General features: G+C 43.6%; 56 protein-coding genes and 1 rRNA gene (1 of these 57 running past the window's edge). 26 read left to right on the forward strand and 31 right to left on the reverse strand.

Going from position 1 to position 57671, the window contains the following annotated elements; all coding sequences use genetic code 11:
* The 6 genes from rrf to ACE01T_RS03950 all read left to right on the forward strand — a co-directional run.
* Positions 1-97 (forward strand): 5S ribosomal RNA (gene rrf / locus ACE01T_RS03925); the annotation flags it as partial.
* A gap of 328 nt (positions 98-425) precedes the next feature.
* A complete protein-coding gene (locus tag ACE01T_RS03930) occupies positions 426-1787 on the forward strand; it encodes an MFS transporter (RefSeq protein ID WP_180174282.1) in 1362 nt (453 codons plus the stop codon).
* Positions 1788-2129: 342 nt separating this feature from the next.
* Positions 2130-3479 (forward strand): aromatic acid/H+ symport family MFS transporter, encoded by a 1350-nt coding sequence (locus ACE01T_RS03935; protein ID WP_166170489.1) that lies wholly within the window; start codon positions 2130-2132, stop codon positions 3477-3479.
* An 87-nt stretch (positions 3480-3566) separates the two neighbouring features.
* The gene (locus ACE01T_RS03940) at positions 3567-4046 is read left to right on the forward strand and encodes a DUF8453 domain-containing protein (RefSeq protein ID WP_349928166.1); all 480 of its coding nucleotides are present in this window, start codon (positions 3567-3569) and stop codon (positions 4044-4046) included.
* Between the two features lie 33 nt (positions 4047-4079).
* Positions 4080-4403, forward strand: coding sequence for an ankyrin repeat domain-containing protein (locus ACE01T_RS03945; protein ID WP_395518787.1), 324 nt, complete (start codon positions 4080-4082; stop codon positions 4401-4403).
* 318 nt (positions 4404-4721) lie between these two features.
* A complete protein-coding gene (locus ACE01T_RS03950) occupies positions 4722-5906 on the forward strand; it encodes a PQQ-dependent sugar dehydrogenase (RefSeq protein WP_395518788.1) in 1185 nt (394 codons plus the stop codon).
* Positions 5907-6616: 710 nt separating this feature from the next.
* Here ACE01T_RS03950 and ACE01T_RS03955 read toward each other — a convergent pair.
* From ACE01T_RS03955 to ribF, 5 genes are all read right to left on the reverse strand, one after another.
* On the reverse strand, positions 6617-7159 hold the full coding sequence (locus ACE01T_RS03955) for an NADPH-dependent FMN reductase (RefSeq protein ID WP_166170499.1): 543 nt from the start codon (positions 7157-7159) through the stop codon (positions 6617-6619).
* A gap of 153 nt (positions 7160-7312) precedes the next feature.
* Complete coding sequence (locus tag ACE01T_RS03960; protein WP_395518789.1) at positions 7313-7795, reverse strand: FKBP-type peptidyl-prolyl cis-trans isomerase; 483 nt, start codon at positions 7793-7795, stop codon at positions 7313-7315.
* Positions 7788-8330, reverse strand: a complete 543-nt coding sequence (gene lspA / locus ACE01T_RS03965; protein WP_086196606.1) for a signal peptidase II — start codon at positions 8328-8330, stop codon at positions 7788-7790. The genes ACE01T_RS03960 and lspA overlap by 8 nt, the downstream gene beginning before the upstream one ends.
* Positions 8323-11169, reverse strand: coding sequence for an isoleucine--tRNA ligase (gene ileS / locus ACE01T_RS03970; RefSeq protein WP_395518790.1), 2847 nt, complete (start codon positions 11167-11169; stop codon positions 8323-8325). The genes lspA and ileS overlap by 8 nt, the downstream gene beginning before the upstream one ends.
* Before the next feature lie 63 nt (positions 11170-11232).
* Positions 11233-12234 carry a riboflavin biosynthesis protein RibF gene (ribF, locus tag ACE01T_RS03975; protein ID WP_395518791.1) on the reverse strand — a complete coding sequence of 334 codons (1002 nt, stop codon included), beginning with the start codon at positions 12232-12234 and terminating at the stop codon, positions 11233-11235.
* 319 nt (positions 12235-12553) lie between these two features.
* Here ribF and ACE01T_RS03980 point away from each other — a divergent pair, with 319 nt between their 5' ends.
* Positions 12554-13117, forward strand: coding sequence for a 5'-methylthioadenosine/S-adenosylhomocysteine nucleosidase family protein (locus ACE01T_RS03980; RefSeq protein WP_166170507.1), 564 nt, complete (start codon positions 12554-12556; stop codon positions 13115-13117).
* A gap of 79 nt (positions 13118-13196) precedes the next feature.
* On the opposite strand, the gene ACE01T_RS03985 is transcribed toward ACE01T_RS03980, so the two are convergent.
* From ACE01T_RS03985 to ubiG, 13 genes are all read right to left on the reverse strand, one after another.
* On the reverse strand, positions 13197-13811 hold the full coding sequence (locus ACE01T_RS03985; protein ID WP_086196602.1) for a TetR/AcrR family transcriptional regulator: 615 nt from the start codon (positions 13809-13811) through the stop codon (positions 13197-13199).
* A 346-nt stretch (positions 13812-14157) separates the two neighbouring features.
* A complete protein-coding gene (locus tag ACE01T_RS03990) occupies positions 14158-14967 on the reverse strand; it encodes an ABC transporter ATP-binding protein (RefSeq protein ID WP_180043995.1) in 810 nt (269 codons plus the stop codon).
* Between the two features lie 10 nt (positions 14968-14977).
* On the reverse strand, positions 14978-15793 hold the full coding sequence (ssuC, locus tag ACE01T_RS03995) for an aliphatic sulfonate ABC transporter permease SsuC (RefSeq protein WP_395518792.1): 816 nt from the start codon (positions 15791-15793) through the stop codon (positions 14978-14980).
* On the reverse strand, positions 15793-16968 hold the full coding sequence (gene ssuD / locus ACE01T_RS04000; protein WP_180043999.1) for an FMNH2-dependent alkanesulfonate monooxygenase: 1176 nt from the start codon (positions 16966-16968) through the stop codon (positions 15793-15795). The genes ssuC and ssuD overlap by 1 nt, the downstream gene beginning before the upstream one ends.
* 16 nt (positions 16969-16984) lie before the next feature.
* On the reverse strand, positions 16985-17977 hold the full coding sequence (locus ACE01T_RS04005) for a sulfonate ABC transporter substrate-binding protein (protein ID WP_180044001.1): 993 nt from the start codon (positions 17975-17977) through the stop codon (positions 16985-16987).
* A 28-nt stretch (positions 17978-18005) separates the two neighbouring features.
* Positions 18006-18968, reverse strand: a complete 963-nt coding sequence (locus ACE01T_RS04010; protein ID WP_180044003.1) for a sulfonate ABC transporter substrate-binding protein — start codon at positions 18966-18968, stop codon at positions 18006-18008.
* A gap of 611 nt (positions 18969-19579) precedes the next feature.
* Complete coding sequence (gene argA / locus ACE01T_RS04015) at positions 19580-20932, reverse strand: amino-acid N-acetyltransferase (RefSeq protein WP_395518793.1); 1353 nt, start codon at positions 20930-20932, stop codon at positions 19580-19582.
* A gap of 129 nt (positions 20933-21061) precedes the next feature.
* Positions 21062-21451: an RcnB family protein gene (locus ACE01T_RS04020; protein ID WP_180044007.1), complete on the reverse strand. Its 390-nt coding sequence runs from the start codon at positions 21449-21451 to the stop codon at positions 21062-21064.
* A gap of 228 nt (positions 21452-21679) precedes the next feature.
* Complete coding sequence (locus ACE01T_RS04025) at positions 21680-22078, reverse strand: RcnB family protein (protein ID WP_086196594.1); 399 nt, start codon at positions 22076-22078, stop codon at positions 21680-21682.
* A gap of 301 nt (positions 22079-22379) precedes the next feature.
* On the reverse strand, positions 22380-22535 hold the full coding sequence (locus ACE01T_RS04030; protein ID WP_180044009.1) for a hypothetical protein: 156 nt from the start codon (positions 22533-22535) through the stop codon (positions 22380-22382).
* 204 nt (positions 22536-22739) lie between these two features.
* Positions 22740-23486 (reverse strand): YciK family oxidoreductase, encoded by a 747-nt coding sequence (locus ACE01T_RS04035; RefSeq protein WP_086196593.1) that lies wholly within the window; start codon positions 23484-23486, stop codon positions 22740-22742.
* Between the two features lie 31 nt (positions 23487-23517).
* Positions 23518-24216 carry an HAD family hydrolase gene (locus ACE01T_RS04040; protein WP_180043141.1) on the reverse strand — a complete coding sequence of 233 codons (699 nt, stop codon included), beginning with the start codon at positions 24214-24216 and terminating at the stop codon, positions 23518-23520.
* Positions 24216-24929: a bifunctional 2-polyprenyl-6-hydroxyphenol methylase/3-demethylubiquinol 3-O-methyltransferase UbiG gene (gene ubiG, locus ACE01T_RS04045; protein WP_166170527.1), complete on the reverse strand. Its 714-nt coding sequence runs from the start codon at positions 24927-24929 to the stop codon at positions 24216-24218. Before ubiG ends, ACE01T_RS04040 begins: the two co-directional genes overlap by 1 nt.
* Before the next feature lie 180 nt (positions 24930-25109).
* On the opposite strand from ubiG, the gene ACE01T_RS04050 reads away from it, so the two are divergent.
* Positions 25110-25727 carry a thiol:disulfide interchange protein DsbA/DsbL gene (locus tag ACE01T_RS04050; protein WP_180043142.1) on the forward strand — a complete coding sequence of 206 codons (618 nt, stop codon included), beginning with the start codon at positions 25110-25112 and terminating at the stop codon, positions 25725-25727.
* 60 nt (positions 25728-25787) lie between these two features.
* Here the strand turns inward: ACE01T_RS04050 and ACE01T_RS04055 are convergent, their stop codons facing one another.
* The gene (locus ACE01T_RS04055; protein WP_180043143.1) at positions 25788-26447 is read right to left on the reverse strand and encodes a TetR family transcriptional regulator; all 660 of its coding nucleotides are present in this window, start codon (positions 26445-26447) and stop codon (positions 25788-25790) included.
* A 172-nt stretch (positions 26448-26619) separates the two neighbouring features.
* Between ACE01T_RS04055 and ACE01T_RS04060 the strand changes: the two genes are divergently transcribed.
* The 3 genes from ACE01T_RS04060 to rph all read left to right on the forward strand — a co-directional run bounded on the left by ACE01T_RS04060 (position 26620) and on the right by rph (position 29760).
* The gene (locus ACE01T_RS04060; protein ID WP_180043144.1) at positions 26620-27642 is read left to right on the forward strand and encodes a ferredoxin reductase; all 1023 of its coding nucleotides are present in this window, start codon (positions 26620-26622) and stop codon (positions 27640-27642) included.
* A gap of 81 nt (positions 27643-27723) precedes the next feature.
* On the forward strand, positions 27724-28869 hold the full coding sequence (locus ACE01T_RS04065; protein WP_395518794.1) for a fatty acid desaturase family protein: 1146 nt from the start codon (positions 27724-27726) through the stop codon (positions 28867-28869).
* 174 nt (positions 28870-29043) lie between these two features.
* On the forward strand, positions 29044-29760 hold the full coding sequence (rph, locus tag ACE01T_RS04070) for a ribonuclease PH (protein WP_166170535.1): 717 nt from the start codon (positions 29044-29046) through the stop codon (positions 29758-29760).
* Between the two features lie 89 nt (positions 29761-29849).
* Here rph and nadC read toward each other — a convergent pair whose 3' ends face one another.
* Entirely contained in the window at positions 29850-30695 is an 846-nt protein-coding gene (nadC, locus tag ACE01T_RS04075; RefSeq protein ID WP_180043145.1) for a carboxylating nicotinate-nucleotide diphosphorylase, read from the reverse strand.
* A gap of 175 nt (positions 30696-30870) precedes the next feature.
* Between nadC and ampD the strand changes: the two genes are divergently transcribed.
* Both ampD and murJ read left to right on the forward strand, forming a co-directional pair.
* A complete protein-coding gene (gene ampD / locus ACE01T_RS04080) occupies positions 30871-31446 on the forward strand; it encodes a 1,6-anhydro-N-acetylmuramyl-L-alanine amidase AmpD (RefSeq protein WP_180174294.1) in 576 nt (191 codons plus the stop codon).
* Between the two features lie 75 nt (positions 31447-31521).
* Positions 31522-33072 (forward strand): murein biosynthesis integral membrane protein MurJ, encoded by a 1551-nt coding sequence (gene murJ, locus ACE01T_RS04085; RefSeq protein ID WP_180174295.1) that lies wholly within the window; start codon positions 31522-31524, stop codon positions 33070-33072.
* Positions 33073-33253: 181 nt separating this feature from the next.
* Here murJ and ACE01T_RS04090 read toward each other — a convergent pair whose 3' ends face one another.
* Entirely contained in the window at positions 33254-33412 is a 159-nt protein-coding gene (locus ACE01T_RS04090) for a DUF1328 domain-containing protein (protein WP_086176419.1), read from the reverse strand.
* 192 nt (positions 33413-33604) lie between these two features.
* On the opposite strand from ACE01T_RS04090, the gene ACE01T_RS04095 reads away from it, so the two are divergent.
* Positions 33605-34057: a YcgN family cysteine cluster protein gene (locus tag ACE01T_RS04095; protein ID WP_395518795.1), complete on the forward strand. Its 453-nt coding sequence runs from the start codon at positions 33605-33607 to the stop codon at positions 34055-34057.
* A gap of 158 nt (positions 34058-34215) precedes the next feature.
* Positions 34216-35490, forward strand: a complete 1275-nt coding sequence (locus tag ACE01T_RS04100; RefSeq protein ID WP_395518796.1) for a replication-associated recombination protein A — start codon at positions 34216-34218, stop codon at positions 35488-35490.
* A 340-nt stretch (positions 35491-35830) separates the two neighbouring features.
* Here the strand turns inward: ACE01T_RS04100 and purC are convergent, their stop codons facing one another.
* The 3 genes from purC to dapA are packed head-to-tail and all read right to left on the reverse strand — an operon-like array spanning position 35831 to position 38105.
* On the reverse strand, positions 35831-36550 hold the full coding sequence (purC, locus tag ACE01T_RS04105) for a phosphoribosylaminoimidazolesuccinocarboxamide synthase (protein ID WP_086196580.1): 720 nt from the start codon (positions 36548-36550) through the stop codon (positions 35831-35833).
* Between the two features lie 36 nt (positions 36551-36586).
* Positions 36587-37192 carry a lipoprotein-34 precursor (NlpB) gene (locus tag ACE01T_RS04110; protein WP_180043150.1) on the reverse strand — a complete coding sequence of 202 codons (606 nt, stop codon included), beginning with the start codon at positions 37190-37192 and terminating at the stop codon, positions 36587-36589.
* Positions 37193-37205: 13 nt separating this feature from the next.
* Positions 37206-38105, reverse strand: a complete 900-nt coding sequence (dapA, locus tag ACE01T_RS04115) for a 4-hydroxy-tetrahydrodipicolinate synthase (protein ID WP_395518797.1) — start codon at positions 38103-38105, stop codon at positions 37206-37208.
* Between the two features lie 722 nt (positions 38106-38827).
* On the opposite strand from dapA, the gene mhpT reads away from it, so the two are divergent.
* The 3 genes from mhpT to ACE01T_RS04130 all read left to right on the forward strand — a co-directional run bounded on the left by mhpT (position 38828) and on the right by ACE01T_RS04130 (position 41994).
* On the forward strand, positions 38828-40033 hold the full coding sequence (gene mhpT / locus ACE01T_RS04120) for a 3-(3-hydroxy-phenyl)propionate transporter MhpT (protein ID WP_180043151.1): 1206 nt from the start codon (positions 38828-38830) through the stop codon (positions 40031-40033).
* Positions 40034-40317: 284 nt separating this feature from the next.
* A complete protein-coding gene (gene pncA / locus ACE01T_RS04125) occupies positions 40318-40953 on the forward strand; it encodes a bifunctional nicotinamidase/pyrazinamidase (protein WP_180043173.1) in 636 nt (211 codons plus the stop codon).
* A 96-nt stretch (positions 40954-41049) separates the two neighbouring features.
* The gene (locus ACE01T_RS04130) at positions 41050-41994 is read left to right on the forward strand and encodes a bile acid:sodium symporter family protein (RefSeq protein ID WP_180043152.1); all 945 of its coding nucleotides are present in this window, start codon (positions 41050-41052) and stop codon (positions 41992-41994) included.
* A 95-nt stretch (positions 41995-42089) separates the two neighbouring features.
* On the opposite strand, the gene ACE01T_RS04135 is transcribed toward ACE01T_RS04130, so the two are convergent.
* Complete coding sequence (locus ACE01T_RS04135) at positions 42090-43343, reverse strand: hypothetical protein (RefSeq protein ID WP_086196576.1); 1254 nt, start codon at positions 43341-43343, stop codon at positions 42090-42092.
* Between the two features lie 77 nt (positions 43344-43420).
* Here ACE01T_RS04135 and serB point away from each other — a divergent pair, with 77 nt between their 5' ends.
* From serB to ACE01T_RS04155, 4 genes are all read left to right on the forward strand, one after another.
* On the forward strand, positions 43421-44641 hold the full coding sequence (gene serB / locus ACE01T_RS04140; RefSeq protein ID WP_180043153.1) for a phosphoserine phosphatase SerB: 1221 nt from the start codon (positions 43421-43423) through the stop codon (positions 44639-44641).
* Between the two features lie 425 nt (positions 44642-45066).
* A complete protein-coding gene (gene aciT / locus ACE01T_RS04145; protein ID WP_395518798.1) occupies positions 45067-45402 on the forward strand; it encodes an AciT family ciprofloxacin tolerance protein in 336 nt (111 codons plus the stop codon).
* 148 nt (positions 45403-45550) lie between these two features.
* Positions 45551-46030, forward strand: coding sequence for an SCP2 sterol-binding domain-containing protein (locus ACE01T_RS04150; RefSeq protein WP_180043154.1), 480 nt, complete (start codon positions 45551-45553; stop codon positions 46028-46030).
* 67 nt (positions 46031-46097) lie between these two features.
* Positions 46098-46604 carry a hypothetical protein gene (locus ACE01T_RS04155; RefSeq protein ID WP_180081286.1) on the forward strand — a complete coding sequence of 169 codons (507 nt, stop codon included), beginning with the start codon at positions 46098-46100 and terminating at the stop codon, positions 46602-46604.
* A gap of 55 nt (positions 46605-46659) precedes the next feature.
* Here the strand turns inward: ACE01T_RS04155 and dtd are convergent, their stop codons facing one another.
* Positions 46660-47100, reverse strand: coding sequence for a D-aminoacyl-tRNA deacylase (gene dtd / locus ACE01T_RS04160; protein WP_180043156.1), 441 nt, complete (start codon positions 47098-47100; stop codon positions 46660-46662).
* Between the two features lie 358 nt (positions 47101-47458).
* Here dtd and pncB point away from each other — a divergent pair, with 358 nt between their 5' ends.
* From pncB to asd, 3 genes are all read left to right on the forward strand, one after another.
* Positions 47459-48664 carry a nicotinate phosphoribosyltransferase gene (gene pncB, locus ACE01T_RS04165; RefSeq protein ID WP_180043157.1) on the forward strand — a complete coding sequence of 402 codons (1206 nt, stop codon included), beginning with the start codon at positions 47459-47461 and terminating at the stop codon, positions 48662-48664.
* 114 nt (positions 48665-48778) lie between these two features.
* Positions 48779-49627, forward strand: coding sequence for a sulfurtransferase (locus ACE01T_RS04170; RefSeq protein WP_180043158.1), 849 nt, complete (start codon positions 48779-48781; stop codon positions 49625-49627).
* Positions 49624-50475, forward strand: coding sequence for an archaetidylserine decarboxylase (gene asd, locus ACE01T_RS04175; RefSeq protein WP_395518799.1), 852 nt, complete (start codon positions 49624-49626; stop codon positions 50473-50475). The genes ACE01T_RS04170 and asd overlap by 4 nt, the downstream gene beginning before the upstream one ends.
* 141 nt (positions 50476-50616) lie before the next feature.
* Here asd and ACE01T_RS04180 read toward each other — a convergent pair whose 3' ends face one another.
* The 5 genes from ACE01T_RS04180 to ACE01T_RS04200 all read right to left on the reverse strand — a co-directional run bounded on the left by ACE01T_RS04180 (position 50617) and on the right by ACE01T_RS04200 (position 56048).
* Positions 50617-51228: an SPOR domain-containing protein gene (locus ACE01T_RS04180; RefSeq protein WP_180043160.1), complete on the reverse strand. Its 612-nt coding sequence runs from the start codon at positions 51226-51228 to the stop codon at positions 50617-50619.
* A 228-nt stretch (positions 51229-51456) separates the two neighbouring features.
* A complete protein-coding gene (gene argS / locus ACE01T_RS04185) occupies positions 51457-53247 on the reverse strand; it encodes an arginine--tRNA ligase (protein WP_395518800.1) in 1791 nt (596 codons plus the stop codon).
* Positions 53248-53564: 317 nt separating this feature from the next.
* Complete coding sequence (locus ACE01T_RS04190; RefSeq protein ID WP_180043162.1) at positions 53565-54872, reverse strand: DUF445 domain-containing protein; 1308 nt, start codon at positions 54870-54872, stop codon at positions 53565-53567.
* 30 nt (positions 54873-54902) lie between these two features.
* The gene (locus tag ACE01T_RS04195) at positions 54903-55457 is read right to left on the reverse strand and encodes a CC0125/CC1285 family lipoprotein (protein WP_180043163.1); all 555 of its coding nucleotides are present in this window, start codon (positions 55455-55457) and stop codon (positions 54903-54905) included.
* A 51-nt stretch (positions 55458-55508) separates the two neighbouring features.
* The gene (locus tag ACE01T_RS04200; protein WP_180043164.1) at positions 55509-56048 is read right to left on the reverse strand and encodes a DUF924 family protein; all 540 of its coding nucleotides are present in this window, start codon (positions 56046-56048) and stop codon (positions 55509-55511) included.
* A 226-nt stretch (positions 56049-56274) separates the two neighbouring features.
* On the opposite strand from ACE01T_RS04200, the gene gshA reads away from it, so the two are divergent.
* On the forward strand, positions 56275-57671 hold the 5' portion of the coding sequence (gene gshA, locus ACE01T_RS04205) for a glutamate--cysteine ligase (protein ID WP_180082297.1). Its footprint extends 181 nt past the window's final position; the window shows 1397 of its 1578 coding nt (coding positions 1-1397); the start codon lies at positions 56275-56277; the stop codon falls past the right edge of the window.

A 57671-nucleotide genomic window follows, 5' to 3' on the forward strand; every position in this document is an offset into this window, starting at 1 on the left:
AGTGAACCACCTGATCCCTTCCCGAACTCAGAAGTGAAACCTCTTAGCGCTGATGGTAGTGTGGGATTACCCATGTGAGAGTAAGTCATCGCCAGCTCATTATTCCTTAAAAAGCCCCCTCTAATGAGGGGGCTTTTTTTATCGGTAAAGAAAAAGATGTAATTCAAAAAGAATAATTCAATTTTGCTTTTATTGATTCAAATTCAAAATTGTCAATTTAAGAATGGTTAAAAACTAAACCCAAGGGTCTAGGATTTTGGTCATTTTTAATACTTTAGTAGAGTGTTTACTCAAAAATGGCTGTGTTCAACTGAGTCAGTTACGAAAGCATGCTGCTATAAATCATTAAAAATAATAAAAAGATTACAGGTCATGTGCTGTGTCGTAGTAATCACAATGAATTAAAACTCACAGGAGGTGGGGATATGGCAATGAATACAGTCAATGTAAATGATGTTATTGATAAAGCTGAATTTAAGACCTTTCATTTTAAGGTCGTGTTTTTGTGTTTGGTAATTATTCTGTTTGATGGTTATGATTTGGCAATTAATGGAGTAACTTTACCACTATTAATGAAGGACTGGGGCCTCAGTGCTGTTCAAGCGGGAATGCTGGCCAGTACAGCTCTTGCAGGCATGATGTTTGGCGCGATGCTATTCGGTACTTTGGCGGATAAAATTGGCCGTAAAAAAGTGATCCTGACCTGCGTGGTGTTATTTAGTGGATTTACCTTTGCGGGTGGATTTGCTTCAAATCCAACAGAGTTTGGTGCTTTACGTTTCCTTGCAGGGTTGGGCATTGGCGGGGTATTACCCAACCTTGTTGCTTTAACTTCAGAATATGCTCCGCAGCGTTTAAGAGCAACACTGGTCACCACGATGTTTAGTGGCTATGCGGTAGGCGGTGTAATGGCAGCGCTATTTGGTGCCTGGTTTACTCCGAATTTTGGCTGGCAAATTATGTTCTTTATTGCAGGCGTACCATTATTGCTGTTACCGCTGATCTGGAAATTTCTGCCTGAATCGTTAACCTTTTTAGTCAAGGCTCAAAAGGATGAACATGCACGAAATATCTTGCAGCGTCTTAGCGCAAATTTAGTCTTGAATGCACAAACTAAATTTGAACTGAGTGAAGTTAAAATTTCTGAACCTGCTTTTGTCAGCAGCTTGTTTAAGCAGGGGCGTGCAGGCAGTACGCTGTTGTTCTGGCTTGCATTCTTTATGTGTCTGTTAACGCTATACGCGTTGGGCAGCTGGTTGCCAAAGCTGATGATGGCAGCAGGTTACTCAATGAATAACAGCTTGATGTTCCTACTTGCGATGAATATTGGTGCGGTAATCGGTACAGTTGGTGGCGGTATTCTTGCAGATAAATTCCATTTAAAACCAGTCATTATTACTTTATGTTTATCAGGTGCTGTGGCTTTATCTTTACTTGGCTTTAAATCTCCACAACCTGTGATTTATTTACTGGTTGCAGTTGCTGGTGCATCCGCGATTGGTTCACAAATTTTGCTTTATAGTTATGTCGCACAGTATTATCCGCTAACCGTACGTTCAACGGGTATTGGCTGGGCTTCTGCAGTTGGACGTACTGGTGCGATTATCGGACCAATCCTGATTGGAATGTTGCTGGGTATGGAATTGCCACATCAATTTAACTTTATGGCAGTCGGTTTACCGGTAATTGTTGTGGCACTTGCGGTAGCATTGATTGTTCGTCAAGACAAAGTGGTAAAAGCTGATCCATTAGCGGTGAAAAAACTGAACACTCTAAAAGCCCAATGATCGTATTGTGATCAGAATCTTTAAGCGTTAAATATTTCAAAAATATCTAAACCTCTTCAAATGAAGAGGTTTTTTTATGCTATTTCATAAAAGATTAAACCAATCAAAAAAATAATCGAGCTAGAAGGCCTGAATAGCCCAATTTAATTATAAAAATGATCATAAATTAATCTAATAATAATGTGATATATCAATCAAATAAATGTTATTTCAGTGATCATAGAAGAATATCAATTAGTCTTATTGTGCGTTAAATCCGGCTTGCGTATATTGCGTCGAATTAAATATTCAGCCGAATATTTAAAGGATGTTACGGACAAGTACTCATGGGAGATGAGAACGATGACAATGGAAACTGTAGATATAAATTCTGTAGTCGACAATGCGAAATTTACGCCTTTTCACTTCAATGTAGTTGCTTGGTGTTTACTGGTAATTTTATTTGATGGTTATGATTTGGCAATTAATGGTGTAACTTTACCACTATTAATGAAGGACTGGGGCCTCAGTGCCGTTCAAGCGGGAATGCTTGCCAGTACAGCTCTTGCAGGCATGATGTTTGGTGCGATGATCTTTGGTTCCCTGGCGGACAAGATTGGTCGTAAGAAAGTCATCATGATCTGTATTGTTTTATTCAGTGGTTTGACCTTTGCTGGTGGTTTTGCCTCGAATCCAACTGAATTTGGTATGTTACGCTTCCTTGCCGGTCTGGGTATTGGTGGTGTGATGCCGAACCTGGTGGCACTGACTTCTGAATATGCTCCACAAAAAATGCGCAGCACACTTGTGACCACCATGTTTAGCGGTTATGCGGTTGGTGGTGTGATGGCGGCATTATTAGGTTCATGGTTTACGCCTGATTTTGGTTGGCAAATCATGTTCTTTATTGCAGGTATTCCTTTATTTTTACTGCCTTTAATCTGGAAATTCTTGCCTGAATCTTTAGCGTTTATGGTAAAGCAAAACAAGCAGGCTGAAGCACGTCGTATTGTGCGTCGCTTGTCGCCAAATACCAAGGTTACGGATCAAACCACATTTACTTTGCCACAGGAAAGTGTACCTGAAGCGGCAAACGTAGTGAGCCTGTTCCGTCGTGGCCGTGCAACCAATACCTTATTGTTCTGGGTTGCGTTCTTCACCTGCTTACTGACCATGTATGCCTTGAGCAGCTGGTTACCAAAGCTGATGATGGCGGCAGGTTACTCAATGGATAACAGCCTGATGTTCATGATGGTGATGAATGTCGGTGCAGTTGTCGGTATTGTGGGTGGCGGTATTCTTGCAGACCGTTTCCACTTGAAACCTGTATTGATGGTCCTCGGTATGATGGGTGCGGTTGTGATGAGCTCAATGGGCTTTGCGTCTAACCAATTCCTGCTTTACATCTTGGTGTTCCTGGCGGGTGCAGCATCGATTGGTTCGCAAATGTTGCTGTATAGCTATGTTGCGCAGTTCTACCCACTTGCGGTACGTTCTACCGGTATTGGCTGGTCGTCTGCGATTGGTCGTATGGGTGCGATTGTAGGACCGATCCTGATTGGTGGCTTACTCGGTATGAACTTACCGGCACATTTCAACTTTATTGCAGTCGGTTTACCGGTGCTAATTACTGCGATTGCAGTGGCATTGATTATGCATGACGATGAGTCTGAAAAGATTGGTTCAGCTGAACCGGCAGTGTCTAAAGCTTAAAAGTTAAGTTTAAAAAGAAGCCTCCGAAAGGAGGCTTTTCTTTTGAGTGTTTACAGTTTAATTTTATAAAAAAGACAATGTATTTTTATGACAACATCCATTTTAATTAGTATTTTCTCAGTCATCATTTCCTTACTATCTTTATCATTTGCTGTCTATGCATGGAGAAATGCCAATAGACCTTTGCTTACAGCAAGGGTGACAACACATGATGGGGACAATAATGGAATCGCGTTAAATTTGTTAGTCGAAAATACTGGGAATCGACCTGCAAAAGATATTTCTTTTATTGTAAAAAAAGAAGATGTAATAAATGCTTCTTTGAGTCGAGATATACCTCCTGATGCATTAAGATGTTTTTTTAATGATATTTCAGTACCTGTCTTAGCCAATAACAGAGTCATTACGAATGCCTTTTGGCATTTGGGGCATAATAATTCATGGATACCTAATGCTAGATTTCCTATTCTAATTATTTATCAAGATTTAGATGGACGGAAATATAAGGCAAAAATGGATTTATATTTGGCTGATGATGCAGGTTTTGCACAAACTTATTGGAACTAGTAGTTACTTCTGAACATAAAAAGGCGTATCAAAATGCAATTTAATTCTATCTCTCCAATCCCTGAAGATGATGACGAACTGCATCTTCCTGAACTGGTGTATTGGGCATCTCTTGGTGATATTGATCAGATTGAGCAGGCTTTGCAAGAAGGCCTGGACGTCAACTCTGCGGATGAAGAAGGCTATAGCGCCTTACAGGCAGCAGCTGAAAATGATCATTTAGAAGTCGTTAAACTATTGATCAGTAAAGGTGCAGATATTGATCATCGCAGTACCTATACGGCTTTAGAGCTTGCTGAAATGGCAGGCAATAAAGAAGTCGTAGCTTACCTTAAAAGCTTAAAAGGATTATCTTGATAAAAAAGAAGCCCCATCATCCTGATAGGGCTTCTTTATATGGGTTGCCTAGGTATAACTGCTGTCGTACCTCACATCCTGATGCTCAAACTTTATTATTGTTGTTTTCTGTTTGGGAAACGTCCTGTTTCCTTATGAATTTAGAATAAGACATTTATCTTGAGGCAGATAGAGGCCAATAGAACCATTTTGTGTACGCTATGTCTTACATAACCCACCAGACCAAATGAAAGTTTGTTACCAATAAAAAATAGTGATTTTCAATATTGTACTTAGAATAAAACGGGTGAGCTCTTTGAATGGCAGAGGATAATCAGAATGAAAATATTCCGACAGCATATGCTGAGCACCATCATATTGATCAGTACATCAGGTTTAACCGCATGCAATGCACAAACTGACGCTGTAAGTCCGGCATCCAAGTCAGCCGCAGAAACTGCAACTTCCAAACCTTCTTCAGGTTCAGTCAATCAAAGGTATAAACTGACGCGCATCGCAGAATTTAATGAACCCTGGGCCATGACAGGGCTGAAGGATGGCCGTTTACTGGTCACTGAAAGAAAGGGAAAGTTACAGCTATTTGACCCCAAAACCAGACAAAAAGTTGAAGTCAAAGGCCTACCTAAAGTGGCCTATGGCGGGCAAGGCGGCTTGGGCGATATCGCCTTGCATCCACAATTTGAACAGAACCATATCATTTACTTCAGTTATGCCGAAGCAGGACAGGGGGGCTACGGGGCTGTGGTGGCACGTGGTGAATTAGATTTATCTAATAGTCAGCAACCGCAAGTTAAAAATTTAAAAACCATATGGAAACAGGTACCTAAAGTACCAGGACAGGGACATTATGCCCATCGGCTCCTGTTTGGTCAGGATGGAAAGTTATGGATTAGCTCGGGTGAACGCCAGAAGTTTGATCCTGCGCAAAATATGCAATCCAATTTAGGCAAAATATTGCGTTTAAATGAGGATGGCACACCTGCCTCAGGTAATCCGTTTAGCGATCAGGGCGAGATTGCAAAACAAGTCTGGTCGTTGGGGCATCGTAATCCATTAGGCATTGCATTTGATGTGCAAGGAAAACTTTGGGTGGCGGAAATGGGACCGAAAGGCGGGGATGAACTGAATCTGATTGTAAAAGGTGAAAATTACGGCTATCCGCTGGTTTCAAATGGCGATCATTATGATGGCAGAGATATTCCTGACCATCATACCCGTCCTGAATTTAAAGCACCTGAAATCAGCTGGACACCTGTCATTTCCCCATCCAGCCTGATTTTTTATAACGGTTCCCAATTTCCAGCATGGAAAAATAAGGCCCTGATTGGTGGCTTGTCTTCCAAAGCGATTGTGGTAGTAGATACGGCGATGAAACCTGTGACTGAAGTACAGCGCGTGGATATGAAGCAACGTATCCGTGATTTGCTGGAAGCCCCGGATGGTTCAATTTGGGTGCTGGAAGATGGTAACAATGCCAGACTGCTGAAAATGACTGCGAAATAAGGTGATTAATAGATATCTTTCATAAATCAAAAATATGTTCAATCTTAATTTTTTTAATTCAGCACAGCCTCATTTGATGGATTTCATTTTGATGCCTTTGCGTAGGCAATATTGAATCAGGCTGCGTAATGTTCATCCGTATTAAACGGATTGGCCTGAATCTGGATTAGTTTACGGTTGCCTTGTTTGCCATTCATGCCCCAATCGGCAATCCTGATATTAACCACAAGGGTGACATCACCTTTCTGTCATTGTAGTCACAGGACATCACGTTAGGTACATGGCATCAAAAAAGGTCTGCTTGTCTTGAGCGTTCCATTTTATTATTTTGTTGAGGATGGCTGGAATAATTCTGAGGGTTATTCTAATGATTCCTCATTTTTCTATGCTTGTGATTATAGAGTTTGAAGTTTCAATAGCATGTAAACTTTAATCGTCTAAGTTGAAGGTTTCGCTAAATACTCAGCCCGATCAGCATCATGCATAAAGAAAAAACCCCGACATCCTGTCGAGGTTTTTTATATTCTTTCTAAGGTATAACTCCTGTCGTACCTTGCAGCATCCTGCTGTTATATCACTTATCTTTCTAGTTGTAAGTTTAGAGACTTCCTGTCTCGGTATGAGTTAAATATATCGTGAAAGATAATGTGTGAAAAGTAGATATATTCTTCAACTCTTGTAAGCTTAAACGTACAACGATTTTCTAGGTATCAAGTGCTTACGTATTGAATCAGTTTATCCAGTACACTTTTTAAAGCTTTTTCATCAAACTCATTCGGTTCAAATTCTTCGGTTTTATTACGTGAAAAAATATCGCGAATTTCAATCACTGCATTACTGTCCACTAAGCCAAGTTGCGTTCCGACCTGGCGAATCTGGTCGATGGAACGGGAGCCATTGGTTGCACCATAGCCAATATAGGCAGCCGGTTTACCTTGCCATTCCTTACCGACGTAATCGAGGGCATTTTTAAGCGCCGGGCTATAACCATGATTATATTCAGGACTGATAAAAATAAAGGCATCGCCCGAAGCAACCTTGTCTGCCCAGTCCTGCTGTTTGGGTTGATCATAAATGCCGGTCAAGGGAGGATGGCTGCCGGCAAAAATTGGCAGATTCCATTCTTTTAAATCAACCAGTTCTGCCTGAACCGTACTCAAATTGGCCTGATCAATACTGCGCTTGACCCAACGTGCCACTTTAATGGCAGTCCGACCTTCACGCACGCTACCCACGACAATATATATTTTCATGTATAGATCCTAGATTTTTTGAATTGTCATCTTTAACTTATTATGAATATTATTTATTGAATATTAAGGATTTGTATCTTTAACTATCGCTGTAAGCAGAAAATAAAAAAGCTCCCGAAGGAGCTTTTAAAAAATCATGCGTTAGATGATCTTTTACATCAGTTTAATAGCTTGCTGACCAGCAGGGGTCACTTTAAAGATTTCCACTTCAAAGGTAATGTCCTTGCCTGCAAGCGGGTGATTAAAATCAATTTCAGTAATATCTTCACCGACTGATTTCACCACACCAAATAGACTTTGCTTGGCTTTATCTTCAAATTCAATCATATGACCCACAACAGGAGGCTGTTCGAATTTAACGGTGTCAAACTTTTGTACGTTTTCAGCATTCCATGGACCAAAAGCTTCTTCTGGTGGAAGACTCACGGTACGACGGTCCCCGGCACGTAGACCAAACAGGGCTTTTTCGAAACCCGGCAATAAACTGCCATCACCCATTACCAGGCTGACAGGCGTTTCACGACTACGGGTGTTGTCAATTTCCACACCATTTTCAATGGCGACCGAAAAATGCAGCTCGACTTTAGAGCCTTCTGCAATTCGGGTTTCTTCATTTGGATTAATAAAATCAGTCATTTTGTTGCGCTTCCGCACGTTGAATACGGTGTTTTTCCAGGAAAAACGTATCGATCAGGAGCAAGATAGTCCCCACGGTAATGGCACTATCGGCAATATTAAAAGCAGGAAAGTGGCTGTTATTGTAGTAAACGTGAATAAAATCGACCACATAACCCAAGGTTACCCGGTCAATCAGGTTACCGATGGCGCCACCCAGAATCAGGGCAATCGCCATAGGTAAAATCACAATTTTTTTTGGCATACGCATCAGCCAAAATACAAAAATTACAGACACTAATGCTGCCAGTGAAGTAAAGAAATAGCGTTGCCATCCACCGGCATCGGACAGGAAACTAAAGGCTGCGCCATAGTTATGTAGCAATGTCCAGTTTAAAAAGGGCAGTACAGGGACCGGATCTGCATAATTCAGATGCGTCGTTGCAAACCATTTGGTCCATTGATCCAGAATAATTGCCACAATGGATAATCCGACCCACACCAGATTGTGCGGGTAGAACTGGAATAAGCCCTTTTTATTTTGCGGATTAGGCATACTTTCTCTCTTCGCCTTGACCTGTAGGAAGGTTAATAATACAGCGAGAACAAAGGCCTGGATGTTCATGATGTGTATTCACATCAGGCAGTACATGCCAGCAGCGTGCACATTTCTCACCATCGGCTGCAGAGACTTTGACGCGTAAACCTTCCAGATCAGTGGCTTCACCTTGCGCTGCATCAAAGGCATTTACAGTAACTTGAGAGGTGATCAGGACAAAACGTAATTCGTCACCTAACTGATCCAGTACCGTTTTCAATTCAGCATTCGCCCAAAGTTCAACTTTGGCAGACAGGTTAGAACCAATCAGTTTGGCATTACGTGCTGCTTCAATTTGCTTGTTGACTGCAGATTTAACGCTAATTAAAGTCTGCCAGTCAGCTTCTGAAACCAGGTTGGCTGTTGAAGCGACTGGAATGTCATACCACTCGGCAGTGAACACGTATTTCTCGCTTTGACCTGGAATTAAAGGCCAAGCTTCTTGAGCAGTAAAGCTCAAGATCGGTGCCATCCAGCGAACAAAGGCTTGTACCAGGTGATACAAGGCAGTTTGTGCAGAATGACGGGCTTGTGAATCCGCTTTGGTGGTGTACTGACGGTCTTTGATGATGTCGAGATAGAAACCACCCAAGTCATTGATACAGAAGTTAGTCAAGGCATTTGTGACGATATGGAAGTTCATATCTTCATACGCTTGCTGAATGGTTTTTTGTACGTCCGCAGCACGTTGCAGGATGTATTGATCCAGCGCGATCAATTGATCGACTGGCAAAGCATCCGTTGCAGGCTGGAAGCCATTCAGGTTGGCCAGCAAGAAACGTAGCGTGTTACGGATACGGCGGTAACCATCCGATGCACGGCTAAAGATTTCTTTACCGGCAGTCATTTCATAACGGTAGTCGGCAGATGCAATCCAGAAACGTAGACCATCGGCACCCATGTCTTTAATGATGTCTTGCGGGGTAATGATGTTACCCAGTGATTTAGACATCTTGCGGCCTTTTTCATCGACTACGAAGCCATGAGTCAACAATCCTTTATACGGTGCGCGCTCGTTAATCGCAATTGAAGTCAACAATGAAGACTGGAACCAGCCACGGTGCTGGTCTGAACCTTCAAGGTACAAATCAGCAGGGTCTTGCAGTTCTTCACGTTCACGTAATACCGCGTAGTGCGTTGTACCTGAGTCGAACCACACGTCTAGCGTATCGCGTACCGCATTGTAGTGTTCAGCATCATCACCGATGAAGTCTTTCGCTTCACGGTTGTACCAGCCATCAATGCCTTCCTGTTCGATCAGCTTCGCAACTTCTTCGATCAGTTCAGGGGTACGCGGATGCAATTCGTTGGTGTCTTTATGCACGAAGAACGGAATTGGCACGCCCCAGGTACGTTGACGCGAGATACACCAGTCCGGACGGCCTTCAATCATCGCCTGGATACGGTTTTTACCCCAATCCGGTACGAAGCTGATGTCATTTTCAATGGCATTCAAAGCACCTTGGCGTAAGCCTTTGGCATCCATGCTGATGAACCATTGTGGGGTAGCACGGAAGATAATCGGGGTTTTATGACGCCAACAGTGTGGGTAGCTATGCTTGATTGGGTGATGCGCCCAAAGTTTGCCCGCTTCACTTAATGCTTCAATGATTTTTGGATTGGCTTTATAAATGTGTTCACCGGCAAAAATAGGTGAAGTTGGCAGGTAAACACCATTACCACCGACCGGATTATCGACTTTTAGGTTGTATAATAGGCCGACTTTATAGTCGTCCACACCGTGGCCTGGCGCGGTATGTACTGCCCCTGTACCACTGGTTGCAATGACGTGTTCACCCAGGATGACCGGTACTTGACGATCAGCGATTAACGGATGTTGCAGTTGCAGGTTTTCAAGTTTTGCGCCGGTAAAATCGGCAATCACTTCAACAGTGCTAAAGCCATAACGTTCAGTCGCAGATTCAACCAGATCTTTGGCCAAGATAAAGTTTTGCGGTTGTTTATCTTCACCACGTGCTTTGACCAATTGATATTCAATTTCAGCATGCAGGGCAACGGCCTGGTTGGCAGGTAATGTCCAAGGTGTTGTGGTCCAGATCACGATGTCAGTGCAGTCAGTTACTTGAACGCCTAAACGTGCAGATAGGTCTGCTAAATCAACCACGCTGAAACCGACGTCAATCGCGTCTGATTTTTTGTCTTCATATTCAACTTCAGCTTCAGCCAATGCCGAACCACAGTCCAGACACCAGTTCACCGGTTTTAAACCCGGTTCGATATGGCCTGCTTTGGCAATTGCACCTAATGAACGCACGATGTCGGCTTCTTGTTTGAAGTTCATGGTGAGGTAGGGGTTATCCCAGTCACCGAACACGCCCATACGCACGAAGTCTTTTTTCTGTAATTCAACCTGGGTGTAGGCATACTCACGGCAGTGCTTGCGGAAAGTGGCGGCATCGACTTTCACGCCGACTTTGCCGACTTTTTCTTCAACTTTCAGTTCAATAGGCAGACCGTGACAGTCCCAACCCGGAACATAAGGGGCATCATAACCATCCATCACGCGGCTTTTGATGATGATGTCTTTAAGGACTTTGTTGACGGCATGGCCTAAATGGATTTGACCGTTTGCGTACGGAGGGCCATCATGAAGCACATATTTTTTCTTGCCAATACGCGATGCACGAATCTGCTGATAAATGTTGTCGGCATACCACTCTTCTAACCATTTTGCTTCACGTACTGCCAGATTTGCTTTCATTGCAAATTCAGTACCTGGGAGGTTTAGCGTGGCTTTATAATCCACTGCATTTTCAGGAGTTTGCTTATCGCTCATGCAAGTTGTCTTCCAATTTAATCAGTCTGAGGCTGACGCGTTTTACAATAAAAAATCTGGGATTTAAAAGGGAAAATGCGGCGTGTTTTGTCGAAACTCAAGCAGTTTCTCAACATCGTCATCAATTCCGGCTTTTAATGCTTCAAGCGAAGGGTAGTCCTTTTCGCCATGTAAATAGTTCAAGAATGTCACCCGCATTAACAGGCCATACAGATTAGCAGAAACATCAGGAAAATGTACTTCTAATCGCCATTCCGGATGGACTTGTTTGATGGCCGGTCGGGTACCGACATGTCCGGCACCGAACAGGGCGGTAGGTTCATAGCCTGCAATGCCTGATTTTTCAGGATTGTCGGCTTTCACTTTATCTTTTAACGATAGGGTTTCACACATCACCTCTACGCCGTAAATGCCTTTCAAGCACGGTTTATGACGGTTTAGCGCGACATTAATGGTTGGAAAATCAAGGGTTCGTCCAATCTGGTCACCGTATTGTACCCGACCGGTGATGCTATAGGGACGGCCAAGTAATTTGGCAGCAAGGGCTAAATCGCCTGCTTGCAAGGTCTGGCGAATACGGGTCGAACTGACGCGTTCACCATCCAGTGCAACCGTAGTTAAGTTGGTGACCTGAAAACCATAGGCTGTTAAAAATTCACTATTGCCCTGACGGTTTTTGCCAAAGTGGAAGTCATCGCCCAGAACCAGATGTTCTGCATTAAGTTTTACTTTTAACAGTTCAGCAAAGCTTTCAGCATTTAGACTGCGGAAATGGTTATCAAATTTTGCAACGGCAATGTAGTCCACGCCCAGTTTAGTCAGATATTCCACTTTTTCACGCAGTGAGGTAATACGTGGAGGAGCATCATAACCCTTAAAAAACTCCAGAGGTTGCGGCTCAAAAATCATCACCAGCGTTTTTAAATTTTCTGCGGCTGCCAGCTGTTTTAACTGGCTAATCATTGCCTGATGGCCCAAATGTACACCGTCAAAATTACCAATGGTTACGGCCGTTTTTGGCAATTGAAAATTGGGCGCTAAAGCATTCAGGCGGAGCAGCTTCATGGGCGAATCAATAAGTGAAAAGTTATCAGGGCTATATATTGCCATAATCTTACGCGTTCGTCTTGTTGTTGTGTTTTCATACAAAAAAATATTAAATTTCTTGCAAAAATAGTATTTGAAAAAATCTGCATCCAGAAGATTCATTGCATGGAATGGCTTCGAAATCGGTGATGACAAGAAAAATAAATTTAAATATTCAAGTGAATCGGGGGATCAAATTTTTGTACGGGAACGTGCTTATGATTTTAAATTTGCACTTAATTGGTAATTCTTTTCTAATGTGCACAATTTTAAATTTGCGCATCGATAAGGTTTTGCTATGTCTGATCTGGCTTTAATTATGGCTTTGCCCAGTGAATCTAAAGGTCTGTTTGAACAGGCAGGTATCGAAGTCCATTACAGCGGTATAGGCAAAGTCAATGCGGCATTTAAAGCCTTCGAGGTGATTCACAAGACTGGTTGCAAGACCCTGCTCAATTTGGGTACCGCCGGAAGTTCGCATTTTAATGCGCATGAACTGGTAGAAGTCAGCACCTTTGTGCAACGGGACATGGATGTATCCCCGCTTGGTTTTGCAGTCGGGGTTACGCCTATGGATGAGGATCATCCGGCAGAAATTCATTTGCAGTCCTATTTTCAGCATTTGCCTCAGGGTATCTGCGGAACAGGGGACAGCTTTGAAACAGGCTTACCCAAAGTACCATGCCATCTGGTCGATATGGAAGGCTATGCCATGGCCAAAGTCTGTAAAAAACTGGGGGTAAGATTCGTTTCTGTAAAATATATTACCGATGGGGCCAATGAAACTGCGCATCTGGATTGGGAAGAAAATTTATTGTTGGGTGCGAAAAAACTGTCAGAATTATATCAAACGATAAAATAAGATGGGTAACAGTAGTAATTTGGCGACCATAGAAGGCTATGGTCGTATGCCAAAATTATCCTTGAGGATAATTTAACAGTTATGAACGAGGAATGACGCCATATAACATCATATGTACAGTATGTTGAATACAACGTTGTTGCATACTGCGGTTGCGTAAGGTTTTACCCGTGACCATTTCCATTTGCGTGGCAAAATCTGCATAGTTTTGCGTCAATGCCCAAATATTCAAAATCAGCAGTTCAGGATCAATTTCTTTGGCAATTTTCCCCTGTTCCTGCCATACGCTAATCACTTTAGCCTTGCGCTTAAACAGTTTCTTTAAAGGACCTTTTAGAATTGGCAAAATATGGGGTGCACCTTGGATCACTTCCAGCGCAAACAGGCGGGATGCTTTCGGTTGAGTACGTGACACTTCAATTTTTTGCAATAAATAATTGGTAATCGCTTCTTCAGGTTCCAACTCTGATTCCAGCATTTGCAGTGGCGCAAGCCATTTCTGTAGAACGGTGGTGAGCACTTCTACATATAAAGCTTCTTTATTTTCATAATAATAGAAAATATTCGATTTATGCATTTCAGCAATCTGAGCAATCTCGTCTAAGCTTGCCCCATTAAAACCGTAAAGGGAAAATACATCGAGTGCAGCATTTAGCAATTGATGTCTTTTTTGTGTACTCTTTTTTTGTTCCATTGGCAAATTTAAAAAAATTAAAGGGGAAAGGCAAATTGTACGGCAAATCGACAGATTTGTGCATTACTAAAAATTGCATTTTTATCATAATTGATAGTTTATTCTGTAGGTTAGCTATTTAATGAGTTAAAAATCCTATAGAACCTACCGATAGGCAATGATTGCATTTCTTATATAAATGATTAAATGGGATTGATTTTTTTGGTAAATGATACGACTGGTTTTTTGTGTTTAGATTTGGTGCAGTTTTAAAAAAACTAAAGAGTATGTTTAAGCTGGACTAAAAGATGCATAAACCGAGGAAGGATAACGGATCGTTTAGATTCGTTATCGCCGTGTTGCATGCTCAGGTTGCCAATACAGCCTTTAATACTTGCTGTTCCAGCTCGGTAAATGAGTAATCTTTTTTACGTGGTCGAGGCAAATCCACTTTAAACTGCTGGGCAATGTGCCCCTTATCTAACAGGATAATCCGGTCGGCCAGTTGTACGGCTTCACTGACATCATGAGTGACTAAAATGGCGGTAAAGCCCTGTTCAGTCCAGAGTTTTTCAATCAGGTTCTGCATGTCCAAACGGGTGAGTGCATCCAGCGCACCTAAAGGCTCATCAAGCAGCAAAATGCGAGGTTTATGCGATAAGGCTCGGGCCAGTGCAGTACGCTGACGCTGACCGCCTGAAAGTTGTGATGGCCAGAGTCCGGCCTTTTCTTTCAAGCCGACTTTTTCCAGTAGTGCAGAAGCGTTGGCTTGCTGTTCTTTGGCTAAACCCAATTGTACATTTTGCTCAATGCTACGCCACGGCAACAGTCGTGGGTCCTGGAACATGACCCGAATGTCATCGCTGGTGATGCCTTCGCGAATATGACGTGCTGATTTAAACTTGATTTCGCCATAGCTCGGTTGTTCCAGATCGGCAATCAGACGCAGCAGGGTACTTTTACCGCAGCCACTGCGTCCGACAATGGCCAGGAATTCACCCGGTTGAATGTGCAGGTCCAGATCTTCCAGAACTTTCACTTCGCCATAGAATTTGTGCAGCTGTTCGATCAGAATTTCTGCACCCACCACAGCGTTAGGATTGATATCTGTAGGGTCAGGTTGTTGCGATATTGAGCGTTCTTCAGATACATGACGCCCGATGCTTAAATCAGTCATGTCTTATTCCTTATTTTTGATAGCCAGCGTGCCAACGCAGCAGGTATTTTTCTAAAACGACGGCCAATACATCCGCCAGTTTGCCCAGCAGGGCATACAGTAAAATCCCTACCAAGACCACGTCAGTTTGTAAAAACTCACGCGCATTCATGGTCATATAACCAATACCGGATTGTGCGGAAATGGTTTCGGCCACAATCAGCAGTACCCAGACCAGACCCAGTGCAAAGCGTAAACCGACCAGAATCGAAGGCATCGCACCCGGTAAAATAATTTCTTTGTATAACTGCCAGCGCGTTAAGCCGTAACTTTTACCCATTTCGATCAGCTGCGGATCGACTGAACGAATGCCGTGATAGGTATTGATATAGAGTGGGAAAAATACCCCTACAGCCACAAGAAACAGCTTGGCAGATTCATCAATCCCGAACCATAAAATCACCAAAGGGATTAAGGCTAAAGCCGGAATATTACGGATCATCTGTAACGTGGTATCCAGCAGAGTCGATGCCGTCTTCGAAGAGCCATTGAGCAGGCCGAGTAATAAACCCAAACCACCACCGACCAATAAACCGAGCAGGGCACGTCCGGCACTCACCTTTACGTGTTGCCAAAGTTCACCACTGATCAGCAGCTGCCAGAATGCAGCTACGACCGCCGTCGGTGCAGGTAGAATACGGCTTTCCAATAGCCCGGTACTGGAGGCAATTTGCCAGATGACAATCAGTGCAATCGGGAACAACCAGGGCAGCAAACGCTGCCCAAATTGTGTTCCACGTGAAACCTTGGGTTTCTCCAAGGCTCCCGCAGAAATGCTTTTGCTCATTAAGCCGGCTCCTGATGTTTCACTTCCTTCTTGGCCTCATCAGCAACATAGTTATTTGCTACGATTTCACCAAAAGGACCGGTCAAGTTCGGTTGAGCCAGTTTCTTGCGGGTTTCTAAAGGCAACAGCGGGAACACCAGTTCGGCAAAACGAATAGACTCTTCCAGATGCGGGTAGCCTGAGAAAATAAAAGTATCAATACCCAAGTCCGCATATTCCTGAATGCGTGCAGCAACCGTTTCAGGGTCACCCACCAATGCTGTACCTGCACCGCCACGAACCAGGCCTACACCTGCCCAAAGGTTTGGAGATACTTCAAGTTTAGTACGGTCACCGTTGTGCAGTTCAGCCATACGGCGTTGGCCGACTGAATCCATCTGCTTGAATTTTTGTTGTGCAGCAGCAATGGTTGCATCATCCACATACTGAATCAGCTCTTCAGCAGCAGCCCATGCCTGTTCATTGGTTTCACGCACAATCACGTGTAAACGGATACCGTAACTTAAACTACGGCCTTTGGCGGCAGCTTTGGCTCTGACATTTTCAATTTTTTCTTTTACTGCTGCCGGTGGTTCGCCCCAAGTCAGGTAAGTATCGACCTGGTCGGTGGCCAATTCCACGGCTGCATCGGAAGAACCGCCAAACCAAAGTGGCGGGTAAGGTTGTTGTATTGGCGGATAAAGCAGTTTTGCGTCATCGACACTTAAGTGTTCACCGTGGAAAGTGAAACTTTCACCAGTATGTGAATGTTTTAAAATTTCACGCCAGATGGTGGTGTATTCAGCCGCCGTTTTATAGCGCGTCGCGTGATCTTCATACACGCCGTCACCTTTAAGCTCTTGCTCATCACCACCGGTGACCAGGTTCAGCCGAACGCGACCGCCAGACAAACGGTCAAAAGTTGCTGCCATACGTGCAGCCAGTGCCGGTGTGGTAACGCCTGGACGTAATGCCACCAGGAATTTCAAATTTTTAGTGGCATCAATCAGGCTGGCAGCGGTAATCCATGGATCTTCACATGAACGGCCGGTTGGAATGAGTACGCCTTCATAACCCAGGTTATCTACCGCGACGGCAATCTGTTTCATATAAGCATGATCGACCTGACGGGCGCCTTTGCTTGTGCCTAAATAACGACTGTCACCATGCGTAGGAATAAACCAGAAAATTTTCATTGCATTGATCCTTAGATTATTTGCCTGCCCAAACGGCTTGCTGAATATTGATAGATTTCGGAATGATCTTGAGTTCGCTAAAACGGTTGGCGAGCTCTTGCTGATCAGCAATCACTTTTTTGCTGAGCAGAGCAGCACCAGACGGGTTAGGACGACGCTGGATAAAAGTCTGGCTGACAATCGGTTTCAGACCGGTGCTTTGAGCAAACAGGCTTGCAGTCGCAGCCTTGTTGCTTTGTACCCATTTATCGGCAACATTAAGCTGCTTGATAATGCCTTTAAGTGCCTGAGGATGATTCTTAACCAAATCATTTGAAGCCAGATAGAAGGTGTAATTTGGACTTAAGCCTTTCCCTGTGGTCAGTACCTTGGCCTTATCTTCCAGTTGTGCCGCAGCATAGTACGGGTCCCAAATGGCCCAGGCATCAATCGCACCTTTCTGGAAAGCCGCACGGGCATCAGCCGGACTGAGCCAGATCGGTTGAACATCTGTCCATTGCAAACCGGCCTTACGTACTGCCTGCACCAATAGATAATGTGAGCTTGAACCGCGGTGAACCCCAATACGTTTGCCCTTCAACTGGCGGAGCTGGGTAATTTTGGAGTTGCTTGGCACCAAAATGGCAGAAGCCAAAGGTTTTGCCGTTTCATAAGCAAAATAATGCAGTGGCTTGTTGCCTGCCTGAGCATAGACAGGCGGCGTATCGCCGGTTGAACCGATATCTACAGAACCGACGGCTAGGGCCTCTAAAATTTGTGGACCGCCCGGAAATTCATTCCAGCTGATTTTGGCGTTGGGAAATTCCTGTTCAAATAACTTTTGCTGTTGTGCAATCACCAGATTGACAGAAGATTTTTGATAGCCGACACGAAGCTGTTTCACTGAAGGATCAACAGCCCAGGCGGCACCTGAACCCAACATCGAACAAGCAATTAACATGGCATTCATGCCATGACTGGAGGTCTTGAACCATGTGGCTGCTTTGTTGTGTAGCTGATGCTGAGTCATGTTAAATCCCCTAGGTTTTATTTATGATTTACTTCGCCAAAATCGCGGATTGAATATTGAGTTTGTTTGGAATCAGTTTCTGCTGATAAAAGGCATCGGCAACATATTGCTGCTTTTGCACCACCTCATTAGAAATCGGTTGTACCCCAAAGCCCATGCGGGAAATGGACGTTTTCAGGATATCTTTAGACAGTCCTGTTGGTTTTTCCAGCAGCTTGGCGGCTTCGTCCTGATGCTGGGATACCCATTGTGTGGTGGTGTTGAGTTCATTCACCACCGCTTTCAGCACATCTGGATGCTGCTCGGCAAATTTGCGGTCAGCCAGATAAAACTGATGGTTACTGACCAGGTTTTCACCTGTGGCAATGACACGAGCACCAATCTGCTTTTCTGCAGCCGCAAAGAACGGGTCCCAAATCACCCAGGCATCGACTGCACCTTTCTCAAAGGCTGCGCGTGCGTCCGAAGGCGGCAAGTACACCACCTGAATGTCATTTAGGGTGAGCTTGTTGGCTTGTAACACTTTTAACAGTAGATAATGAACATTCGAGCCTTTATTGAGTGCAACACGTTTGCCTTTTAAATCCTGGATGCTATGAATGGCTGAATCTTTTTGCACAATCAAGGCTTCAGCTTTAGGTGCTTCCGGCTGGTTGGCGATATAAACCAGATTTGAATTGGCAGCCTGTGCGAAAATAGGCGGCGCTTCACCTGCTTCACCTAATACAACACTGCCGACATTTAAGCCTTCAAGCAATTGAGGACCGGCTGGGAATTCTACCCATTTCACATTGACGCCCTGATCTTTCAACGCCGTTTCTAAAGTGCCACGTTCTTTAATAATCGGTAACAAGCCATACTTTTGAAAGCCGATATTTAACGTGACTGTTTCAGCTTCTTTTTTTCCGCAACCTGACATCATCATTGCGCCAGCAACTACTGAAGAAAGGACCAGTGATTTCGCCCAGAATTTTGCTTGAATGGCGCTCATGTATGTGTGCTCCGCAATAAGGAAGTGTTGAATATTGAACACATACGCTAAAGCCTTTTCTTTTTCGAAAAAAATAAGAAAAGATAAATTTCTAATGAGGAAAAAAGATAAATAAAAAAAAGAAAAACTTATGCAGAAATGTGATTTATCAGGACAATTCAATATCCAGTTTTATTTAATTAAGATATTGATATTAAATAATTTAAATTCTAAATCTTATGCGGGTATAACGTTATTTAAATACAGCATAAGAAAATCGTCAAAAATTTCGCAAAAGCATAGATAAAGATATAAAAAATAAAGCTATAGCAGGCATAAAAAAAGCCACTTCAAGTGCACTGCTGTCCCATAATTTGAATTTTATTTTAATACTGAACCACCATGATGATTTGTTATCTTTAAATATTTGATATTTATATTTTTCATAGCCTTGTCTTTTCTTTAAAAGTTTAAGTGGCTCTGTGTAGGCTAAACCCTACTTTTGACAGACCAAAAGTAGACAAAAGTCTTTATTCCCCATACACGACATCCTGTCGTGATGGGGAATGTGTGGCATCCCTGCCACACTCGCGAATCTAATACATGGACTTCAACTATGGGACCGTAGTGACTTAAAGTGACTTTTTAAAGACCAGAGAATTACGTTGATAGTTGTACAGCGCCTGACGGGCATTGGGCAGGTCATCCACACTGGCCGCTTCAAAACCATGTTCGACAAACCAGTGTGCAGTACGTGTGGTCAGTACAAACAGCTGCTGAATGCCCAGGCTTTTGGCCTTGTCTTCCAGGTAATGCAGAATCTGGCTGCCGCGGTTGGACTTGCGATAGGTTGGATCGACCGCGACACAGGCAATCTCCGCCGATTTAATTTCATTGGCTGAGGTTGGAATAGGATACAGCGCGGCGCAGGCCAGAATCATTCCGTCCCGTTCAATCACGGAAAACTGTTCAATTTCACTTTCTAATCGTTCACGTGAGCGATACACCAGAATGCCTTCAGCTTCCAGTGGACGAAGCAGATTCATCAAGCCGCCGACATCCTGAATGGTCGCCGTACGCACATCTTCATAATGGGCATCGGTCATCATGGTGCCTGCACCGTCACGGGTAAACAGTTCTTCCAGCAAGGCGCCATCGTAAGTATAAGAAATCAGATGCACACGATGTACCCCTTGCAGTGAGGCGTTTTTGGCACCGCGTAATTGCAGGGCAATATCGGGATTGGAATCCTGATATTGCAGGATCTGCCGATCCAGCTGATGCGGGGCTATTTCACGCTGCAATTGTCCAAATTCATTGACCAGACCTTGCTGTTTCCCCAAAAAGATCAGCTTGTCGGCTTTTAGCAGAATGGCGGTATTGGTCGCGACTTCTTCTGCCACCAGGTTAAACACTTCACCGGTACTGGAATAACCGGTTGGACCCAGCAATACAATATTGTGGTTTTTCAGATGTCTCTGAATGGCGTCGGTATCGACGGTACGCACTTCACCTGTGAGCTGGAAATCCACACCGTCCCGAATGCCATAGGGTTTGGCCGTGACAAAATTGCCCGAGATCACATCAATACGGGCGCCGTACATGGGTGAGTTGGCGAGTCCCATGGAAAGCAGGGCTTCAATTTGCAGGCGAATAGATCCCACCGCATTCATGACGCAGCTTAAGGATTCTCGTGTGGTAATGCGGCGGTGATTATGGAAAGGGGTTTGAATGCCGCTGGTTTTCAGGTTTTGGTTGATTTGAGAACGGGCACCATGCACCAGAATCAGACGAATGCCTAAAGAATGCAGCAGAGCAATGTCATGAATAATATGCTGGAAATTTTCATGTTGCACCGCCTCACCATCAAACATGATGACAAAGGTTTTGTTGCGGTGGGCATTGATATAGGGTGCAGAATGTCGAAACCAATGCACATATTGTAAATTTGTGCTTTGTGATGTTTCAGATGAATTCGTTTGCATACCTATCTCAAAATTAAAAAATTTCCTTCCTTGATTCTAATCAAAAAATGACGGGGGGAAAGCTAAAAAATAAAAAACACCTGAATTGAATTCAGGTGTTTTTTAGGGAAGAGGAAACTTAGGCCGGTTTTAGTTGATGATGCGCACAATACGGTCGGTACGTTCATTCACTAACACATAGTCGCCGTTGATTTTATACCACTGTTGATAACGGTTGGTATTCGGTAAGCGGCGTGCTTCACGGTCGCTAACTTTATAGCTGGATGAGCTAAATACACGCGGGAAGTTTTGGCCTGCACGCCAGTCACGGCTTGGGTTTACTCGTTTGCTGTCATAACGGTTGTTATTGTCCCAACGGTTGTGGTCATAACGGTTGTTGTTGTCCCAGCGCTGGTCATGTTGTGAGTGTGCCTGCTGATAACGCTGATGATCATCATAGCGATGGTCTGATGCTGCCATCGCTGAAGTTGCCATCAATGCAGATAAAGAAAGCGCAATTGTAGTCAGAATTTTTTTCATTACTTTCACCCTGGATCATTTAGGAAGATGTTTTCGATGATTCAAAATTAGAGGAAAAGTCGAGATAAACGATGTTGGAATCTTAGTTGAATTGTGAAATTGATGGAGAAAAAAAGAAGATTGTAAAAGACTGAAAGTTATAGAGATAAAGGGATAGGCTTGACCATAAAAGTGCAAAAATAAAAAAGCCCAAACTGGAGTTTGGGCATGGAGCATTTAAAACGGCGTTTAGAATCCTTGAATGCGTACAATATTATTGCTGTCTGTATCCACTAAAATATAGTCATTATTGATTTTGTACCATTGCTGGTTACGCGATGGTTTGGGCAAGTCATGGTTTTTATAGTCGACCTTGTAGCCATCGCCACGATAATGCTGTGGCATCACATAGCCCGGTTGCCATTTATGCTGTTGTAGACGCTTGAATCCGCGTTCTTCACGCATACGGCGTTTGTCTTGCATGTCATCGTCATCTTCACGAAAATCGCGACCGCGGCTAAATTTTGGCTGATCGGATTGATCCCAGCCACGATAATTATTGTTTTTTTCATGAGGTCCGGCAAGGCTGACACTACTTGCCATCAAAGCACTGAAAGAAATTGCCAAAACAGTCAAAATCTTTTTCATGTTGAACCCTCATAAAAAAAAGTATTAATTTCACTGATGTTAATGTACAAAATAATTGCAGAGAAACTGTGAAGATCAATCATGCATTTCTTAAAAAATGCAGAGATAATAAGGATATTATGGGAAAATATCTCATCATTTAAAAATCTTCAGCAATTTTATAGCGCTATTAAATATTAAAAAACTTTTGCTTGAGGAAAACTTTGTATCAAAGTTTTGAGATCACGTTGACTGATTTAACAATGTTCTAAGCAATGGGCTGAACAGCGGGTTGGGTTCGACAGTTCTATATAGTTTTCTTTTAGTTCCATTGTTCCACCAGGCCTTGTAGTGAGTTGACAGCCTCAGCAATTGCTTCTGCCTGTTTGACATCATCCAGACCGATGATCAAAGTATTTGAAAGCTGTAGTTTTTCAATACAACGAATCGTTTCAATTTTACGTTTTTGATCTGCCATGTTGAGCTTCCTCATACTGAATGTTTTTGAATGCTGTTCAGCATAGCGGCATTCTTTTAATTTATAAAAACGAATATTTTTGTAAAAATTATCTAAAAATACGATTTAAGCCTTAAATAGCGAAAGTACAGTTCTGAGTTTTTAAAAATTTAAGTCTGCAATAAAAAAGGGAGCATATAGAGCTCCCTTTTTTATTTTTAGAGATCAGTCTTGTGCATCAATGCTTTGACCATTCAAATGCAGGCTGTCATCCCCCATTAAATAGAGGTAAGCCGGCATAATGCTTTCCGGTGTCGCCAAGGTTTTTGGATCTTCCTCAGGATAAGCCTTGGCACGCATGGCGGTACGGGTGGCACCCGGATTGATGCAGTTAAAACGCACATTCGGATAGACATTTTCTTTGGCAAAAATCTGGTTCACTGCTTCAATGGCAATTTTGGATACTGAATAAGCGCCCCAACGTTCCCGTGCTTCACGTCCGACACCGGAACTGGCAAATACCACCGAAGCATGCTCGGACTTTGCCAGTAAGGGCAGCAGTTCCTGGGTCAAAATAAAGGGAGCACGCAGATTCACAGCCATCACATCATCCCAGACATCTACCGGGTAATGCGCCAGTTCGGTACGCTCTCCCAGAATCCCGGCATTGTGCAAAATGCCGTCTAGGCGACCGAACTGTTGCGTTAAAGTATCGACCAGTAACTCATAGTCACGAGGAGAGGCACTGGAGAGCTGCAAAGGCAGAATAGCCGGTTGTGGTGCACCCAGGCTTTCAATTTCATCATAGATGACTTCAAGCTTGTTTAGGGTACGTCCATGCAGCACTACAGTGGCACCATGCAGGGCATAGCTTATTGCAGCCGCACGGCCAATACCATCGCCCGCACCTGTAATCAGGATAATGCGATCTTTTAACAGATCGGGGCGAGGCTGATATTCTGAATATTTCATTGCATACCTCCTCGTTTATATTGTTATGTCGTTATGAAATGAGTGAATGATGATCTTGTTTTACGCCGACTAGTTGATTAATCACTTGATGTAATTCTGCAACTGTCTTCACTATACAATCCGCCTGCCATGCTGTTAAGTTATCTTTGTGTTGCAATGGTAAATAGCCATAGCCTGCCAGAATGGTGTACATATTGGCATTGCGGCCTGCATCAATGTCACGCGGATGGTCACCCACATAAATACAATCTTCAGGTCGTACCTGAATTTGCTTGGCCGCCAGATACATCGGTTCCGGATCGGGTTTGGTGTTGCTGACATCTTCCGGGCAAACCAGAACCGCACAGCGTTCGGTCAGATTGAGTGCCTGAAGCAGGGACTCACTGAGCCAGCGAGGCTTGTTGGTGACAATGCCCCAAGGAATATCCTGACTTTCCAGTTGTTCTAGCAAGGAATGCATGCCTTCGAACAGATCGGTCTCTACCGCAATATCTTCACCATACAAATCCAAAAAGCGCTGGCGATGGGCGAGGAATACCGGATCTTCCACTTCCAGTTCCGGATAGACCAGTTTCACCATGGCCCGTGCACCTTCAGAGACCTGGGTACGAATTAAATCCGCGGCCACGATGTCACAGGGTTTGTCGCGGCACATGTCCTGAATAATGCGAATAAAGTCAGCCGCAGTGTCAATTAAGGTGCCATCCAGGTCAAACAGTACAGCTTTCATCAGGCACCTTCTTTTACCGTATAAACCATATAGTTCACATCGACATTTGGTGCCAGCCAGTAACGTTTGGTCAGCGGGTTGTAATGCAGGCCGGTCATGTCTTTCAGTTTCAGATTTGCTGCCCGGATATCATGCGCCAGCTCGGAAGGCTTGATAAACTTGCTGTAATCATGGGTGCCTTTAGCGAGCATACGCAGAACGTATTCCGCGCCAATAATGGCAAACAGATAAGACTTTGGATTACGGTTAATGGTCGAGAAGAACACATGGCCGCCCGGTTTGACCAGGGTTTGGCAGGCCTGAATAATTGATGCCGGATTTGGAACATGCTCCAGCATTTCCATACAGGTCACCACATCATATTGTCCGGCCTGTTCCTGGGCCAACTGTTCTACCGGAACCTGGCGATATTCAATATTCTGCACGCCTTCCTGTTCGGCATGAATGCGGGCTACATTTAATGGCGCTTCACCCATGTCGATACCCAAAACATTGGCTCCACGACGCGCCATGCTTTCCGACAGAATACCGCCACCACAACCGACATCGAGCACTTTTTTACCGCTGAGACCGCCAGCATGCTCATCAATCCAGTTTAAACGCAGCGGATTGATCATATGCAAGGGGCGGAACTCAGAATGCTGATCCCACCATATGGCAGCGAATGCTTCAAATTTGGCAATTTCTTGTGGATCAACATTCAATTGCGACATCGGTATCACCTCAATCAAGTCATTATAATTTAAAAAAGTTACAGAAGCTTAGTGTAGCGTTAATTCTAAAAAAAGCGATAAATGCCGTAAAAAAGTTCACAGAATGAAAACGAATTCGGCATAATTGATTTATAGTGATCGCATAAATTAAGCATAACGATTTAGAGGACAATAAGGTCAATGAAAAAATTTCTTTTAGGTAGTGTAGCAACGGCTATTTTTGCCTTATCCGGTACTGCAATGGCAGCCAATTTTGTTGCAGGTAAAGATTACACCGTGGTGGCCAATCCGGTTAAGGTTGAAGTTCCTGGAAAAATTGAAGTGCGTGAATTCTTCTGGTATGGCTGCCCGCATTGCTATCGCTTAGAGCCGCATATGCAGACCTGGCTGAAAAAATTACCTAAAGATGTGCGTTTCGTGCGTACTCCGGCGGCAATGAATCCTGTCTGGGAGCAGGGCGCGCGTGGCTATTATGTGTCTGAAGCATTAGGCGTTCGTAAGAAAACTCACTTGCCTTTATTCCATGCCATTCATGCAGGTGGCCAGCAGATTTTTGATCAAAAATCCCAAGCCAAGTTCTTTGTAAAATATGGCGTGCCTGAAGCCAAATTCAACAGCATGTTTAATTCATTTGTTATTACTTCAAAAATAGCGCAAGCCAAACAGTTGGCACAGCAATATCAACTCAGTGGTGTGCCTGCGGTTGTGGTCAATGGTAAATATGTGGTGCAAGGTGAAGATGCCAAAGTCACGCAAGTGCTCAGCTATCTGGTAGAAAAAGAGCGTAAAGCCAAATAAGCAACAGGTTCTAAAAAAACCGCCATCATGGCGGTTTTTTTACATCTGGTCGTTATTCAATTATGAAGAGACCGAATCTTTGGAAGGGTCCCAGTTGGAGATGCCACGGAAAATCAAATGCACTTGAGTCATGGTTTGCAGCTTAAACTGTTTTTGTTGTTCTATACGTTCTTCAGCCTGATATTTCCGGCTAATGTCCATCCAGGTCATGGCCCAGGTAAAAGACAAGTTAATTAAAATATTAGAAAATACTTGCAGGTCTTGGGTATTACCAATGTGCTGCATGGCCTCAATTTGACCCAAATCATTAGCCAGGTCTTCAATTAAAAAATTAATTTCCCGGGCAATCGCCTGGCGAATCACTTCTGATCCACCCCAGCGTTCGGCAATCATAAATACCCACGGTTCAGGATGATGTTCAACTGCCTGAAAAAACAGGTCTAGGCTGATTTGGGTTTCGGTATCTGGCTGATAGATATAGGCTTGTCCCAGCTGATGAAAAATACCTTTTAAATGCAGGGCAACCTGATCAACCAGTTCTAGTCCCAGCTCATTCATGTCCTGAAAATGACGGTAGAATGCCGTTGGTACCAAACCGACATGGCGTGCAATTTCACGCAAACTGATGCTGCTGAAAGAGCGTCCAGACGTGTTTAACGCCAGCGCGGCATCCAAAAGTGCCTGGCGGCTCTGCTGTTTACGCTCATCCCGTATCGACATGCGACTACCCTAAAAAATGCTGCATGAAGTCTATCAAAAAAAAACAAATTAAACGACGAATGTCAGTGAACGGATGTTGACTGAATTAAAAAATGATTATAGTGTACATGTGTTCACTATAAGAACACCTGTTCACTCAAATAAATAGCCAGCAATAAAAGAGGAACGTCATATGAGTCATGTCATGCAATATCAGCCACAATGGATTCGAGAAGATTTCGTCGATTTTATTGCTGAAAAAATCAATCCAGTTTGGGCATGGAAAAAAGTCAAAGCCAGTATTGTCGATGTACAGATGCTGAGTTCAGACTTTTATCAGATCGAGTTGCAGCCGAATCATAATTTTTGTGCTGATGCTTTTTATGCCGGACAAAGTATTTTAGTGACTGTGGTGATTGCAGGTGTGCGTGAGCAACGCAGTTATTCCGTTGTCAAAATCACTGCCAACGGTAACGTGGTGATTGCCGTGAAACGTCAGGGCAAAGTCTCCAATGCTTTAACCCGTTTGGCTGTGGGCAGTGTGGTGGAAATTTCCCAGGTGCAGGGTGATTTCACATTAAGTTCATCTCAACAACCTATTCTGTTGTTAGCTTCAGGCAGTGGTATCACTGCAATTTATTCTTTATTGCAACAGGCCATCCGTCAACAAGTCAGTCAGATTGACCTGATCTATTTCGCGCGTGATGATGCGTTCCATAGCGAATTGCAGCAATTGGCCGAGCAGCATCCGCAGTTTCAATATCATCATTTTAATACTCTGGCACAGAAGCAACATTTAACCGCGGAACTGCTTGAAAGTACCATTTCAGATTTTAAGCAACGTCAAAGTTATGCCTGTGGTGCCAAGAGCATGATGCAAAGCCTGAACCAGATTTATCAACAATTCGGCATTGCCGATCAACTCAAACAGGAATATTTCCAGGTGGTGGTCGATGAAAATGCGGCAGTACAACCGGTAATTTTCTTACGCGCTCAACAAGAGTTTGAAGCCAAAACCAATTTGCTGGAAAGTGCCGAACAGGCGGGATTGAGACCCGCACATGGCTGCCGTATGGGCATCTGCAATACCTGTACCTGTACCAAAGTCAGTGGTTCAACCAAAAACCTGCTCACTGGTGAAATCGACCACGATAGCAATACCCAGATTAAATTGTGTATTAGCCAGGCCGTAAGTCCGGTCACTATTAACCTGTAAGCATCAAAATTTTAAAAAACTTTCAGTGATTGATCCCGTTTTAAAACAAGCCATGCTGGATGATCACTCAGGAGAAAAACAATGAATATGTCAGTGAAATTTCCAGAAAACAGTAAATCTAAATATTTAACTGCTGAACAAATTGCCGAATTTGGTGAAAAAGTGGATGCCATTCGCCGCGAAATTATGGACAGCATTGGCGAAAAAGATGCCCAATACATTTATAAAATCCGCGATTTTGTCCGTTATAGCGAAATTGTATCACGCAGCATGTTGATGTTTGGCGGCTGGATTCCGCCAGTCTGGTTATTGGGTACAGGCTTGTTGGGTATTTCCAAAATCGTGGAAAATATGGAACTGGGCCATAATGTGATGCATGGTCAGTTCGACTGGCTGAATGATCCGACGTTAAATGGTGCCAATTATGACTGGGATACCATGGCGACCGGGGATGACTGGAAACATACCCACAATTATATCCACCACACCTATACTAATATTGTCGGTCAAGACCATGATGTGGGCTATGGCCTGATTCGGGTCAGTGAAGCACAAAAATGGGAACCGCGCTTTTTATTCAATATTCCTTTAACTATTCAGCTGATGCTGTTCTTTGAATGGTATGTTGGTGTACAAGGTTTACATCTGGAAGATGTGCTGGTTTATAAAACTAAAACCTGGAAAGAGGTGTGGAAAGAGTCGGCAAAATTCCGTAAAAAAGCCACCCGTCAGATTGCCAAAGACTATGTGTTTTTTCCATTAATTGCAGGTCCGAATGCACTGCCGGTATTTGCCGGAAATGCAGTGGCGAATGTCATTCGTAGCCTCTGGGCATCCGCAGTGATTTTTAATGGACATTTCACTGAAGATACCGAAACCTTTGAACCGGACAATACGGCCACTGAAACGCGTGCCGAATGGTATTTACGTCAAATTCGCGGATCGAGTAATTTTAGCGGCACAGAATGGCTGCATATTTTGAGTGGTAATTTGAGTCATCAAATTGAACACCATTTATTCCCTGATATGCCCGCGAACCGTTATGCTGAAGCTGCACCAAAAATCCGTGTCTTATGTGCAGAGTATGGCATTCACTATAATGAAGCCAGTTTCATGAAACAGTTTGCTAGCGTCTGGGTACGTTTAGCTCAATGTTCATTGCCAAATTCATGGACTTCAACCCTTGAACAATCCAAACAGAAATTAAAAGACTTATTGAGCTTTTAAACTTCAATAACAAGCTTAAGGATATGCAGGGTGGGTAGCGAATTTCATGCAAGCTAAAATGGATGCATCCGGGCTTGATGGTTTTTGCCAATAGAGAATCTCTTGGCAAAACCTGAGAGCATGCTTCTGTTATACTAGGCCGCAATGAATTTTAGCCGAAATTAAGGACTCATTATGCGTATCGACCAACGTACATTAGATCAATTACGTGACGTAAAAATTACCCGTAACTATACACGTTATGCGGAAGGTTCAGTGTTGATTGAATTTGGTCATACAAAAGTTCTTTGTACTGCAAGTATTGATAATTCAGTACCGCGTTTCTTGAAAGGTAAGGGACAGGGTTGGGTGACTGCGGAATACGGCATGTTGCCACGTTCTACCCATACCCGTAGTGACCGTGAAGCGGCGCGTGGTAAACAAAGTGGCCGTACTCAGGAAATCCAGCGTCTGATTGGTCGTAGCCTGCGTGCCATGGTGGACTTGAAAAAACTGGGTGAAAATACCATTACCATTGACTGTGATGTGATTCAGGCTGATGGTGGTACACGTACAGCATCCATTACTGGTGCAGCAGTGGCTTTAGTCGATGCCATGAATGTATTGCTTGAAACCAAGAAAATTAAACACGATCCGTTGAAAGGTCTGGTGGCTGCGATTTCTGTCGGCATGTATCAAGACAAAGCCTTGCTCGATTTGTGTTATGAAGAAGATTCAAACTGCCAAACTGATTTAAACGTAGTGATGACTCAAGCAGGCGAGTTTATCGAGCTGCAGGGGACTGCTGAAGACAAGCCATTTACCCGTGCACAATGTAACGAAATGCTTGAATTGGCAGAAAAAGGCATCCAAGAACTCATTAAAAAACAGCAAGAAGCTTTAGGCTGGTAAGTTGTTAATTTAACAATCTCAGCAATAAAAAACGCACCCATCGGTGCGTTTTTTATTGACTCAATTTTTATTGAGTTGAGTAGGGGCGATCAAGCATTAAAACGCATGGATAAATCCACTGCTTTCACATCTTTGGTTAATACACCCATTGAAATATAATCCACACCTGAGCTTGCCACTTCACGTAAGTTTGCGATGGTAATGTTACCTGATGCTTCCAGCTTGCAACGACCGGCAACATGCTTCACCGCATCAATCATTTGCTGCTGGCTGAAGTTATCCAGCATCACGATATCCGCTTTTGCTTCTAAAGCCTGGTTTAGTTCATCCCAGGTTTCCACTTCAACTTCCACCGGTTTACCCGGTGCAATGTTATGTGCCTTGCTAATCGCCTGCGCAATACCGCCTGCTGCCATAATATGGTTTTCTTTAATCAAAAAGGCATCAAACAAACCCAGGCGATGGTTCTGACCGCCACCAATCGCCACGGCATATTTTTGTGCAATACGTAAGCCCGGCAAGGTTTTACGGGTATCTAATAATTTGGTATTTAAGCCTTCCAGTTCTTTAACATATAAAGCAGTTTTGGTCGCAACTGCAGAAAGTGTTTGCACAAAGTTAAGGGCAGGGCGTTCCACCGTCAGCAGGCTGCGTGCAGAACCGGCCAGTTTTAAAAAGGCTTCATTGGCTTGTACGCGGTCGCCATCATTTTTTAGCCAGGTGACCTGTACCTTTGGATCATAAGCCTGAATCAGTGCATTGACCCAAGGCTGACCGGCCAGCACCATGTCTTCACGGCTAATAATTGTTGCTGTCGCCTGTTCATCTTCAGGAGTTAATAAAGCAGTGATATCACCTTCGCCAATATCTTCTTGTAATGCTTGTTGAATGTTGATTTGGATCGATTGTTCAAGCAAGGATTGAGATATGCTCATAAGGATTCCCGTATCTTTTTTAACCCATGAAAATTGCGCGTTATTTTAGCACTGTTCATTTAAAAGAAATGTTTTTTTCCAGCGATTTTAGCTGCGGAATTTGAGATTTTAAGTTTAAAGTTTTAGGATTGCGCTAAAATCATCAGCTTATGCGAACAGGACTCAGGATTGGACTATGCAACAGGCCCCCTTTTTTCAGGTCATCGACGGTCAGTTAATCGGTGCCAGGCAAGTACCTTCCCCAAATTATAATCAACGTCCCGAACACACCGAAATTCAACTGGTTGTGGTGCATAACATCAGTCTGCCGCCGTCACAGTTTGGTGGGGGATATATTGAACAGTTTTTTCAGAACCAACTGGACTGGTCAGAACATCCTTATTTTCAAAGCATTGAAGGCATGCAAGTTTCTGCCCATCTGCTGATTTTACGCAGTGGTGAAGTGCTGCAATTTGTCAATTTTAATGATCGGGCCTGGCATGCCGGACGTTCCATTTACCTGGGCAAAAAAGAATGTAATGACTATTCTATTGGCATTGAACTGGAAGGCAGTGATGATTTGCCTTTTGACGAGGTGCAGTATGTGGCGTTGGCGCAAGTGACCGCTGCATTGCAAGCGGCTTATCCCAAAATTTTGCAGCATTTGGCCGGTCACTCCGATATTGCGCCTGGACGTAAAACCGATCCGGGCCCATTTTTTGACTGGGTCAAATTCAGAACTTTATTGCAGCAGCATAAAATCCATCAATAATAAGTGGGCTTTATGATTAAACAACGAAACTCCATGTGGAGTTTCATTACAATAGCGACTTAATTTTTTCACTGGGTGGTTACGATGGCGCTTTGGCGATCGACCTTTATTGTTAGTACAATGACCATGTTGTCTCGGGTGCTGGGCTTAGTCCGAGATGTGGTATTGCTGAATGTGTTTGGTGCAGGTAAAGATTTCGATACCTTTGTGGTGGCCTTTCGTATTCCCAACTTTTTCAGGCGCTTATTTGCCGAAGGTGCATTTTCACAGGCTTTTATTCCGGTTTTAACCGAATATAAAACCACGCGCACTCATGCAGAAGTGCAAATCCTGATTAGTCGGGTGTTTGGTTGTCTGGCCACCTTTATGACCACCCTGACCTTTATTGCCATGGTGGCAGCACCTGCGGTGCTGTATATCTATGCGCCCGGTTTCCATGATGACCCGGAAAAATTTGCCTTGGCGACAGACATGTTCCGTCTGACCATTCCTTATCTGCTGTTTATGTCTTTAACGGCTTTTGCCAGCAGTATCCTGAACAGTTATGGTTCTTTTTCAACCCCGGCTTTTTCGCCAGTACTGTTGAATATTACCATGATTGCAGGCGCATGGTGGCTAACGCCCTATATGGCCGAACCGATTATGGCACTCGGCTGGGCTGTGGTGATTGCCGGTATTTTACAGCTGGTGATTCAAATTCCAGAGCTGTGGCGTAAAAAATTATTAATTCCGCCTAAAGTAGATTTTAAACATGAAGGTGTAGAACGCATCATGAAATTGATGCTTCCTGCACTGTTTGGTGTCTCGGTCACCCAGATTAATCTATTGCTCAACACCATTTGGGCATCGTTCATGCAGGATGGTTCGGTATCGTGGTTATACAGTGCCGAGCGGATGACGGAATTGCCTTTGGGGTTGATCGGTGTGGCGATTGGTACGGTAATTTTACCTTCACTCTCTGCACGTCATGCCGAACAGGATCAGGTTAAATTTAGAGGCATGATTGACTGGGCTGCCAAAGTGATCATGCTGGTCGGTATCCCTGCCAGCATCGCCTTATTTATGCTGTCTACTCCAATTATTCAGGCATTGTTCCAGCGTGGGCAATTTACCTTGCAAGATACTGAAATGACTGCGCTGGCCCTGCAATGTATGAGTGCCGGGGTAATCTCCTTCATGCTGATTAAAGTCTTTGCCCCGGGCTTTTATGCTCAGCAAGATACCCGCACACCTGTGCGTGTTGGCTTGATGGCCGTGGCAGCGAATGCCATTTTAAACGTGGTGTTTATTGGTTTCTTTAAACTGATTGATTGGCATGCAGAGCATATGGCCTTGGCCCTGGCTTCTTCAGGTTCGGCCTTGGTCAATGCCGGTATGCTGTATTTCTATCTGCATAAACGCAATATTTTCCGCTTTGCCGGACACTGGAAAAAGCTGTTTCTACAATATGCAGTGGCGAATGCCGCGATGATTGCTGTACTGTGGTATGGTCTCAGTTGGTACAATGGAGAGGTATCGCAGTGGATGCGAATTCTTGAAGTGATCGGTTTATGTGTCGCTGGTGTGGTGGCTTATGCGATTGGTTTATTGGTCACCGGCTTTAGACCACGCCATTTACGACCTTAATTTTTAGCTCAAAACTCTACACGGTGAGATAAGTTAGATAAAAAGATATTTAATTTTTGATTCGGTTCTTTTGCTAGGCAGATAATAGAAAGCTAAATCAAAAAAATCGGATATGAAAAAAGAGCCTGAATAGGCTCTTTTTTTTGATCAAGTGAGATATTTTTAAGTGGAGTTCATTCAACTAAACTCTTCCCCTGGAGAGGAAGCCGACGATTGCTAAAATAACGGCAACCACGAGTAAAATAACCGCAAAATCTTTAGATAATCCTGCGACGCCAGCAAAACCTAGTAGACTTGCGATCAGTGCAATCACTGCAAAAATAATCGCCCAACGGAACATAAGCTTTCTCCATGTTTTGTTATTTTCAAAGTAGATTCAGTATAGGGGCGGAAAATTTCCAGCAGTGTTATGCTTGTGTTTAAAAAATGTTCAGTTTGACGGCAAATCGATGATTTAAAGTAATAATCACGTTTATGGACTGTAAACATACTCAGGTTATAATATGCTTCATTTGCTAATTTTTGCTTTGCTATGACCGAATCCTTACGTCCACAATTTTGGAAAAAATACGCTTTAACTGAACTTAATCCTGCCGAATGGGAAGCATTATGCGATGGTTGCGGTCTCTGCTGTTTAATCAAATTAGAAGATGAAGAACTGCAAGAAGTCGCTTATACCAAGGTGGCTTGCAAACTTTTAGACTGCAAAACTGCACGTTGTAGTAATTATGAGCAGCGACTTGAGCATGTGCCGGATTGTATTCAACTCACACCAGAAAAATTAGCCACTATTCATTGGCTGCCGCCGAGCTGTGCTTATCGCCGTTTAAATGAAGGTAAGAGTCTACCTGCCTGGCATTATTTAAATACAGGAACACGTGACAGTGTGATCAAGGCGCGCAAATCGGCAGCAGGCCGTTGTATTTCCGAAACAGAAGTCAATGAAGATGATCTTGAGGAATATATTGTGCGTTGGGTGCGTTAATTTCCTGTTCATCATATAATTTTTGGCTGAAAAAATTTGCAAATTTCATCCTCACCCCGACCTGATACAGCGATTTTTTTGTAAATCGGCTCATTTGAAATGCGCGATATTAAAATTACATAGTAGACTTAGTTTAAGTACAGTAAAGAAATAACAAGATGTCTGAGAGCCATATTCCACTCCCTGAACGACTTCGTCCGCGTGATTTGTCCGAAATTATCGGGCAAGATCATTTATTGGGAGCAGGTGCCCCCTTACGTCAAATGATTGATCAGGGCCATTTACCTTCCATCATTTTTTGGGGGCCACCAGGCGTTGGAAAAACCACCATTGCTTTGCTTTTGGCTCAAGCCGTGGATCGGCCCTTTATCAGTTTATCGGCGCTCAATACCGGAGTAAAAGAACTGCGTGAAGTGATTGCCGAAAGTGGCGATTTATTGACCCCGGTCGTGTTTATTGATGAAATTCACCGTTTTAACAAGTCACAGCAAGATGCCTTATTGAATGCAGTAGAAAAAGGCAAAATTACCTTAATTGGAGCAACCACAGAAAATCCCTCTTTTGAAGTGAACAATGCCTTGTTATCGCGTTGTCAGGTGTATACCTTAAATGCGCTGGATGATGAGTCAATTCGAACTTTATTGAATAATGCCATACAGCAGGATGCCTTTTTAAAAGAGCGTTATATCCAAATTGAAGAATACGAAGCATTACTGCAATTTGCGGCTGGAGATGCACGTAAGGCGCTTAATCTTCTAGATTTAATTGCCAGTACTTTTGAACCGGAACTGGAAAATATCATCACCAATGCCATTGTGGTCAAGGTGGCGCAGCAGAATATTGCCCGTTATGATAAATCGGGTGAGCAGCACTATGACCTGGTCTCTGCCTTTATTAAATCCATCCGCGGCAGTGATCCGGATGCAGCGCTGTACTGGATGGCGCGCATGCTTAAAGGCGGCGAAGATCCGGTGTTTATTGCCCGTCGTATGCTGATTGCCGCTTCGGAAGATATTGGCAATTCCAATCCGAATGCCCTGCTTCTGGCAGGCGAATGTTTCCGTTCGGTACAGGCTGTGGGCCTCCCGGAGTGTCGTATTATTCTCGGTCAATGTGCAGTGTATTTGGCGACCAGTGCCAAAAGTAACAGCACTTATCTGGCCATTAACAAGGCACTCGACCTGGCTGAAAAAACTGCAAACTTGCCTGTGCCGCTACATTTACGCAATGCACCAACCAAGCTTATGAAAGAGCAGGGCTATGGTGTGGATTATCTCTATCCGCATAATTATCCAGAGCATTTCGTTCTGCAAGAGTATATGCCACCTGAATTAAAAGGCACCAAGCTATACGAATCTGCACGGAACAAGCGCGAAGTGGAAGGAGAAAAACTGCAACAGCGTCGTTGGATGCAGCAGCAACAACAGCAATAACAGTCAAGATGATTCCAGGCGTTGAGGCATCTTCTTTCATGCTTAGTTTTTCAGATGAAAAAACGTAAAAAAAAGCCCAATCCATAGGACGGATTGGGCTGAAAATAGGATGTCTTAGGGGAGATACATCCTAGAGGGTAAACTAAAAATCTTGGTCGGTCAGCAGGAGCTTATAAAGTCATTGACTTCAACTTCTTGCTGCCTGGTATATAAGAGATATTAAGTAAAAAAACCAATATTGTAAAAACGATCATTTTCATTAATTAAATCTGTTTTTTCAATTTTTGGAGATATAAAAAACCGGGCTGTTTAGCCCGGTTTTTGAAATTCGATGAACGAATTAGATATCAGAAAGGTCGATACCTAAACGTGCAGCAACTTCTTCATAAGCTTCAACAACACCGCCTAAACCTTGACGGAAACGGTCTTTGTCGAGTTTTTTCTTGGTATCTTTGTCCCATAGACGGCAACCGTCTGGAGAGAATTCATCACCCAGTACGATACGGTCGTGGAACACACCGAATTCAAGTTTAAAGTCTACAAGTAACATGTTACCTGCATCGAACAAGCCTTTAAGCACTTCGTTCACTTTGTAAGTGAGTTCTTTCATTTGTGCCAATTGTTCAGCAGTTGCCCAACCTAAAGCAATCGCTTGAGATTCGTTCACCATTGGATCGCCAAGCGCATCATCTTTGAAGAACAATTCGAAAGTAGGTGGAACCAGTTCTTTACCTTCTTCTACGCCTAAACGACGGCATAAAGAACCGGCAGCATAGTTACGGATTACACATTCAACTGGAACCATTTTCAATTTTTTCACTAAAACTTCAGTTGGAGAAAGAAGTTTTTCAAAGTGAGTTTCAATGCCAGCTGCAGCCAATTTTTCCATGATGAAGGCGTTAAAACGGTTGTTCACCTTGCCTTTACGATCCAGCTGTTCGATTTTTTCGCCGTTAAATGCAGAAGCATCGTCACGGAAAACTAGGATAAGGTGATCTGCACTATCTGTTTCATAAACAGATTTCGCTTTACCAGTATAGAGCAAGGTTTGTTTCAACATGGGGGAACCTTTTTCAAAAAAAAATGCCTAGTACGACTAGGCTGGCCAATTTTGGTAAATCTGGGTTAACAGTTCTGCAGCTTTTTCTTGGTCTGCAAAGCTGTTATCGGCATTGAATACAGCTAAGTTGTTACTTGTGCCTACAGAGGTCAGTCTTAATACATAAATTTGCTGATCAATCTTAATGGTTACTTCGTAACGATTTTTACTTTGACCAACAATGCTATGGTTGAGGCTACTGAGGGTGGCAAGTGTGTACTGCCAAATTGTAGCAGAATTTCCGTCTATTTTGAGCAGTGGATTTTGGTTTCCATCACGAACCAGCTGTGGACGACCGATATTTGTGCTGTCTTGTTGAGCATCGGCAGCGCTATTGCTTTGCGCCTTGTCGGGACGGGGTAGAGCAAAGCGGTTACCGTGCTTGTTTTCAAGCTTGGGTGCATGCTCAATCGCCAGCGGGTCAATTGTTGGGGCAGGATACAACGGCGTTGCCGGTCGAACCATTGAACCTTCCGGATATTTCACAGGTTCAAGGGTTGTTGTATTTTTATAGTCCAGTGAACCATTGCTGATTCCCATGGAACTACAACCCGCTAAACTGAATGCCGAAAGTGCAAGGGTTAAACCGAAACGTAATTGCATAGTGTTGTGCTCTTTATTTAATGACACCCGCAGCGCTGAGTGCTTCACGCAACGGGGTACGATATTGTTCTGCAAGAGGAGTTAATGGTAAGCGAATACCGGTACCAATTAAGCCCATTTCATGGAGTGCCCATTTCACAGGAATTGGGTTAGATTCACAAAATAAAATATTGTGTAAATTTGCAACTTTATTATTTAAAGCTTCAGCACCTTCTGCATCACCTGCGAGTGCTGCAGCACAGATCAGGCTCATTTCCTTCGGTGCGACATTGGCAGTGACAGAAATGTTGCCTTTAGCGCCAAGTCCCATTAATTGGTATGCAGTCGCATCATCGCCAGAATAAACCGTCATGTCTTTGCCGGCTAATCCTTCGATGAGTTCTTTCCCACGCGCTACATCCCCAGTGGCATCTTTAATACCGACAATTTGCGGAATATCGGCCAGACGGATCACGGTTTCGTTAAGCATGTCCACGCCGGTACGTCCTGGGACGTTATACAGAATTTGAGGCAAATCAACAGCTTCAGCAATCGCTTTGTAGTGCTGATATAAACCTTCCTGTGTAGGCTTGTTGTAATAAGGCGTAACCAGTAATGCGGCATCTGCACCGAGCTCTTTTGCTTCTCTGGTGAGCTCAATGGCTTCATGAGTCGAGTTTGCACCGGTACCGGCAATAATAGGAATGCGTTTGTTGGCTACACGGATGATTTCTTTAATCACGCGGGCATGTTCAGCCATGCTTAGAGTCGATGCTTCACCTGTGGTCCCTACAGCCACAATACTGTTGGTGCCTTGTTCTATATGCCACTCAACCAGCTTTTCTAGACCCTTCCAATCTACGCTGCCATCTTCAAACATCGGGGTGACGATTGCGACAATTGAACCTTGAATGATCTGTGCTTGCTGAGTCATTTTAAAAAATTATCCTATTTGGCCATCCAACTGGGGTAGAAAAACAGAGATGTGGATGGTTACGTATTTTGATTTATAGCAAATTCAAGCCAATTGAATAATGCTTATGCAAATTATGAACGAACAAGCGGTGAAGAACAATATGCTTTAGTCAAACCATCTAAAAACTTTATGAAAAGCAAGTGAAAAACAGCACAAATATAACCAGGGTAATTTTTTTAAATGGATGTGTCCTGAAATTCTAATCTGTTTTTAATCCTTTAAGATCAATTTTTTGACTGTGAAAATGCTTACTTTGATTTTAAAAAACTGCGCTGGGCCCAATCAACTCAATAATTCCGTGTAAAAACATCAGAATTTAAGATTTAATAAGAATCAGTATAGACTTTAAAGCTATATGAACCAGACAGTTAATCTATCAAAATGATCATTAAAAACTAGAAGAATAATTAATAAAAACTATTACTCCATTTTGACTTTTTTCGCACAGGATGATTTTTAGAATCGAATTTATCAAGATCATGTGAATTTTTCTTGTACGGATTAAGCGGATTAAGTGTTTTTGCGACTATGTGTATTTGGTACTGAAAAACTTTAAATATCCAGTATTTTTGTTAATAAACTGTAAATTATTCAACTTATTGGTAGTTAATTATGCTGCCAGTCTCATAGATGATTGCGACTTTATTATGAACAACGCTGATTGAAACAAGGATATTCCAATGGAAAAATCAGATAACAAGCACGCGGTCATCACAGTAGCGATCTGTTTTCTGATCGCGGTGATCGAGGGCCTGGATATTCAGGCCGCAGGTATTGCAGCCGCGGGTATTCGTGAGCATTTTGGTCTTGACAGCTCGCAATTGGGTGTGTTTTTCAGTGCAGGGATTTTAGGCTTACTGCCTGGTGCACTGGTCGGCGGTCGATTTGCAGATCGTATTGGTCGTAAGAAAGTCCTGATCTGGTCGACAGCAGTGTTTGCCGCATTTACTTTATGTACAGTTTGGGTAAACAGCTTTAACACGTTGCTGGCTGTGCGTTTCCTGGCGGGTGCCGGTCTGGGTGGTGCCATGCCAATTCTGATCACGCTGGCTTCTGAAGCTGTATCGCCAAAAAACCGTGGTCGTGCCGTGGGCCTGATGTACTGTGGTATGCCGGTCGGTGCTGCGATTCTGTCGTTAATTGCCGCAACTGAATTCGGTGCCAACTGGAAGAATGTATTCTACCTGGGCGGTTTATTACCGATTTTCGTGATTCCACTGATGATGCTGTTCCTGCCTGAGTCGAAAGAATACCTGAAAGTACAGAACAAAACTGCAGCTGAACTTGCCGCTGCTCCACAAGGTTCATTCAAGGATCTGTTTAACTCGAATAACCTGTTACGTACCCTGTGCATCTGGGTCAGCTACTTCTTCACGCTGATGGTGGTTTACATCATGCTGAGCTGGTTACCATCATTGTTTATGGAGCTGGGCTTCACCCGCAAAGACGGTTCAACTGCACAGTTCTACTTTATGGTTACTGCAACGATTGGTACTGTAATTTTGGGTATGTTGACCGACCGCTGGAAAAAAGCCTACGTGATTGTGTTGATGTACGGTGGTATTTTGGCAGGCCTATTGGCATTGAACGGTGCAAGCTCGCTGAGCCAGATGTATATGGCTGCAGCATTGGCAGGTGCCTTCGTGATTGGCTGTCAGGGCGTACTGTATGCTTTTGGTAGTATCGTGTATCCGACCGAAGTACGTGGTACTGGTGTAGGTGTTGCTTCTGCAGTAGGCCGTATCGGTGCAATGCTTGGCCCTGTGATTGCAGGTCAGTTACTGACTGCAGGCTTTGGTGCAGCAGGCGTTATTACCGCAGCGATTCCATGTATCATTATCTCTGCAGTATGTATGCTGATCCTGGTGAACCGCACCAAGGTGTAATACTGAAAAGATTAAAAAAAGCCTGCAAATGCAGGCTTTTTTAATGCTCAGAATTTAAAAAATCATCATGGTATTGATAGGGGGAATTTTCTGTTTTTGCTTATCATTTGCGATGCAATCAAAGCGATTTCCTAATTTATTAGGCATTGCAAAATAATACAGATATGGAACTGATTGCAAGATTAATCCGAATGAACAGTCATTCTATTTTTATCGCTAGCGCTAAAAATCCTCTACTATTTTGCGCTATGCTTGGGCGTAAATTGATATTTCAAGGGATGAAAATAATGCAGAATGCGGCTTTGATTGTGGTGGATGTGCAACGAGGATTTACGCCGGGAGGCAATTTGGCTGTGGCCAATGCTGATCAGATTATTCCGAACATCAACCAGTTGGGGCTGCATTTTGACAATATTGTGATTACCCAGGATTGGCATCCAGAAAATCACATTTCCTTTGCCGAGAATCATTCTGGTAAAACACCTTTTGAGATGATTCAGCTGGATTATGGCTCGCAAGTCCTGTGGCCAAGCCATTGTGTGCAAGGCACTGCTGATGCAGAACTTCATCCAGATCTGCATTTACCGACTGCCCAACTGGTCATCCGCAAGGGCGCGCATGCCCATATCGACAGCTATTCAGCTTTTCTGGAAGCAGATCAAAAAACCACAACCGGTTTGGCTGGCTATTTAAAAGAACGTGGCATTGATACGGTTTTTATTGTCGGCATTGCCACAGATTTTTGTGTGGCTTGGACCGCAATAGATGCCTGTAAACTGGGCTTTAAAAGCTATGTGATTTCCGATGCCACCAAAGGTATCGATTTACACGGGTCATTACAGCATGCCTGGCAAGATATGCTCGCGGCAGGGGTCAAGCGTATTTTGATGAAGGATATTGTTCAACGCCATATCTCCTAAAAAACAGGATCAAGCTGAAAAAGTTGCTGTTTTGCTGAATAGATATGGTACAACCTGCTCTCCAGATCAGAACAGCATAAATATTGGATGTATTGTATGTCTGCTTTTTTGCGCTTTACCCAATGTATTCAGAAAACCTTTGCCCTGTGGGTAGTGCTATTTGCCGCTATTGCTTTAATTTTCCCGGAAGCCTTTGTCTGGCTTAAAGCCTATATTACCTGGATGCTCGGAATTATCATGTTCGGTATGGGCATGATCATGACCGTGGATGATTTTAAAGGGGTAGTGCAAAGTCCCAAAGCTGTGGGGATTGGTGTGGTCGCACAATTTGTGGTGATGCCGGGACTGGCTTATGGCTTATGCCAGCTGTTTCAGTTGCCCCCTGAAATTGCCATCGGGGTAATTCTGGTCGGCTGTTGCCCGGGCGGCACAGCATCCAACGTGATTACCTATATGGCCAAAGGCAATACTGCGTTATCGGTTGCCTGTACTTCGGTTTCGACTCTTTTAGCACCTGTATTAACTCCGGCAATTTTTTATCTTCTGGCCAGCCAGTGGATTGAGATTAATGCCTTGTCGATGCTGGGTTCGATTCTGCAAGTGGTATTGTTTCCGATTATTCTGGGTTTAACGATTCGGGCGGTACTGAAGTCAAAAGTGGACTCTTATATTCAGGTGATGCCCTTGATTTCAGTGCTGGCGATTGTGGCCATTGTGGCAGCAATTATTGCAGGAAGTAAGACACAAATTTTACAATCTGGTTTATTGATTCTAGAGGTTGTGGCTTTGCACAATGGTCTGGGCTATCTGCTGGGTTTCTGGGCAAGCCGTTTGTTTAAATTACCTTATGCAGACTGTAAAGCCGTTGCGGTAGAAGTCGGCATGCAAAACTCGGGTTTAGGCGTGGCTTTAGCAGCAGTGCATTTTGCTGCCTCACCACTAACTGCGGTGCCGAGTGCCATTTTTAGTTTATGGCATAATATTTCAGGTCCAGCATTAGCGAGTTATTGGGCAAGCAGGACAGATAAAATAGAAGAATGATCAAGATATCTCTGTTGAGCACAGTTGTACTTCAGCACAGAATCCTAGAGATAAAAAAACCGAGCAGTTCAGCTCGGTTTTTTTATACCTTAAGTTTAAGAGGCCTTGGATTGTTTGGCTTTTAAAATTTCGGTTCTAAAGGTTTGTGCCAGTTCCGCCACTTCGCTGTCCATCCCGTTCATCATAAAGGCATGACGGGTCAGTACATTGGTTGGATTCGGCAGGCTAACCAGCTGATAACAATCCGAGATCTGTTTGAGCAACTCATTGGGTAAGTGAATAGCACTTTCCTTGGCAGTCAATTGTTGTACCAGACGTTCTGCTGCCTGGACAGGGCTGAGCTGCATGGCCTCAACGTGGCTGGAAATGGCACTGCGGGTCTGCAACACAAAACGTTTTTCTTCACGATAACGTTTGTACAGCACATCGGACAAGAGCTGGAACACGGTACTGATCATCACCAGGCAAGGCACTGCATTTGGTGTTTCTACCGTCATGCTAATGGTTGCGCCATGTTCATCAAATTTATGCACCGTGGTGATGTCTGAACTGTTTAACTTGTAGTGTTGCACACAGAGTTCAGTGGCTTTATTCAGGAAAATCTGGCATAGATTGAAATAGGGGATGGAAACGGTTTTATTGACCGAATCCATCAGCTGTTTAGGGTCATAAAACTGGATATTTAAGGCAATACACTTGTCATCCAGTACCACAGGTTTCGATTCTTTGATTTTAGCTTTGGCCTGAGCATTGTTCTGTGCCTGGGCAATCGCGACTGCGGCATTGTGCTGTTCTTGTTCCAAAGCCTGAGTCAGGGTTTGGATTTCATGTTTGAGGCGTGATTCATTATTGATACGTGCCAGATATTCGGTACGGCTTGGGCGGGCAATGGCACGGTAGGCCAACCATAACAAGCCATGAATCAGCAGCGATAATAAAATCGCCAGCCATTGGGTACGTAAAATTTCTCCAATACTGGGTTGAATGAGGGTAATTTCAATACTGCCCACTTTCTTTTCATTTTGCAGTGCTTCACGAACAAACACTTCACCTTGGCGTGTTTTGGTTAAACCACCTGTTGCCAGTACCTGATTGTTCGCATCCAAAATACGGATAGAAGCCACACTCGGGTTGGTGGCATAACGGTCGGCCAGTAAAGCCAATGACACCGTATTGGCCGGTTCCAGCTCGGACAGGCTGTCTGTGACCAGTTGTGAGGTCATCAGCTGTCCCTGACTGGCGCGGTTAGCATTCAGCTGATGCGTCGTCGCAAGTACCAGTAAAAAGGTGTGAAAAGCAAAACTTACAATCAGTAGGCTAGCAAATAGCCCTTGTCTAGGCGCATTCAACGTAAACTTCCAAGGCATTTATGTTCAAATTCGATTATGATTCTAGCAATAGTTGTAGCTCAGATCCGAGTCAATTCATGCGAGAAATCATTCTTATATCATTTTTGGGACCCGACCAGCCTAATCAATTTACACGATTAATGCAGGTATTGTCCGTACATTCGTTACAAATTTTGGACGTTGGACAAGCCGTCATCCACAACCAACTGACTTTAGGTATTGTTGTTTCGTCAGATGACCAAACTGCTACAGCATTAGCCATGAAGGAGATTCTGATTCTAGCACATGATATTGGCTTAACAGTGCGCTTTAAACCAATCTCTACATCAGAATATGATCAATGGGTGAGTGAAGGTGGGCAGACCCGTTATATCGTGACGGCACTGGCACCTGAATTGACCGCCTCACATTTGCAGGCCGTGACCCAGATCGTCTCTAACCAGGGTTTTAATATTGAAACCGTGACCCGTTTGTCGGGCCGCCCAGAGCGCAATGGCACAGTTGAAGGACCAAAACGCTCTTGCGTACAATTTGGCCTCAAAGGACAAATGCTCGATGCCACTGCCATGCGTGCCGCCTGCTTGCGTTTATCCAGTGAACTGAGTGTTGATGTTGCGGTTCAGGAAGATAATGCTTACCGTCGTAATCGCCGTCTGGTCTGCTTCGATATGGACTCGACCCTGATTGAACAGGAAGTGATTGATGAGTTGGCCATTGAAGCCGGTGTTGGTGAACAAGTGGCTGAAATCACTGAACGTGCCATGCAAGGTGAACTGGACTTCCAGCAAAGTTTCCGCGCCCGTGTCGCTTTGCTCAAAGGTATGGATGCCTCTGTTTTACCCAAAATTGCTGAACGTCTGACCGTGACTGAAGGGGCAGAGCGCCTGATTTCAACCTTGAAAGCGTTGGGCTATAGAACTGCAATTCTTTCCGGTGGTTTCCAGTATTTTGCCGAATATCTGCAAGAAAAATTGGGGATTGATGAAGTCCATGCCAATATTCTGGATGTAGAAGATGGCGTGGTCACAGGTGAAGTCAAGGGTCATATTGTGGATGGCGCTCGCAAAGCCTTGTTGCTACGTGAATTGGCAGACAAAATGGATATTTCACTGGAGCAGGCCATTGCCGTGGGCGATGGTGCCAATGACTTGCCAATGTTGTCGATTGCCGGTTTAGGGGTGGCTTTCCGCGCCAAACCTCTGGTTCGCCAGAATGCCAATCAGGCGATTTCAAGTGTGGGTCTGGATGGGGTGTTATATCTTCTAGGTGTACATGATAAAGACCTGAGTCGTGCCTAATGGTTCAGTCTAACGGTGGATGTTATTGACAAAACGCGACATTGATGTCGCGTTTTTTTGTGGTCAAAATAGTGAAATTACGATGAACGGTTGGCTTAAATTGCCGATCAAAACACCAATCTATCCATTGATAGAAAATATTTTTTTAATGCTTTTAATGCATTATTTTTTTTTGTAATGACACGGCAAGTCCGAGCCCATCTTATTTCCAGAAAAAGTTAAAAATAAAAAAATGTAATGACAAAATAATATTGCGACAAGGTATGTCGCTTGTTGAAAATACAAGACTTTTTTTCTTCAAAAAACTCCGCATAATGCTTGCATAGAAATTGATATAAATATATTTCAGCATTTATTCACGCTATCGGGGATTTGATTTAGACCCATATAAAAGTGTCAACATCCTTTATAGGACGGAGGTTTTTATGGTTACAGCGAATTTAGCAACCATCATAGGCTTAAGCTTGATTGCCGCTGCTTTGATAGCTGTTTTCTTCTCGCCTTATCGTCGTTTGTTAAGCTTTATGTTTGCAGGTATGCTGTTTTGGGGCTTGATTGAAGCCATTCGCTTTAGTACTCAACTGGCGTTTGATTTACCGATAGGATACAGCTACCTGACGGCGTTAATGTCGGTCATGGGGATTTTAACCCTGCTATTAATCCGCGAAGATCGTCGTGCAGAACGCGCTTTAGCCAAACGTCGCTATATTGAACATACACCAGTCTATGATGATGAGCAGCAACACTACTCAAGCCGTTAATTTGAAAAACTGATAATCAATAAAAAAAGATGTGCTGCGGCACATCTTTTTTTATTGATTATTGTTATACAAAGCCTTACTTCAAAAAACCCAAGTTATGGTAGGATAAGTCGTCAATTTTCCAACAATTACAATAGGCTTAAATGTCATGAAACTATCTTCGATTCCTGTCGTAAAATTACCACTGGTCGATGTAAGCACGGATCCGCTTGATTTGTTAGTTGCGGGCTTAGCTTTGCGTATGAAACAGTTGGCGCGTACCAGTCCAAAATTTATTGAACTGGTTCATGAACGTCAATTCCGTATCCAAATTGGCACTGATCTGGGCTTTGCACGTCAAATTATTGTAAATAATGGGCAAATTGACACAGTAGCAGGCGATGCAGAAAAAGCGGACTTCATTTTGCAGTTCGCAGACAGTGAACAGGGCGTAAAAACCTTAATGAAAGGTGATCCAAGCGCTTTCATGACCGGCATGCAAAATGGCACGATTAAAATGGAAGGCGATTTTGGCCTTTTGGTCTGGTTTAATAAGGTTGCCAAACTGATTCCGCCAAAATTACCAAAACCGGTACAAGAAAAAGTGAAACTGGTACGTTCATTTATTCGTGAAAAGACTGGTAAATAATTAAGATTAATTGAAAAATATAGTTTTCCTATTAATAATACCCCCCGCTTATATAGGGGGTATTTTTATGAAGAAAATTTTAACAGCTTCAGTAATTGCAGCGTCAATGACTTTTACTGGTTGTGCGAGTATTTTTTCTGGTTCAACACAGACTTTGACTTTTAAATCAGTACCAGAGTCAGCCAACATCACTATTACAAATAAATCAGGTGAAAAGATTCATACTGGCTCGACTCCTGCTACTGTGACTTTAAAACGTGGTAATGGTTTCTTTAAACCAGCAGGATATGAAGTTGCTTTCTCAAAAGAAGGTTTCCAAACTAAAAAAATTCAAGTAACTGCAAGTGTAAATGGCTGGTATATAGGTAATATTATCTTTGGTGGTTTACTTGGTCTTCTGATTATTGATCCAGCTACTGGAGCAATGTATACATTGTCTCCAAAAGATGTAAATGCAGTTTTAGAAACTCAACAATCAGCAAAAGTTAAAGGTCAGCAATCATTAACAGTGATGTTAGTTCAAGACATTCCTACAGATGTGATGGACCGCGCAAAATATCTTACAACTCTTTAATTAGAATAAAAAAGCCCTCAATCGAGGGCTTTTTTGTGATGGCAATATTGTCGCCTTATTCAACTTCCAGATTAAAGGTCACCGGACCATCATTGACCAGATGTACTTTCATGTCGGCGGCAAAAATACCCGTTTGCACATTTTTAAATTGAGATTTTGCATAGTCGACCAAGGCTTCATATAAAGCTTTTGCCTCACCCGGTGGCATGGCTGGACCAAAGTCCGGACGTAAACCTTTTTGGGTTTGTGCCATCAAGGTAAATTGCGAAACCAATAATACTCCACCACCGGCCTGAGCCACATTCCAGCCCATTTTGCCCTGTTCATCATCAAAAAAACGGTATTTCAATATCTTGTCGATCAGCTTTTTGCCTTTTTCCAGATTGTCTTCTTTAGCTAATCCCAGAAAAACCAAAATGCCTTTTTCAATTTGCCCAGTGGTTTCACCATCCACCACAACCTTTGCTTCTAGAACCCGTTGCAATAATGCACGCATAACTTAACCAATTTAAATCTTCAATTTATCCGCAGCATTGTAACAAACAGGCAGAAATTTAAGCTTTAAAATACACACAATATCTCAACAGAATCATCAGGTTTGGTTAAAGATATTTTGCTCTATCTTGACATGAATGAATCCAAGCAGACTTTAATGAAACTGGATATGAAGATGCAAATGTGAGAGTCGTGACTCAAGGCCGCTCACAGGAAATAAAATACAGCTCTATTACGGAATAACACTGAGGTTTATCTGTGACTCTATTGCCTTGACGGGTCCAGCTGTACGCAAAACTAGCAATATCAAGATAAAAAGTGTGTTTTAATGCAGTCAGCACAGCGAAATTTCATTAGATATGGCTCCAATCATTCAATCTTTGCTTGATACCGACTTGTACAAATTCACCATGTTACAGGTGGTATTGCATAAATTTCCTCAAACGCACAGTGTTTATCATTTTCGTTGCCGTAATTTAGAGGATACCGTTTATCCGCTGACGGATATTCTGGGCGATTTGAATCAGCAACTCGACTATTTATGCCAGCTTAAGTTTAAAGAAGATGAGCTGCTTTATCTGCGCAGTTTGCGTTTTATCAAAAGTGACTTCGTCGATTATCTGGAACTGTTCCAGCTGAAACGTCGTTTTATTAAAGCCAGCATTGATGAGCAAGGCCGTCTGGACATCTGGATTGAAGGTCCGATGGTTCAGGCCATGATGTTTGAAATTTTTGTTCTGGCCATTGTCAATGAACTGTATTTCATGCGTATTCGCAGTGATGAAGTTTTGGCAGAAGGTGAACGCCGTTTGCAAGCCAAAGTCGAACTGTTAAAGCATTATGAAAAAGAACTGAAGCCTCATGAACCACCTTTCTTGGTGTCTGACTTTGGTACGCGTCGTCGTTATAGCTTTGTATGGCAAAAGCATGTGATTGAAGTATTTAACCAAGCCTCACCGAATATTTTCCGTGGCACCAGCAATGTGTTGATTGCGAAAGAATTGGGAATTACTCCGATCGGAACCATGGCGCATGAGTTTTTACAGGCTTTTCAGGCTCTGGATGTGCGTTTACGCGATTTTCAGAAAGCGGCACTGGAAACCTGGGTGCAGGAATATCGTGGTGATTTAGGGATTGCCCTGACCGATGTGGTAGGAATGGATGCGTTCTTGCGTGACTTCGATCTGTATTTTGCCAAACTGTTTGACGGTTTGCGTCATGACAGTGGGGATCCCTATGCATGGGGTGATAAAGCCTATGCGCACTATAAGAAATTAAAAATTGACAGCAAAACCAAGATGCTGACCTTTAGTGATGGGCTGAATCTGGAAAAAGCCTGGGGCTTGCATCAATACTTTAAAGACCGTTTTCAGGTCAGCTTCGGTATAGGCACCAATTTAACCAATGACTTGGGACAAACCCCACTCAATATTGTGTTAAAACTGGTGGAATGCAATGGTCAATCGGTAGCAAAAATTTCCGACAGTCCAGGAAAAACCATGACCGATAACGATACCTTCCTGGCCTATTTACGTCAGGTATTTAATCTCAGCGCAACAGAATAATCATCATGGCTATAGCTGATTTTTTGCTAAACCAATGCAAAAAAATCAGCATAATAGTGAAAATGACTTATGCTAAGATCGTCCATGTTGATCTAAATAAAACACGAAAAAAGTATGACTGTATCTGCATTTAATTTTGCTCTGCTGATAGAAGCAGAAGAGCTGGTTCCGTTTTTAGGCAATGAAAAATTACGCATTGTCGATTTAAGCCGTCGTTCTGTTTATGATCAATTGCATATTCCGCATGCCATTCATGTGCAACCGAAGCAGCTGGTACGCCAAGAAGAGCAGGCTTCAGGTTTGTTGCCTGATGTAGAGGGCTTAAAAGCCCTGATTGAATATCTGAATATTTCTCCTGAACATCATGTGGTGGCTTATGATGATGAAGGTGGGGCTTGGGCAGGGCGCATGATCTGGAACCTGCATTGTCTGGGTTTTGAAAATACCAGCTTGTTGAATGGTGGCATTCATGCCTGGCTGGCAGCCGGTTTGCCGACTTCTTCAGAAGTGGAAAAATTAGTTCCCGTAGTGCCTCTGGTGGACATTAACCAGACCAATATTGAAAAGTACCGTATTGAATATGCAGAGCTGTTAGAAAAAGTACAAAACAATAGCATTCAATTGTGGGATTGCCGCACCGAAGATGAATATACCGGTCTTCGACTTGCAGCGCGACGCGGCGGTCACATTCCAAATGCCCGACATTTTGAATGGAGTACTGCCCTAAATCGTGAAAATCATTTAAAATTGCATCCTTTACAACGCACTCAACAGCGCTTGGAACAACTGGGTTTCAATTTAAAACAACCTGTGGTGGTCTATTGTCAGTCACATCATCGTTCGGGTTTGGCCTATATTCTGGGCCGATTGCTCGGTTGGAAGATACAGGCTTATGATGGTGCGTGGAGTGAATGGGGCAACCGCCTCGACAGTCCGATTATTACCGGAGAGTTACCATCTTGAGCTTCGCATCACGTTTAAAAAAACAAATTTTTATTCAAGCACAACGTGTTGTGCCACAACACCAATTATCACGTGTCGTGGGTAAACTGGCTGCCAGTGAACATCCGATTATCAAAAATACCGTGATTCAGGTTTTTAAAGCCCAGTATGGAATTGATATGTCGATTGCTGAACAAAGCAATGCATTAAAATTCAAATCATTTAACGAATTTTTTACCCGCTCTTTAAAAGAGGGGGTACGCCAAATCGATACCGATCCGCACAGTATTGTGTCGCCTGCCGATGGCGCCATTTCACAATTGGGTCAGATTGAAGAGGGTGACATTTTTCAGGCCAAGGGGCAAAGCTTTTCGGTGGAAAAACTGATTGCCGATCCGCAATTGGCCGAACCGTTTAAAAATGGTCATTTTGCTACGGTGTATTTATCACCTAAAGATTATCACCGTGTGCATATGCCTTTTGCCGGGACTTTGACTGAAACCTTGTATGTTCCAGGGGAATTGTTCTCGGTCAATCAAACCACTGCGGAAAATATTCCGGGTCTGTTTGCGCGTAATGAACGGATGGTGTGTTTGTTTGATACTGAGCTGGGGCGTATGGCGGTGGTTTTAGTCGGTGCGATGATTGTTGCAGGTATTGAAACTGTGGCAACGGGTAAGGTGAAACCGACAGGGCATTTGGAATTGAACCAACACAACCTGTTTCTGGAAAAAGGAGCAGAGCTGGGCCGTTTCTATTTGGGTTCAACTGCTGTGGTGCTATTTGAAAAAGATAAAATGCAATGGGACCCGATGTTTAAAGCCAATTCCGTTGTAGTGATGGGCGAGGCTTTGGGGCATACGGTTTAAGCTCCTCTCTTAATCCCTCCCTTGCGAAGCAATGCTTCTCACCTTTAATAAAGGGAGGAGTTCCCTCTCCTATAAGGAGAGGGCTAGGGAGAGGTGAAAATAAAAAGCGCCTCAAATAAGGCGCTTTTTAATGTCTAAAAATTAACGTTTCACCACAATCGAATCAATACCACTGCGTTGCAAGGTTTGCTGTGCAATCATGGCAGCTTCCTGAGAATCATAAGGCCCAGAAATTACCCGGTACCAAGTTTGACCGCCTTCAACCGATTTCACTACATCTGCAGATAGACCATTCAGGATAATTTCGGCACGGCGTGCATCGGCACTATCTGGATCGGGATAGCTACGCACCTGCAAAATATAACTTGGCTGGTGGGCAACAGGTGCTTCAGAACTTTCCAGACCTGGCTCGGCTGTTTCAGCCGGAGCAGCCGTTTCTGTTTCTGGAGCTTCAACAATCACTACAGTTTCTGAATTTTTAGTTTCAGGAACTGCCTGATCTGGAATGGGTGTCACTTGCTGTTGTGGCAATAAATCGTAGAAACGATAGTCCTTGTTGGTATCTTCCTGATAATGTTCAGAACTGATCTGATTTTTCGGTTTAACCGGTGCCCACGGTTTCCACAGCATCAAAGCTACGGCAAAACTCAACACAATTAAAATAACCACCAGCGTTCCCAGCCATGCAGGAATCAATGGCTTTTTCGGCTTATTCGGTCGCTCAGAGACACCGCGCTGCGTTTTTCCAAACACGTGGGATTCCTCGTGTATTATTTTTAATTTAAATCTATTTAAAATAAGGTGTTATTTTTAGATAACACCTTATTTACCCTATTGTCTATAAATCATTAACTAAGTTTAGATGATCACAAACATGACTTTTGCTGCGAGTAACAACATTGCTGCACAAGGGAATTAATTATTACATCGCCACTTCAAGCATAGCTTTCGGTCTTGCGGCGATGCAAAACCTTGTTGTGCTTACATCGCCTCAGGAGCAGATACACCTAATAATTCTAAACCATTACGTAAAACCTGTTGTACGTTTACTGAAAGTAATAAACGGGCTTGTGTAAGTTCAGCATCATTATTGAGTACTTTATGCTCATTATACCAACCGTGGAATAATGCTGCCAATTCTTTCAGATAGTTACCTACTTGATGCGGTTCATAACTGTTGGCTGCGCGAATCACGATCTCAGGGTAGGCTGCAAGTTTGGCCAGAATTTCTGTTTCTGCATCCAGCGCAAGTTTCGCCGCAAATTGACGTGCATTCGCAGCATCAAAGTTCACACCTGTTGTAACCGCTTTTTCTAGCATACGGCAGATACGGGCATGTGCATACTGAATGTAATACACGGCATTGTCTTTACTTTGAGAAACAGCAAGGTCCAAGTCGAAATCGATGTGCTGTTCAGACTTACGCATCACATAGTAGAAACGCGCTGCATCGTTGCCGACTTCTTTGCGCAGGTCACGTAAAGTCACGAACTGACCTGAACGGGATGACATTTGCACCATTTCACCACCACGCCACAAGCTCACGAACTGAACCAAAAGCACGGTCAATTTTTTCGAGTCATAACCCATGGCATCAATGGCTGCTTTAACACGCGCAATATAACCGTGGTGGTCTGAACCCCAGATATCGACGATATCGGTATAGCCACGTTGTAATTTATTCAGGTGGTAAGCAATGTCAGAGGCAAAGTAAGTGGTTTGACCATTACGGCGTTTCACTACGCGGTCTTTTTCATCGCCAAATTCGGTCGATTTAAACCAGATATTGCCATCTTGTTCATAAAGATAGCCACGTTGATCCAGTGTTTGTAGTGCTTCTTCAATTTTTTCAGTTAAAGATGCTTCACTGAACCATTGGTTGAAGGTTACACCAAATTCGCCCAAGTCATCTTTAATGTCATCAAGAATCGCTTTGAGCGCCGCTTGATGGAAGATGCGGTAGCCTTCACCAATCAATGCTTGAGAATTGTGAATCAAGCCATCGATGTGTTTTTCTTTATCGCCCGATAACACCACTTTGTTGCCGTCAGCATCCAGTTCTTCAGCGTATTGAATATCTTCAGGTACATCTTTATATACGTCTGCAACCGGACGTACATAAGCAGTGCCGTCTTGGTCAATAATGATTTGCGCGATTTCTTTAACGTAGTCGCCTTGGTAGGCATTTTTAGGGAAGACTAAGGTTTGACCCGTAAGCTCTAAATAACGCAGGTATGTAGAGGTCGCCAGAATGTCCATTTGACGGCCAGCATCATTGACATAATATTCACGGTCAACTTTGGCACCGGTTGCTTCCAGCAGATTGGCAACGGTCATGCCATAGGCTGCACCCCGACCATGACCAACGTGCAGGCTTGAAGTCGGGTTTGCTGAAACAAATTCGACTTGAACGCGTTTTTCACCATTGGCTTGAGTACGACCAAATTGATCTTTTTGTGCTTGAATCTGGTCTAAAATAGCAAAGCGCTGGTCGGCATTTAAAAAGAAGTTGATAAAGCCGGGACCCGCAATTTCTGCTTTGCTGATGTCTGCTACTTCAGGCAATGCAGCAAGAATTTTTTCTGCAAGATCACGAGGCTTCATACCCGCAGCTTTAGAACCAATCATGGCAATATTCGAAGCGAAGTCACCGTAGCTTCGGTCTTTGGTTCGCGTTAAATGACCGCTGTTATTCCAGTCGGATGGAAGTACACCTTCAGCTTGAAGAGATTGCACTGCATGATCGAGAGCTGCTTGGATTGCCGTATTCATAATCAGTCGAAAAATAAATGTCGCAGAAAAACAGCAAATATAGCAAATTTCGTGGTCTTTAGGTGAATGCATTTGTATTGAATGAATCTTGTCCGACAACTAACGCAGAATTGAAGCAGGAAAATTCTGCAAAAGATTCAAAAAAGCAGGATTTTCTAGGCTTTTGCTTTTCCCATTGTGCTAACCCTGTTGCCTTTGGTGCGTAAATTAACAGACAAACGGGTTGATCTTTATGCTCCCAATTCACCGAAGTGAATCAGTTCTTAGTCCAGACCAGTTGCTTTGATGAATAGGCTTTATTGATTTTGAACAGGTCTTTAAAGCAATACATCCACCAAGGCACGGATCATCCCCAGCACCAAACCGATAAATGCACCGACTACGACCCCATTGACCCGGATCATGTGCAAATCGCCACCGACTTCATTTTCAATTTTGTCGATCATTTCGCGAGAATCCCATTCATGAATGCGTTCGCTAATAAAACGGATCACTTTTTCACTGTATTGATCACTCAAATTGACGGCAAGCCCACTCATTCGTTCATTCAGCAATTGACGTACTGCCGGATTGGAAATGATATTTTCCCCGACCTGTTGAATCGCAACTCGCAGATTTTGTGCAATGCCTGAATCGGGTTTGAGCAAGTCTGCTTTAATCGCATCACAGAGAATCACTACGGCACCACTGATAAAATTTAGTACCTGAGGACTATCTAGCAGGGCATCTTTGATACTGTTTAGACGATAGCTGGCCTCACTTTCACTGTCTGCCAGTTCCAGCATCAGCTGCTGACCCATCTGTTCAATTTTTTGCCGCCAGGGATGCTGTGGATCGGCCAGCATGGATTCCACTCGTTCAATCAGTGAATCAATGGTGCGTTGCTGCACATCAATCCCAATCCAGCTGGCACCTTTGGCCAGCTTCCACACGCCCAGTTCTTTGAACAGCCGACGGGTAAGTTCATGGGCTTGTTCTGGATGAGAAATCATCCATTCGTGTGCCAAATCGAGTCCACGTTGCAATACATCCTGATGGAAGTCATTTTCTAGTACCGCGCGCAGCATTTCACTGGCCAGGGTGTTAACCTGGGTGTTACGCACCCATTGCACACTGTTGTTTTGAATAAAGTTTCCAATCTGTTCCTGACCAACAAATTCGAAAATCTTCGGTACGGTTTGCTGAATGACCTGAGTGACTTGAGTATTATTTTCCGGTTTTGCCAGCCATTGTCCGACCGCAAGACTCAGATCGGTACTTTGCAGGCTTCTTTCCACCACTTGTGGAGATAAAAAGTTTTCCTGTACAAAACGTCCCATCGATTCGGCAATCCTGGCCTTATTGCGCGGAATGATTTCAGTGTGGTCGAGCAGAAACTTGGGAATTGGCATTTTCCCAAAAGGATTGCGGAACAATACGGTAATGGCATACCAGTCGGCCAGTCCGCCGACCACACCCGCTTCGGCAGAAAGCATGAAAATATGAACCAGCCAGGCATATTCAGGAATCAGCTTGGCAACCAGCATCAGCACTAACCAGATCACGATAGCACTGATGAGGGCAATGGTGGCAAAGCGTTTACTGCGTTGCAAACTTGGTGTGGTGATTGCTTCCGCTGTGGTCATGCAGGATTCCTGTCGGTTACTAAACTGTTGTTATTTTGCTGTTTTCGGCATTGCTGGTGCTAGAATTTGGCCGTTAGAACCCAAGCCATACTTTTGTCCTAGATATTTTAAAATCAAATAGGCATCAAAGGCATCATCGGGTGCTTTTTTCTGATCTTTATAACATTCAATGGTATAGGAAACTTGTACCGGGTCAATAGTCACCACGCGCGGCATATCATAAAACGGGTCAGGCCAGAAGCCAGGATAGCGGCGGTAATAACCATAGGGATAGTACATCGGGGTGGAGTAGACCACGGCCTGACGTGGGGGCTGGTTACGGTTACTCGGATCATCCAGTACTTTAAAATAGCGGAAGCCATTTTGTACCGTGGTCTGGGCGGCTTTCACCAGAGTAATTTCTTCGGCAGTCCCAAAATTCATGTTAGGACGGGCCTGAAAACTGATGCGATAGCTTTGTGCATTCAGGGGCGTATTGCTGAATTGCCCCAGTTGGTCAAAAGTCAGCGGTTTTGAAGGTGTGGTTGCACAGCCTGACAGCGCTATGGCCACGACCATACTCAAACCTATAATGCTGTTCTTCATGTTAAACCTCCATACGATTTACTGTGCGCGGGGAGGAGACACAATAAATGTTTAGAAACGACTATTCGGTTGGGTTAAAAATTCGAGCTCTTCCGCAGTTGAGCTACGTGCCAGGATGGCATTGCGGTGCGGATAGCGCCCGAAACGGTCAATAATGGCTTTATGCTGTTTTTCATAATCCAGATTCAGGGGATTATTTAAGCGTTGAAATAATTTTAACGCGAATTCGTGGATCAGTTTCGATTCACTGTGCATAAAGGGCATATATAAAAACGTACGTTGTTCTGGACTTAATTGTTTATCCAAATCCAGGCTAATGGCTTCTTGCGCCAGAGCCAAGGCTAAGGGGTCCTGGGCAAAGGCCTGAGCTTGATCCCGAAACAGGTTACGTGAGAATTGATCCAGAATAATAATTTCAGCCAGGCGGCCTTCAGCCGTTTTACGCCATGACCACAGTTCGGCTTGTGCCGCCTTTTGGTGAATGTCATAAAACTTTTGCTTGATCAGTGCATCAAAATCATCACTTTTTGCAAACCACAGCGGCTGGGTTTCCGGATTAAACCAAAAGTCCAAAACATCTGGATAATTCATAATATTTACAAATCCTTAGCACTTATTATTCAATACAAACACAAAATTCAGATGTCTTATACAGTATCTTTGTGATAAAAATTTGCCAGAAATAAAATTGACGTTTTGCTTGAAAACTATACAGGGTGTAATGTAGCAGCCAAAAATCACGTTATACTGATATAAACTGATGATTTTATTTTAGTAGTTTTATTTAGTAGTTATCTTCCGATAAGCGAGATTGTTAATGAGTCAACCCGAATCGACCTCTCAAGTTATGGTACCAACTTGGGTGGATTCTTCGCTGTTTAAGGGCATGTTGCGCGGTATTGAACGTGAAAGCCTGCGTATGCAAAGCAATGGCTTTTTATCCCAGGCAACACATCCTCAGGCACTTGGTTCTGCATTAACACATCCGCATATCACCACTGACTATTCTGAAGCCTTGATGGAATTTATTACTCCTCCACAAGACAGTATTGAAAAAGCACTCGATTATCTGGCCGATATTCATGCCGTTACACACCGTCATCTGGAAAATGGGGAAAAACTCTGGCCCTTGTCGATGCCCTGCATGCTGGATGATGACGAAAAAAGCATTCGTTTAGCCCAATATGGTAGTTCTAATATTGGACGATTCAAGACTTTATATCGCCGTGGTTTAGGGGTGCGTTATGGTCGCCGTATGCAAACCATTTCCGGGGTGCATTATAATTTATCTTTTCCAGATCAACTGTTTGAAGCACTGCAACAGCATGAAAGCAATGAAGATCTAAAAAGTCTCAATTTGCAGGATTATCGCAGTCACCGTTACTTTGGCTTGATCCGTAATTTCATTCGTCTAACGCCCTTGGTGATGTTCCTGTTGGGGGCTAGCCCTTCGGTCTGCCAGTGCTTCATGACCGGACGTGACCATCATCTGTTGCCTTTGTTAAAAGGTACCCTGTTCTTGCCTTATGCAACAGCACTGCGGATGGGCAATTTTGGCTATCAGAATTCTGCCCAGAAGCAATTGGGTATTCACTACAACAACCTGTCGGGTTATCTGGAGGGTTTGCAAAAAGCCGTGAAAACGCCTTATGCACCTTTTAGCCGTTTGGGGCTCAATGATGAACACGGTGAACCGATTCAAATTAATGATCATGTGTTGCAAATTGAAAATGAATACTACAGCTTAATCCGTCCGAAGCAGGTGCCTCAAGCAGGAGAAACACCATCCCAGGCACTGCAAAATCGCGGAGTCGGTTATGTGGAACTGCGTGCAGTCGATGTCAATCCATACAGTCCGATCGGAATTGATGAAAACACGGCAGCATTTCTGGAAGTCTTGGCACTGCATTGCTTGCTACAAGACAGCCCGGATTTACTCGATCCGGAACAGGAACGGATTGAGCGTAATCAGGCCGAAGTGGTCAATCGTGGCCGTGCACCGAATGCCGCTATTCTGGATGCGGCTGGGAAACATCCGATTGAGGATTGGGCACGTGCGCAGGTCATCAAAATGCAGCCTTGGGCTGATTTACTGGATGCGACTTATGATACCCAAATGTATTCAGCAGCCCTGGTGGTCATGCTCAATCGTATTGATGAAGTAGATGAAACCCTGTCTGCCCAGGTTATAGCCGATACTTTGGAATATGGTGG

Source organism: Acinetobacter uliginosus (assembly GCF_044130295.1).
Classification (GTDB): Bacteria; Pseudomonadota; Gammaproteobacteria; order Pseudomonadales; family Moraxellaceae; genus Acinetobacter.

Bases quoted from the DNA above. Each gene is read 5' to 3' on its own strand.
- ACE01T_RS03930 (WP_180174282.1), top strand. From the start codon at position 426: ATGGCAATGAATACAGTCAATGTAAATGATGTTATTGATAAAGCTGAA.
- ACE01T_RS03935 (WP_166170489.1), top strand. From the start codon at position 2,130: ATGACAATGGAAACTGTAGATATAAATTCTGTAGTCGACAATGCGAAA.
- ACE01T_RS03940 (WP_349928166.1), top strand. From the start codon at position 3,567: ATGACAACATCCATTTTAATTAGTATTTTCTCAGTCATCATTTCCTTA.
- ACE01T_RS03945 (WP_395518787.1), top strand. From the start codon at position 4,080: ATGCAATTTAATTCTATCTCTCCAATCCCTGAAGATGATGACGAACTG.
- ACE01T_RS03950 (WP_395518788.1), top strand. From the start codon at position 4,722: ATGAAAATATTCCGACAGCATATGCTGAGCACCATCATATTGATCAGT.
- ACE01T_RS03955 (WP_166170499.1), bottom strand. From the start codon at position 7,159: ATGAAAATATATATTGTCGTGGGTAGCGTGCGTGAAGGTCGGACTGCC.
- ACE01T_RS03960 (WP_395518789.1), bottom strand. From the start codon at position 7,795: ATGACTGATTTTATTAATCCAAATGAAGAAACCCGAATTGCAGAAGGC.
- lspA (WP_086196606.1), bottom strand. From the start codon at position 8,330: ATGCCTAATCCGCAAAATAAAAAGGGCTTATTCCAGTTCTACCCGCAC.
- ileS (WP_395518790.1), bottom strand. From the start codon at position 11,169: ATGAGCGATAAGCAAACTCCTGAAAATGCAGTGGATTATAAAGCCACG.
- ribF (WP_395518791.1), bottom strand. From the start codon at position 12,234: ATGAAGCTGCTCCGCCTGAATGCTTTAGCGCCCAATTTTCAATTGCCA.
- ACE01T_RS03980 (WP_166170507.1), top strand. From the start codon at position 12,554: ATGTCTGATCTGGCTTTAATTATGGCTTTGCCCAGTGAATCTAAAGGT.
- ACE01T_RS03985 (WP_086196602.1), bottom strand. From the start codon at position 13,811: ATGGAACAAAAAAAGAGTACACAAAAAAGACATCAATTGCTAAATGCT.
- ACE01T_RS03990 (WP_180043995.1), bottom strand. From the start codon at position 14,967: ATGACTGATTTAAGCATCGGGCGTCATGTATCTGAAGAACGCTCAATA.
- ssuC (WP_395518792.1), bottom strand. From the start codon at position 15,793: ATGAGCAAAAGCATTTCTGCGGGAGCCTTGGAGAAACCCAAGGTTTCA.
- ssuD (WP_180043999.1), bottom strand. From the start codon at position 16,968: ATGAAAATTTTCTGGTTTATTCCTACGCATGGTGACAGTCGTTATTTA.
- ACE01T_RS04005 (WP_180044001.1), bottom strand. From the start codon at position 17,977: ATGACTCAGCATCAGCTACACAACAAAGCAGCCACATGGTTCAAGACC.
- ACE01T_RS04010 (WP_180044003.1), bottom strand. From the start codon at position 18,968: ATGAGCGCCATTCAAGCAAAATTCTGGGCGAAATCACTGGTCCTTTCT.
- argA (WP_395518793.1), bottom strand. From the start codon at position 20,932: ATGCAAACGAATTCATCTGAAACATCACAAAGCACAAATTTACAATAT.
- ACE01T_RS04020 (WP_180044007.1), bottom strand. From the start codon at position 21,451: ATGAAAAAAATTCTGACTACAATTGCGCTTTCTTTATCTGCATTGATG.
- ACE01T_RS04025 (WP_086196594.1), bottom strand. From the start codon at position 22,078: ATGAAAAAGATTTTGACTGTTTTGGCAATTTCTTTCAGTGCTTTGATG.
- ACE01T_RS04030 (WP_180044009.1), bottom strand. From the start codon at position 22,535: ATGGCAGATCAAAAACGTAAAATTGAAACGATTCGTTGTATTGAAAAA.
- ACE01T_RS04035 (WP_086196593.1), bottom strand. From the start codon at position 23,486: ATGAAATATTCAGAATATCAGCCTCGCCCCGATCTGTTAAAAGATCGC.
- ACE01T_RS04040 (WP_180043141.1), bottom strand. From the start codon at position 24,216: ATGAAAGCTGTACTGTTTGACCTGGATGGCACCTTAATTGACACTGCG.
- ubiG (WP_166170527.1), bottom strand. From the start codon at position 24,929: ATGTCGCAATTGAATGTTGATCCACAAGAAATTGCCAAATTTGAAGCA.
- ACE01T_RS04050 (WP_180043142.1), top strand. From the start codon at position 25,110: ATGAAAAAATTTCTTTTAGGTAGTGTAGCAACGGCTATTTTTGCCTTA.
- ACE01T_RS04055 (WP_180043143.1), bottom strand. From the start codon at position 26,447: ATGTCGATACGGGATGAGCGTAAACAGCAGAGCCGCCAGGCACTTTTG.
- ACE01T_RS04060 (WP_180043144.1), top strand. From the start codon at position 26,620: ATGAGTCATGTCATGCAATATCAGCCACAATGGATTCGAGAAGATTTC.
- ACE01T_RS04065 (WP_395518794.1), top strand. From the start codon at position 27,724: ATGAATATGTCAGTGAAATTTCCAGAAAACAGTAAATCTAAATATTTA.
- rph (WP_166170535.1), top strand. From the start codon at position 29,044: ATGCGTATCGACCAACGTACATTAGATCAATTACGTGACGTAAAAATT.
- nadC (WP_180043145.1), bottom strand. From the start codon at position 30,695: ATGAGCATATCTCAATCCTTGCTTGAACAATCGATCCAAATCAACATT.
- ampD (WP_180174294.1), top strand. From the start codon at position 30,871: ATGCAACAGGCCCCCTTTTTTCAGGTCATCGACGGTCAGTTAATCGGT.
- ACE01T_RS04090 (WP_086176419.1), bottom strand. From the start codon at position 33,412: ATGTTCCGTTGGGCGATTATTTTTGCAGTGATTGCACTGATCGCAAGT.
- ACE01T_RS04095 (WP_395518795.1), top strand. From the start codon at position 33,605: ATGACCGAATCCTTACGTCCACAATTTTGGAAAAAATACGCTTTAACT.
- ACE01T_RS04100 (WP_395518796.1), top strand. From the start codon at position 34,216: ATGTCTGAGAGCCATATTCCACTCCCTGAACGACTTCGTCCGCGTGAT.
- purC (WP_086196580.1), bottom strand. From the start codon at position 36,550: ATGTTGAAACAAACCTTGCTCTATACTGGTAAAGCGAAATCTGTTTAT.
- ACE01T_RS04110 (WP_180043150.1), bottom strand. From the start codon at position 37,192: ATGCAATTACGTTTCGGTTTAACCCTTGCACTTTCGGCATTCAGTTTA.
- dapA (WP_395518797.1), bottom strand. From the start codon at position 38,105: ATGACTCAGCAAGCACAGATCATTCAAGGTTCAATTGTCGCAATCGTC.
- mhpT (WP_180043151.1), top strand. From the start codon at position 38,828: ATGGAAAAATCAGATAACAAGCACGCGGTCATCACAGTAGCGATCTGT.
- ACE01T_RS04130 (WP_180043152.1), top strand. From the start codon at position 41,050: ATGTCTGCTTTTTTGCGCTTTACCCAATGTATTCAGAAAACCTTTGCC.
- serB (WP_180043153.1), top strand. From the start codon at position 43,421: ATGCGAGAAATCATTCTTATATCATTTTTGGGACCCGACCAGCCTAAT.
- aciT (WP_395518798.1), top strand. From the start codon at position 45,067: ATGGTTACAGCGAATTTAGCAACCATCATAGGCTTAAGCTTGATTGCC.
- ACE01T_RS04150 (WP_180043154.1), top strand. From the start codon at position 45,551: ATGAAACTATCTTCGATTCCTGTCGTAAAATTACCACTGGTCGATGTA.
- ACE01T_RS04155 (WP_180081286.1), top strand. From the start codon at position 46,098: ATGAAGAAAATTTTAACAGCTTCAGTAATTGCAGCGTCAATGACTTTT.
- dtd (WP_180043156.1), bottom strand. From the start codon at position 47,100: ATGCGTGCATTATTGCAACGGGTTCTAGAAGCAAAGGTTGTGGTGGAT.
- pncB (WP_180043157.1), top strand. From the start codon at position 47,459: ATGGCTCCAATCATTCAATCTTTGCTTGATACCGACTTGTACAAATTC.
- ACE01T_RS04170 (WP_180043158.1), top strand. From the start codon at position 48,779: ATGACTGTATCTGCATTTAATTTTGCTCTGCTGATAGAAGCAGAAGAG.
- argS (WP_395518800.1), bottom strand. From the start codon at position 53,247: ATGAATACGGCAATCCAAGCAGCTCTCGATCATGCAGTGCAATCTCTT.
- ACE01T_RS04190 (WP_180043162.1), bottom strand. From the start codon at position 54,872: ATGACCACAGCGGAAGCAATCACCACACCAAGTTTGCAACGCAGTAAA.
- ACE01T_RS04195 (WP_180043163.1), bottom strand. From the start codon at position 55,457: ATGAAGAACAGCATTATAGGTTTGAGTATGGTCGTGGCCATAGCGCTG.
- ACE01T_RS04200 (WP_180043164.1), bottom strand. From the start codon at position 56,048: ATGAATTATCCAGATGTTTTGGACTTTTGGTTTAATCCGGAAACCCAG.